Origin of the sequence: Lactiplantibacillus nangangensis, assembly GCF_005405065.1 — a bacterium.
Lineage (GTDB): Bacteria > Bacillota > Bacilli > Lactobacillales > Lactobacillaceae > Lactiplantibacillus > Lactiplantibacillus nangangensis.
The window spans coordinates 1-53143 of the sequence record NZ_BJDI01000018.1; the positions used below are offsets into that span (position 1 = coordinate 1).

General features: G+C 44.1%; 49 protein-coding genes and 1 pseudogene. 19 read left to right on the forward strand and 31 right to left on the reverse strand.

Annotation, left to right across the window (positions count from 1 at the left end; all coding sequences use genetic code 11):
- Nucleotides 1–606 precede the first annotated feature (606 nt).
- Complete coding sequence (locus FFM70_RS12485) at nucleotides 607–2703, reverse strand: LTA synthase family protein (protein WP_137617177.1); 2097 nt, start codon at nucleotides 2701–2703, stop codon at nucleotides 607–609.
- Nucleotides 2704–2849: 146 nt separating this feature from the next.
- Complete coding sequence (locus FFM70_RS12490) at nucleotides 2850–3086, reverse strand: YkuJ family protein (protein WP_137617178.1); 237 nt, start codon at nucleotides 3084–3086, stop codon at nucleotides 2850–2852.
- A 189-nt stretch (nucleotides 3087–3275) separates the two neighbouring features.
- On the opposite strand from FFM70_RS12490, the gene FFM70_RS12495 reads away from it, so the two are divergent.
- Nucleotides 3276–4463 carry a pyridoxal phosphate-dependent aminotransferase gene (locus FFM70_RS12495; RefSeq protein WP_137617179.1) on the forward strand — a complete coding sequence of 396 codons (1188 nt, stop codon included), beginning with the start codon at nucleotides 3276–3278 and terminating at the stop codon, nucleotides 4461–4463.
- Nucleotides 4464–4566: 103 nt separating this feature from the next.
- Here the strand turns inward: FFM70_RS12495 and FFM70_RS12500 are convergent, their stop codons facing one another.
- The 7 genes from FFM70_RS12500 to FFM70_RS12530 all read right to left on the reverse strand — a co-directional run bounded on the left by FFM70_RS12500 (nucleotide 4567) and on the right by FFM70_RS12530 (nucleotide 11729).
- Nucleotides 4567–5802: a D-alanyl-D-alanine carboxypeptidase family protein gene (locus FFM70_RS12500; protein WP_223877500.1), complete on the reverse strand. Its 1236-nt coding sequence runs from the start codon at nucleotides 5800–5802 to the stop codon at nucleotides 4567–4569.
- Between the two features lie 55 nt (nucleotides 5803–5857).
- Nucleotides 5858–6898, reverse strand: coding sequence for a lysylphosphatidylglycerol synthase transmembrane domain-containing protein (locus FFM70_RS12505; RefSeq protein ID WP_137617180.1), 1041 nt, complete (start codon nucleotides 6896–6898; stop codon nucleotides 5858–5860).
- Nucleotides 6899–6900: 2 nt separating this feature from the next.
- Nucleotides 6901–7923, reverse strand: coding sequence for a glycosyltransferase family 4 protein (locus FFM70_RS12510; RefSeq protein WP_137617181.1), 1023 nt, complete (start codon nucleotides 7921–7923; stop codon nucleotides 6901–6903).
- 11 nt (nucleotides 7924–7934) lie between these two features.
- Nucleotides 7935–9110, reverse strand: coding sequence for a glycosyltransferase family 4 protein (locus FFM70_RS12515; RefSeq protein ID WP_137617182.1), 1176 nt, complete (start codon nucleotides 9108–9110; stop codon nucleotides 7935–7937).
- A gap of 277 nt (nucleotides 9111–9387) precedes the next feature.
- Nucleotides 9388–11118: a phosphoenolpyruvate--protein phosphotransferase gene (ptsP, locus tag FFM70_RS12520; RefSeq protein WP_137617183.1), complete on the reverse strand. Its 1731-nt coding sequence runs from the start codon at nucleotides 11116–11118 to the stop codon at nucleotides 9388–9390.
- On the reverse strand, nucleotides 11118–11384 hold the full coding sequence (locus FFM70_RS12525) for a phosphocarrier protein HPr (protein WP_137617184.1): 267 nt from the start codon (nucleotides 11382–11384) through the stop codon (nucleotides 11118–11120). The genes ptsP and FFM70_RS12525 overlap by 1 nt, the downstream gene beginning before the upstream one ends.
- 147 nt (nucleotides 11385–11531) lie before the next feature.
- Nucleotides 11532–11729: a hypothetical protein gene (locus FFM70_RS12530; protein WP_137617185.1), complete on the reverse strand. Its 198-nt coding sequence runs from the start codon at nucleotides 11727–11729 to the stop codon at nucleotides 11532–11534.
- Between the two features lie 408 nt (nucleotides 11730–12137).
- Here FFM70_RS12530 and FFM70_RS12535 point away from each other — a divergent pair, with 408 nt between their 5' ends.
- Nucleotides 12138–14366 carry an ATP-dependent Clp protease ATP-binding subunit gene (locus FFM70_RS12535; RefSeq protein ID WP_137617186.1) on the forward strand — a complete coding sequence of 743 codons (2229 nt, stop codon included), beginning with the start codon at nucleotides 12138–12140 and terminating at the stop codon, nucleotides 14364–14366.
- Nucleotides 14367–14487: 121 nt separating this feature from the next.
- On the opposite strand, the gene FFM70_RS12540 is transcribed toward FFM70_RS12535, so the two are convergent.
- The gene (locus FFM70_RS12540) at nucleotides 14488–14736 is read right to left on the reverse strand and encodes a hypothetical protein (RefSeq protein ID WP_137617187.1); all 249 of its coding nucleotides are present in this window, start codon (nucleotides 14734–14736) and stop codon (nucleotides 14488–14490) included.
- 538 nt (nucleotides 14737–15274) lie between these two features.
- Between FFM70_RS12540 and FFM70_RS12545 the strand changes: the two genes are divergently transcribed.
- The 3 genes from FFM70_RS12545 to FFM70_RS12555 all read left to right on the forward strand — a co-directional run bounded on the left by FFM70_RS12545 (nucleotide 15275) and on the right by FFM70_RS12555 (nucleotide 17239).
- A complete protein-coding gene (locus tag FFM70_RS12545; RefSeq protein WP_137617188.1) occupies nucleotides 15275–15613 on the forward strand; it encodes an ArsR/SmtB family transcription factor in 339 nt (112 codons plus the stop codon).
- 18 nt (nucleotides 15614–15631) lie between these two features.
- Nucleotides 15632–16306 (forward strand): type 1 glutamine amidotransferase domain-containing protein, encoded by a 675-nt coding sequence (locus FFM70_RS12550; RefSeq protein WP_137617189.1) that lies wholly within the window; start codon nucleotides 15632–15634, stop codon nucleotides 16304–16306.
- A gap of 411 nt (nucleotides 16307–16717) precedes the next feature.
- Entirely contained in the window at nucleotides 16718–17239 is a 522-nt protein-coding gene (locus FFM70_RS12555) for a helix-turn-helix domain-containing protein (RefSeq protein ID WP_137617190.1), read from the forward strand.
- A gap of 464 nt (nucleotides 17240–17703) precedes the next feature.
- On the opposite strand, the gene FFM70_RS12560 is transcribed toward FFM70_RS12555, so the two are convergent.
- From FFM70_RS12560 to FFM70_RS12595, 8 genes are all read right to left on the reverse strand, one after another.
- Nucleotides 17704–18672: an ABC transporter ATP-binding protein gene (locus tag FFM70_RS12560; protein ID WP_137617191.1), complete on the reverse strand. Its 969-nt coding sequence runs from the start codon at nucleotides 18670–18672 to the stop codon at nucleotides 17704–17706.
- Nucleotides 18673–18677: 5 nt separating this feature from the next.
- Nucleotides 18678–19754, reverse strand: a complete 1077-nt coding sequence (locus FFM70_RS12565; RefSeq protein ID WP_137617192.1) for an ABC transporter ATP-binding protein — start codon at nucleotides 19752–19754, stop codon at nucleotides 18678–18680.
- Between the two features lie 15 nt (nucleotides 19755–19769).
- Entirely contained in the window at nucleotides 19770–20804 is a 1035-nt protein-coding gene (locus tag FFM70_RS12570) for an ABC transporter permease (protein ID WP_137617193.1), read from the reverse strand.
- Nucleotides 20805–20807: 3 nt separating this feature from the next.
- Entirely contained in the window at nucleotides 20808–21737 is a 930-nt protein-coding gene (gene opp3b / locus FFM70_RS12575) for an oligopeptide ABC transporter permease (RefSeq protein WP_137617194.1), read from the reverse strand.
- Between the two features lie 157 nt (nucleotides 21738–21894).
- On the reverse strand, nucleotides 21895–23544 hold the full coding sequence (locus FFM70_RS12580) for a peptide ABC transporter substrate-binding protein (protein WP_137617195.1): 1650 nt from the start codon (nucleotides 23542–23544) through the stop codon (nucleotides 21895–21897).
- 1018 nt (nucleotides 23545–24562) lie between these two features.
- Complete coding sequence (locus tag FFM70_RS12585; protein ID WP_137617196.1) at nucleotides 24563–24940, reverse strand: DUF1634 domain-containing protein; 378 nt, start codon at nucleotides 24938–24940, stop codon at nucleotides 24563–24565.
- Nucleotides 24940–25785, reverse strand: coding sequence for a sulfite exporter TauE/SafE family protein (locus tag FFM70_RS12590; RefSeq protein WP_137617197.1), 846 nt, complete (start codon nucleotides 25783–25785; stop codon nucleotides 24940–24942). Before FFM70_RS12590 ends, FFM70_RS12585 begins: the two co-directional genes overlap by 1 nt.
- A 228-nt stretch (nucleotides 25786–26013) precedes the next feature.
- Nucleotides 26014–26895: a LysR family transcriptional regulator gene (locus FFM70_RS12595; protein WP_137617198.1), complete on the reverse strand. Its 882-nt coding sequence runs from the start codon at nucleotides 26893–26895 to the stop codon at nucleotides 26014–26016.
- 139 nt (nucleotides 26896–27034) lie between these two features.
- On the opposite strand from FFM70_RS12595, the gene FFM70_RS12600 reads away from it, so the two are divergent.
- Nucleotides 27035–28057, forward strand: a complete 1023-nt coding sequence (locus FFM70_RS12600; protein ID WP_137617199.1) for a MucBP domain-containing protein — start codon at nucleotides 27035–27037, stop codon at nucleotides 28055–28057.
- Nucleotides 28058–28613: 556 nt separating this feature from the next.
- On the opposite strand, the gene FFM70_RS12605 is transcribed toward FFM70_RS12600, so the two are convergent.
- A complete protein-coding gene (locus FFM70_RS12605) occupies nucleotides 28614–30323 on the reverse strand; it encodes a hypothetical protein (RefSeq protein WP_137617200.1) in 1710 nt (569 codons plus the stop codon).
- A 159-nt stretch (nucleotides 30324–30482) separates the two neighbouring features.
- Complete coding sequence (locus FFM70_RS12610; RefSeq protein WP_137617201.1) at nucleotides 30483–31337, reverse strand: GRP family sugar transporter; 855 nt, start codon at nucleotides 31335–31337, stop codon at nucleotides 30483–30485.
- 256 nt (nucleotides 31338–31593) lie between these two features.
- Between FFM70_RS12610 and FFM70_RS12615 the strand changes: the two genes are divergently transcribed.
- A complete protein-coding gene (locus FFM70_RS12615) occupies nucleotides 31594–33237 on the forward strand; it encodes a serine hydrolase (RefSeq protein ID WP_171002376.1) in 1644 nt (547 codons plus the stop codon).
- Nucleotides 33238–33685: 448 nt separating this feature from the next.
- Here FFM70_RS12615 and FFM70_RS12620 read toward each other — a convergent pair whose 3' ends face one another.
- The 3 genes from FFM70_RS12620 to FFM70_RS12630 all read right to left on the reverse strand — a co-directional run bounded on the left by FFM70_RS12620 (nucleotide 33686) and on the right by FFM70_RS12630 (nucleotide 37053).
- Nucleotides 33686–35263, reverse strand: coding sequence for a peptide chain release factor 3 (locus FFM70_RS12620; RefSeq protein WP_137617203.1), 1578 nt, complete (start codon nucleotides 35261–35263; stop codon nucleotides 33686–33688).
- Between the two features lie 140 nt (nucleotides 35264–35403).
- Nucleotides 35404–35796: a glycerol-3-phosphate cytidylyltransferase gene (gene tagD, locus FFM70_RS12625; protein ID WP_137617204.1), complete on the reverse strand. Its 393-nt coding sequence runs from the start codon at nucleotides 35794–35796 to the stop codon at nucleotides 35404–35406.
- A 63-nt stretch (nucleotides 35797–35859) separates the two neighbouring features.
- A complete protein-coding gene (locus FFM70_RS12630) occupies nucleotides 35860–37053 on the reverse strand; it encodes an AI-2E family transporter (RefSeq protein WP_137617205.1) in 1194 nt (397 codons plus the stop codon).
- Nucleotides 37054–37276: 223 nt separating this feature from the next.
- Here FFM70_RS12630 and FFM70_RS12635 point away from each other — a divergent pair, with 223 nt between their 5' ends.
- Nucleotides 37277–38203, forward strand: a complete 927-nt coding sequence (locus FFM70_RS12635) for an L-lactate dehydrogenase (protein ID WP_137617206.1) — start codon at nucleotides 37277–37279, stop codon at nucleotides 38201–38203.
- Between the two features lie 134 nt (nucleotides 38204–38337).
- On the opposite strand, the gene FFM70_RS12640 is transcribed toward FFM70_RS12635, so the two are convergent.
- Nucleotides 38338–38532, reverse strand: a complete 195-nt coding sequence (locus tag FFM70_RS12640) for a type II toxin-antitoxin system Phd/YefM family antitoxin (RefSeq protein ID WP_137608195.1) — start codon at nucleotides 38530–38532, stop codon at nucleotides 38338–38340.
- 172 nt (nucleotides 38533–38704) lie between these two features.
- On the reverse strand, nucleotides 38705–39079 hold the full coding sequence (locus FFM70_RS12645; RefSeq protein ID WP_137617207.1) for a helix-turn-helix domain-containing protein: 375 nt from the start codon (nucleotides 39077–39079) through the stop codon (nucleotides 38705–38707).
- 240 nt (nucleotides 39080–39319) lie between these two features.
- Here FFM70_RS12645 and FFM70_RS12650 point away from each other — a divergent pair, with 240 nt between their 5' ends.
- Entirely contained in the window at nucleotides 39320–40051 is a 732-nt protein-coding gene (locus tag FFM70_RS12650; RefSeq protein ID WP_171002377.1) for a C40 family peptidase, read from the forward strand.
- A gap of 56 nt (nucleotides 40052–40107) precedes the next feature.
- Here the strand turns inward: FFM70_RS12650 and FFM70_RS12655 are convergent, their stop codons facing one another.
- The 4 genes from FFM70_RS12655 to FFM70_RS12670 form a co-directional block, all read right to left on the reverse strand.
- Nucleotides 40108–41625, reverse strand: coding sequence for an endonuclease MutS2 (locus tag FFM70_RS12655; RefSeq protein ID WP_137617209.1), 1518 nt, complete (start codon nucleotides 41623–41625; stop codon nucleotides 40108–40110).
- 1117 nt (nucleotides 41626–42742) lie between these two features.
- Entirely contained in the window at nucleotides 42743–43291 is a 549-nt protein-coding gene (gene ntdP, locus FFM70_RS12660) for a nucleoside tri-diphosphate phosphatase (RefSeq protein WP_137608226.1), read from the reverse strand.
- 100 nt (nucleotides 43292–43391) lie between these two features.
- Nucleotides 43392–44195: a recombination regulator RecX gene (gene recX / locus FFM70_RS12665; protein ID WP_137617210.1), complete on the reverse strand. Its 804-nt coding sequence runs from the start codon at nucleotides 44193–44195 to the stop codon at nucleotides 43392–43394.
- Nucleotides 44196–44233: 38 nt separating this feature from the next.
- Nucleotides 44234–44953, reverse strand: coding sequence for a hypothetical protein (locus FFM70_RS12670; protein ID WP_137617211.1), 720 nt, complete (start codon nucleotides 44951–44953; stop codon nucleotides 44234–44236).
- A gap of 286 nt (nucleotides 44954–45239) precedes the next feature.
- Between FFM70_RS12670 and FFM70_RS12675 the strand changes: the two genes are divergently transcribed.
- The 4 genes from FFM70_RS12675 to FFM70_RS12690 all read left to right on the forward strand — a co-directional run bounded on the left by FFM70_RS12675 (nucleotide 45240) and on the right by FFM70_RS12690 (nucleotide 46637).
- Entirely contained in the window at nucleotides 45240–45782 is a 543-nt protein-coding gene (locus FFM70_RS12675; protein ID WP_137617212.1) for a sigma-70 family RNA polymerase sigma factor, read from the forward strand.
- A gap of 69 nt (nucleotides 45783–45851) precedes the next feature.
- Complete coding sequence (locus tag FFM70_RS12680) at nucleotides 45852–46049, forward strand: DUF1659 domain-containing protein (RefSeq protein ID WP_137617213.1); 198 nt, start codon at nucleotides 45852–45854, stop codon at nucleotides 46047–46049.
- 132 nt (nucleotides 46050–46181) lie between these two features.
- Nucleotides 46182–46391, forward strand: a complete 210-nt coding sequence (locus tag FFM70_RS12685) for a DUF1659 domain-containing protein (RefSeq protein WP_137617214.1) — start codon at nucleotides 46182–46184, stop codon at nucleotides 46389–46391.
- Nucleotides 46392–46409: 18 nt separating this feature from the next.
- Nucleotides 46410–46637: a DUF2922 domain-containing protein gene (locus FFM70_RS12690; protein ID WP_137617215.1), complete on the forward strand. Its 228-nt coding sequence runs from the start codon at nucleotides 46410–46412 to the stop codon at nucleotides 46635–46637.
- 92 nt (nucleotides 46638–46729) lie between these two features.
- Here FFM70_RS12690 and FFM70_RS12695 read toward each other — a convergent pair whose 3' ends face one another.
- Nucleotides 46730–47035: a hypothetical protein gene (locus tag FFM70_RS12695; protein WP_137617216.1), complete on the reverse strand. Its 306-nt coding sequence runs from the start codon at nucleotides 47033–47035 to the stop codon at nucleotides 46730–46732.
- A gap of 88 nt (nucleotides 47036–47123) precedes the next feature.
- The gene (locus FFM70_RS12700) at nucleotides 47124–47687 is read right to left on the reverse strand and encodes a dTDP-glucose 4,6-dehydratase (RefSeq protein WP_263390608.1); all 564 of its coding nucleotides are present in this window, start codon (nucleotides 47685–47687) and stop codon (nucleotides 47124–47126) included.
- Between the two features lie 385 nt (nucleotides 47688–48072).
- On the opposite strand from FFM70_RS12700, the gene FFM70_RS12705 reads away from it, so the two are divergent.
- From FFM70_RS12705 to FFM70_RS12725, 6 genes and pseudogenes are all read left to right on the forward strand, one after another.
- On the forward strand, nucleotides 48073–48735 hold the full coding sequence (locus tag FFM70_RS12705; RefSeq protein WP_137617218.1) for a sugar transferase: 663 nt from the start codon (nucleotides 48073–48075) through the stop codon (nucleotides 48733–48735).
- Nucleotides 48736–49113: 378 nt separating this feature from the next.
- Entirely contained in the window at nucleotides 49114–49299 is a 186-nt protein-coding gene (locus tag FFM70_RS12710) for a hypothetical protein (protein ID WP_137617219.1), read from the forward strand.
- Nucleotides 49289–49558 carry an IS66 family insertion sequence element accessory protein TnpB gene (tnpB, locus tag FFM70_RS12715; protein WP_223877501.1) on the forward strand — a complete coding sequence of 90 codons (270 nt, stop codon included), beginning with the start codon at nucleotides 49289–49291 and terminating at the stop codon, nucleotides 49556–49558. The genes FFM70_RS12710 and tnpB overlap by 11 nt, the downstream gene beginning before the upstream one ends.
- 276 nt (nucleotides 49559–49834) lie before the next feature.
- Nucleotides 49835–51000: pseudogene (gene tnpC, locus FFM70_RS12720) on the forward strand (IS66 family transposase); the annotation flags it as partial.
- Nucleotides 50989–51126 carry a transposase domain-containing protein gene (locus tag FFM70_RS14065; protein ID WP_263390609.1) on the forward strand — a complete coding sequence of 46 codons (138 nt, stop codon included), beginning with the start codon at nucleotides 50989–50991 and terminating at the stop codon, nucleotides 51124–51126. The pseudogene tnpC and the gene FFM70_RS14065, both read left to right, overlap by 12 nt.
- Nucleotides 51127–51625: 499 nt before the next feature.
- Complete coding sequence (locus tag FFM70_RS12725) at nucleotides 51626–53041, forward strand: flippase (protein ID WP_137617220.1); 1416 nt, start codon at nucleotides 51626–51628, stop codon at nucleotides 53039–53041.
- Nucleotides 53042–53143: the final 102 nt, after the last annotated feature.

The window sequence follows — 53143 nt, forward strand, 5'->3', positions numbered from 1 at the left end:
GCTAACAATCTCGAAGATTGCTAGACCCTACACATTTGATTTGTCGAAACTTTGTTCAGTTTTCAAAGGTCTAATTTATTGGGTTGATTACCTCAACACAACTATTAAAGTTTATCATCATCAGAAGAACATGTCAACAACTTTTTATAAATCATTTTGAATAAAAATTCAAGATAACGTTTTAAACGTCCTGATATATTCAAAATGATGAGTATTGTTGCATGCCGTTCTTAACGACAAGAAATATAATATCAATAATCACGACATGGGTCAAGCATTTTTCTCAATTAATTTCGAAAAAGTTCAAAAACCAACCGAACGTGAGTACAAAACACATTTTACGGCGTTTAAACCTAAATAGCAACGTCAAGTTATGCCATCGACAAGTCCAAGTTTCTTCAAGTTATCCGCTAAGTCACCAACAATTAACCTGTATGGCCGTCTTTTATCAAAACAACCTAATTTAGTCTTACCGTCAGTGATGGCTGTTAAGATTCCCCTACCGTCCCAACACTGCCACATAAAATAGTCTTCCTATAGAAGTGTCCCCGCATATCAAAACAAAAAGAACGACTACCGAAGTAATCGTTCTTTAATGTATGCGACCTATTTACTTGAACTGCTACTAGAACTACTTGAATCCGATAATTCTGGCGCATCCGTCTGATAGAGATCAACTGTCGACTTATCCTTGTTCTTAGTATAAGCACTCGTCTTCTTCTCTTTTTGAAGTTCCTTCAATGATTTCAGCGTCTTCGTGACCTTATAGTTATAATCCGACTTATTGACCTTCTTAAAGCCCTTCGGCGTGTAGAAGCGCAACAAGTCCCCTTGAATCACCCGATCAGAGAGTGATAGTTCAGTTGTCACATGGTTTTGCATCTGCTTGACTGTTTGCTTCTGCGCATTAGTCATCTTAGTCAGTTGCTTCCCAGTCTTCGAATCATAGACCGTACTCCCTAACTTCGTGTAAGTTGGCGAGACAAAGTCCCCATTTCGAAAGGCAACGGTCTGATTATGCTGCTTCGACAACAGATCCGTCCCAAACTGAATATACCCCTTATTCTTAATCCCTAACAAATCAAAGATTGTTGGTAATGCGTCGATTTCACCACCATAGGTATGGTTAACGCCACCTTGAATCCCTTCAGAATGAATCATAAATGGTACTTTTTGGAATTGGGCTAAGTCAAAGTTCGTGATGGACTTTTTGCCCAATAATTGTGCAATCGCATTTCGATGGTTATTCGAAATCCCATAGTGATCTCCATAAAGCACGATCATACTATTCTTATATAGACCAGCCTTCTTCAAGTAATTAACGAATTCTTGGAAAGCCTGATCCAAATAATGTGCCGTTTGGACATAGCCATCAACCGTTGAATCACCAGTCGTAGTCTTTTGAATCCCCACATTTTGCTTATCCAATGGATATGGATAGTGGTTCGTCAGTGTGATCAGCTTGGCATAAAACGGTTGTGGGAGCTGTTCGAGATACTTAACTGAATCTCGGAAGAAAATCTTATCCTTCAAGCCATAACCGATCTTGTAGTCGGCTTTCTCCTTATAATAAGCAGAATAGAAGAAGTAATCATACCCCCAAGACTTATAAGCATTGTCCCGATTCCAGAAACTAGCCACATCCCCATGGAATGCTGCCGTGGTATAACCCTTTTGCGCCAAAATGGCTGGGGCGGCTTGGAAAGTATTAGAAGTCCCATACTGGGTCATTGCCGACCCAGTTGGTAACCCGAACAGTGAGTTCTCCATCATCATTTCAGCATCCGAAGTCTTCCCTTGGGCCACTTGATGATAGAAATTATCAAAGCTCAACGTACTCTTATCATGATAGAACTTATTTAAGTTTGGCGTGACTTCCTTGCCGTCGACCTTATAATCAATCAAGAACTGCTGGAAGCTTTCCAGATGGATCACAAACACGTTCTTGCCCTTGGCCTTACCAAAGTACTTCACGTTGTCGCCAGCTTGATTCTTCTTGAGATAAGCCAACACACTCTTCATATCACTACTGCTAGCTTGTGCTCGCGTCGCACTTTCCTTTTCAGTCTGATAGAAACTATAACCGGCATACGTATTTAAGCCTAAATACTTCACGATATAGTTATTATCAAACGTCCGAGTCAATAAATCAGAACGATCATGTTCCGACATGCCTAGATCAACTGCGAACAATGCGACCCCAATCATCGTCATTGTGGCTGCATAGCGAATCTTAAATGGTCGTGGATCAATTCGAATCACTTTAAAGACCAGTAATAGAATCAAAATCACGACATCCGCATAAACTAAGAAATCTGTCGCATGAATAATCTGGCCCAAACTGGTTCCCAAATTATTACTAGCTGCCCCGGAGCTCTTAATGACACCAGCAGACATGAAGTCTGAGAACTCACGGTAATACAAGATGTTGGCAAAGAGCCAAGTGGTTTGTAAGGTATCGATGATCATTAGTAACCAATACCTTAGTCGCCCTCTGAAATATAACGCGATTCCTAACAACACAATTGCGGTTGGAAAAGGATTCAAAATCAGTAAGAATTGCTGAACGGTCCCTTTGACCCCCAGCGTAAATTCATTCTGGTACGCGATATACGTCTTTAGCCAAAATAAGACCACGGTCAGGGTAAAAAAGCCAAGCGTGGTATTGACCTTACCAACCGTGTTTTTTATAAATTTGGGCATCATAATTCCTCCGTCATTGCTATTAACAAATCCATATTATAACGGTTGAGTGCAAATTCGCAATCACTTGAAGAATTCTTCAACAATTCTTCAATATTCAACGCATAATATGGATCAGTCTATAAAATATCTAATTGGCGGAAATGTTAGTTATCCGTTAACAAATCGTATAGTTCAATAGCAACTAGGTCAATGTTATCAAATTCAAAAGTTTGGTCCGGATTGAATTCTTGTAAAGTATAGGTCGAAGTTGCGGGGTCATAAGCGACTTGGCCGCGTTCAACGCCTTCCTTTTCAAAGCGACGGGATTGGACCTCAGTTGCTTCAGTCGTCCGCATTGCTTCAAGTCGTTTGAGAATTGCTGATAATTCAGATTTTTCCATTATAATAATCTCGCTCCTTAAGTTTTGTTTTTATTCTAGCAAAAAATGGGACTAATAACACGCCTTTTTAACAGAAAGCCCCGTTTCAAAGTGAATTTCACAATACAATTATACCGCAATGTCCCGCTTTGTCGGTACTGAGTTGTGATAAAATTAAGACAAGTTATAAATTTAAAAGGAGTCCTGATCTTGACACTATTCAGAGATGATCTTAATGATACCATTGCCCAGATTCAAGTTTCGACGATTCGACAATTTGACGAAGAAGTGAGTGCTATTCCTGATATGGTCAAGCTAACCCTTGGCGAACCCGACTTTAACACCCCACAACACGTTAAAGACGCTGCTAAGGCTGCCATTGACCAAAACTTCTCTCACTATACCGGTATGGCCGGCTTGTTGGAGCTGCGCCAAGCTGCTGCCAATTTTCAAGCCAAGAAATACGGCAACCACTATGACGCTGAAGACCAAGTTTTGGTAACAGTTGGTGCAACTGAAGCCATCGCGACCGCCCTCACAACCATTTGTAACCCTGGCGATGCGATCATTATTCCATCACCAATTTTTCCAGCTTACATTCCAATTATCCAAGAAGCCCGCGCAACACCATTATTCATGGATACGGGCGTTAACGACTTTGTGATCACGCCAAAGATGGTCGATGATTTCATTGCAGCACATCCGAACGAACACTTTAAGGGAATCGTCTTAAACTACCCGAACAACCCAACCGGTGTGACCTATGTAGCTGATGAAATCGAAGCGCTCGCGGCTTGCTTCAAGCGCCACAATTTATGGGTCGTTTCTGATGAAATTTACAGTGAACTAACTTATGGTAGTGACCACGTCTCAATTGCCAACTATCTCCCTGACGAAACCATTCTGATCAACGGCTTGTCGAAGTCACACGCTATGACCGGTTGGCGAATCGGCTTCTTATTCGCTTCGAAGGAACTCACTGCTCAAATGAAGAAGGTTCATCAGTACTACGTCACAGCCGCAACCACGATTGCTCAAAAAGCTGGTATTGAAGCTTTGACCAATGGGCTTGACGATGCCTTACCAATGCGTGCTGAATATCAAAAGCGGCGCGACTTTGTTTATCAAACCATGAACGGCCTCGGCTTTAAGATTGCCCGCCCAACTGGTGCTTTCTACATTTTCGCCAAAATTCCAGCTGGCTTTAACCAAGACTCAATGGCCTTTTGTAAAGATTTAGCGCGTAAGAATCAGTTAGCCATTATCCCCGGGACTGGTTTTGGTGTCGAAGGTGAAGGTTACGTTCGCTTGAGTTATGCTGCCAGCATGGAAAAACTTCAAAAAGCCATGGACCGGCTCACGGCTTACATCCAAAATCCAGCTAACAAACAAGCTTAGATTACAGCAAGGACTGCCCTAAATAGCATCAAAATCAATAAACCACCAGTCACAACTTGGGAGACCAAGCAATGACTGGTGGTTTTTAGGTTATTTTAACGATTTAATTGGCAAAAGCCAACGGTAATTTTAGCAAATTAGTGCGTTTGGCACTCGTTGTTGCTAAATGTAATGGCCCTAAGAGCACTTTAGCCTTAGGGGTGACATAATCAATCGTAGTCACAGCACCGGAAGTCGTGTCAGTTAACCGGTACTGCATCACTGTCTGACCGGCTGGTAGATAGTTTGGCCGATCACGATGTAACGGCCAAACCGCGACTTGTTTGCGTTGCACCGGTCGTTTCGTATTGGCCCAACGTTCAACCCCATCTTTAGCCACGAGCGTTACCTTGGCCGTGGTGCCTGGAATTTGATAGTCAACTGTTTTGGGGACGACTTGCTGATAGTGTTCCTGTCGTTGGACCATCAACCGCAAATTGGCATTGGCTGAATACTTCCAAGTGCCACCCAAAGTCGTAGCAATCAACCGCCGGCCATCATGTTTAAAGGTTGCAACCAGACAATCCCCTGCTTGCGCCGTATACCCCGTTTTTAAGCCATCCACGGGTGCTTCAGCGTCATAATAGGGCTGACCCTTCAAAATTTGAACTGAAGTTGCCACACGGTGTTGATGTACCTTAATTGACCCACGGTTCGCAATTGAAATCACTTCCGGATCCGCTGCCAATAGTTTTTGCGCAATCATGGTGACTGCCCGTGCAGAAACCAGGTTTTGAGCCTGGTCACTCGTCCCTGGCAAATTATAGTGATAGGCAGTCAAATCGGTATTGTCCAAGCCTGACGCACTTACAAATTCAGCATCTAGTCGCCAGGTCTGTGCCTGTTTATTCATTAATTGAATAAACTTGGCATTACTGCCACCGACCAGTTCGCCCAAGGCAATGGCACTACTATTTGATGACCCCACTAGCGTCGCCGCAAACAGCTCGCGAACTGTAAATTTCTCGTTTTTCCCCATTGGCATCGTGGATAAAGTCGCACTTTCAGCCAACTTTCGGACCTCGTGACTAATCGGCACGTTGTCTGTCCACTTTAGTTGACCATCCTTAACCGCTTGAACAACCAAATATAGGGTCATCAGCTTACTCAACGATGCAATTGGTAACTTTTCATCCGCACGGTCCGCATAAATGGTCTGTCCAGATTTGGCATCTACGATATAGGCTGCCTTGACTTCATCCGCTTGGCTAGTTTTGGCCATCACCGGTTGCGACCACCCCAACGCGCAAATGGTCCCCAATCCAAGTAAGACCAAGCCCCAACTTTTTCCCAACCTCAATATTAAAACTCCTTTAATGACTAAAAAGCGCCGGCTGCTCGCTAGCGCTTCATTTTTAATGTTCTGTAGACTCATCCGGCTGAATCTCTTCCGCCTTTTCAGGCTTCATCGTCATTGCAATCATCCCTAAGAATAAGCCTAAATAATACGTTAAAATCCGCCAAATCAGCATGGCTAGAATTAGCTTACTGTGACTGGGGATGAATTTGGCAAAAAGCTCCGTGAAACCAAACTCCGCCCCACCGGCACCACCGGGAATCGGAAACAGCGACGTCACTAAGAAAATCAAAACATTCAAGCTAGTGACCATAATCAAATTAATACCGCTGTACCCCATCGCCCGCATAATGAAATACGGCACCATGTAGTAAAACAAAAGTTGAAAGAACGTGACCAGGCAGACTTCTAGCAACATCCGCCAATCTTTGGTCATCCGCACACTTTCTTCGTAAAATGAATCGATTTTTTCACTGATATTGGCTTGCAACCGTTGGAAGCGTTCCGCTTTCATAAACCAACCAACTGGAATCAAGACAACTTTCACAGCCCGTTTCGTGAAGTTATACCAGTACATGACTAGTAATAACCCGACAATCACGGCAAAATGAATCAAGAAACCGAAAAAGACGTACAACGACAAGTAGCTTAGCTTCGCAGCCAAGTAATGAAACCCAATTAACATCGCAAATAGAAAATTTAACACGACCATCGCCTGAAATACGACGAACTTCATTAACGCTACCGAACTCGCACGCCCCGCGTCGATTCCAGACTGCGCCATCACAAAGATCTGTGCGGGCTGACCACCCGATGAAAATGGCGTAATCCCATTAAATAATTGTTCAGCTAGCGGGACTCGAAGTGCACTACGAAAAGAGTAATGCTTGTAGCGATGACGCACAAACTTCTGCACCACCACTGCTTCGAGGCCAAAGTAAAGACCAACACAACCGAGGGCGACGAGTAGCCACCACCAGTTTAATTGGGCAATATCAGTCATCATATTGCTGAGATTGACATTTCGTAAAGAATACCACGAAATCCCAACACCTAGTAATACCATGACCAGCAATGACCACATGTTTTTTCTAGTCATGGCTACCCCTCTTTTGCTTGTTGTAGGTAAAAGTCGTGCCAAATTCGCGCCAATCGTTCCTCCGAATAATCTTGAGAAGCTAAAACGGCTTTGTCGTGTAAAAACTGCATCCCAGCCGGATTATCGCGTAAATGATCGATTTGTTTTTGCATGTCATTCACATCACTGGCAGCTTGATAATAACCATCAATAATGGCCCGGTAAAGGTCCAAGTCTCTTAATAAGACGGGCGTCCCACAACTAAAGGCTTCCAAAACTGACATTGGAAACAGTTCATTATATGACGGTAACAAGAAAAGATCCGCCATATTATAGTAATCAACCAATTTTTCACGGTCAACGATTCCTGGAAATGACAGATTAGCCGGTGGATTATCGACAACTTGCTTCAATTCTTGATAACCATCCGTAATCCGACCGAAGGAAAAGCCCCCCGCCCAGACAAACTGAATGTCAGGATTTCGCCGGGCTAATTCAATAAAATCCGGCACACCTTTACGATCCTGAATCTGACCAGTCCCTAGAATCATAAACTTATTCTGGTCATAGCCATATTGTTGCCGTAATTGTAGCTGCTTCTTTTTGGTCATTTCATAGAATTCACGTTTACTAACGAAATTAGGAATATAGGTCACATCGGCGCGACTAATATTGTACGCTTCCAATTTTGGAATAAAGGTGGGATTCACCACCACGATATGATCCATCCGTTTATAAAAGGAAATCAGATAGCGGTTAAAAATCGCTTGAAACGGTTTTGGCAGCTTTAAACTACCTTCTAACGTTTCTGGTAAGAAATGGACATAGCCAATTTTACGACCACGATTCGGCATAAACGTTGAAAGATAGAACATCGGGTTGACCGTATGATAATGTGAAATGGTAGAACGCCCATAACGATTGATTTTGAGGTTAAATTCATCGTGCCAATGGGTTTGCAATAAACGCATTAATTCTAAATACGCGCTACCGACCCCTTGGCCTTTCACCGAGTCAGCCTTCGAAAACATGGTAATGTTTAACATAATTCGTCCCCTTAATCGCTGATGTTTGCTGATTTATTCGTTTCCGAGTAGGCAAGCTGAACATCTTGATAGTAATTGATGATCTGCTTACCAAAATATTCGGCCGAAATTTGATACAGTTTCTTTTGACGTGGCTTAGGATCATCAAACGCATGTGGATGTTGTAAATAACGTACCACATCTCGTACCAAGCTCGTTTCACTGCTAAAAGTGGTCCCTAAAGAGGGATCATCTAATAATTGGTCCGTGTATGGGCTAGTCGCAACCACTGTTTTTAAGCCAGCTGCCATCGCTTCAATGTACGTTAACCCTTGTGATTCCGAATTAGAAGCCGAAACAAACAAGTCCGCCATTTGATAATAATTGTAGACTTCGTCGTTATCGATCTCACCAGTAAACTGGACGTGCTCGCTGAGGCCAGCATCCTTGACTTGATTTTCCAACGTCTCACGTGCCGGCCCATCACCGACGATACACAATTGGACGGTCGGTACTTGTTCAATAATCGCTGGCAATGCCGCAATCACTTCATGAATGTTTTTTTCATAAGCCAACCGACTCAATGACAGTAAAACTGGCGTCTCTGGGGCATATCCTAACTTTTCACGGTAATCCCCGTCTGGTGTCTGTTCATACTGATTGATATCAATCCCAGTTGGGACGATCCGAATCGGTGCTTTAACGCCATACCCTTTTAGAGTTTTAGAAACCCGGTGACTTGGCGCCACGATACCATTCAAATGGTAACAATAAGCGCGAGTCGCTTCTTTAACATGGTAAGGTTTCAATAATTTACCGTTGGCAATATAATGTAAATAATCTTCATACATCGTGTGGTAAGTGTGAATGCATGGAATCTTCAATTGTTTGGCAACAAATTTGCCAATCATTCCCATCGAAAATTCAGTTTGGGTATGCACGATATCTAGCCCCAGGTCCTTCGCCACTTGATAAGCCTTGAATAGCCCCCGGACAGCAATCCGTCGATCAGTGAACGAGACGAATGGAATACTCGTGAATCGGAAAATATTCCGCTCATAAATATTCTTATCAACATGCGGATCGGTGGTCGTAAAGATATACACTTGGTGACCAGCTCGTTCGAGTTGATTTCGCAACACTTTGATAGACGTGGCTACCCCACTGACTTGTGGATAGTACGTATCTGTAAATATCCCGATATTCACGTAGATTCTCCCTTTATTTCCGACACTAACAATCCTGCCCGCTAGTCATCGTTGCTTCAATCAGTCCTTGATTCCACCTGATTGAGCGCAGTTCATCCAGTCTCAATAATTAATTATAACAATTATATTGGTTCAGTATCATAGTTGCAAATATTCTTAAGATAAATTAAGAGTTCCGGGTGAAATGCCCTGCAAACTGGCTTTTAGCACTGGCAATCAACCACTTTTATGTAAAAAAAGGGGCAGGTCACGAAGACCCACCCCTTTGAAAAGACGTCTACTTATTAAAAACGTTCTTTTCAACTAATTCTTTAACTTCTTCATTAGTGACACATTCGTTAAGCGCCTTATCGGCTAACTTAGCCATTTCCTTAGTATCGATGGTCTTCATCAATGAACGCGTCTTCAAAACTGAAGTTGAGCTCATTGAGAATTCATCTAGACCTAAGCCCATCAATAATGGCACAGCAACTTGATCACCGGCAACTTCACCACACATGCCCGCAATGCGGCCATTAGCGTGAGCAGCGTCGATCACATGCTTGATCAAACGTAACAACGATGGGTTGTATGGTTGATACAAGTATGAAACACGTTCGTTACCACGATCAGCAGCAAACGAATATTGAATCAAGTCGTTGGTCCCAATACTAAAGAAGTCAACTTCCTTAGCAAATTGATCAGCTAAGATGGCTGCAGCTGGAATTTCAATCATGATACCTAACTTGATATCATCCGCAACTGGGGTGCCCGCTTTAACTAACTTAGCCTTTTCTTCTTCGAAGATGGCCTTAGCTTGACGGAATTCATCCAAGGTAGCAATCATTGGGAACATGATCCGCAATTGACCATAATGTGATGCCCGGAGTAATGCCCGTAATTGGGTCCGGAAAATATCATCACGATCAAGTGAGATCCGAATGGCCCGGTAACCCAAGAATGGGTTCATTTCATCAGGAAGTGGCAAGTATGGTAAATGCTTGTCCCCACCGATATCCATGGTCCGGACGATCACTGGCTTACCCTTCATCCCTTCGACAACCTTTTTGTAGGCTTCGAATTGAGTATCTTCATCAGGTAATTCAGCGCTGTTCATGTACAAGAATTCTGACCGGAACAAACCGACAGCTTCTGAACCAGCGTCTAAGACACCGTCCATGTCATCGGGCGTCCCAATGTTTGAAGCTAATTCGAAGTGCTTGCCGTCTTTAGAAACGGTTGCTTCATTCTTTAGCTTTTCCCATTCGGCCTTTTGAGCGGCAAAATTCTTGGCTTTTTGTTGGTAGTCACTGATTTCGGCATCAGTTGGGGCTACCAAGGCTTCACCGTTAATCCCATCAAGGATGACAGTGGTGCCTTCTTTGATTTCAGTCGTTGCGGTTTCAGAACCAACAACCGCTGGAATCTCAAGCGTCCGTGACATAATCGCTGAGTGACTAGTCCGACCACCAATATCGGTGATGAAACCTTTAACAAACTTACGGTCCAATTGAGCCGTGTCACTAGGGGTTAAATCATGGGCAACCACGATGACTTCAGAATCGATTAATGCGGGACTTGGTAAGGTAACCCCTAACAAATGACTCATTACTCGCTTCGTGACATCGCGAATATCGCCTGCACGTTCTTGCATATATGCATTATCCGTCATTGCTTCGAACATTGAGATGAAAGTATCAGTAACTTCCTTCAAAGCTTCTTCAGCATTGACTTTATCATCCTTAATCTTACCTTCAATTTGTCCTAACATTTCAGGGTCAGATAAAATAGTGATATGAGCTTCAAAAACTTCCGCTTCTTCGGCGCCTAAACTTTCAGTTGCTTTGTCTTTGATGACTTGCAATTCAGCTTTAGAAGCATCGAAAGCGTCATGTAACTTCTTGATTTCGGCATCAACATCTGAAACCGTCGTCTTTTCGAATGACAAATCTGGATCAACTAGCATATAGGCCTTAGCAATCGCAATACCATCACTGGCAGCGATTCCTTTGAGTACCTTTTCAGCCATTATTCAGATAAGCCTTCTTTCTTCATCGTATCAGCTAAAGCAGCGATAGCATCTGCTTCGTCGGCACCTTCAGCTGAAATAGTAACATCTGCATCTTTACCAACACCGAGTGACATAACACCCATGATGGACTTCAAGTTAACTGACTTGTCTTGGTATTGCAACGTAATTTCTGAATTGAACTTACTTGCTGATTGTACCAATAAAGTAGCGGGACGTGCGTGGATACCTGTGTCTGCGATTACGTGAAAATCTTTCTTTTCCATAACTATTCGATCTCCTTCGAAGATGTAAATTTAAATTGGTTCCGAGTCAACTCGAGTTGCCGCCAACACGTTTGCTCTAGAGCCCTTAGTATTGATGATAGCAATTATCCAATTGAAATACAAGCCCTTTCATTCATCAAATTGCGATTAATTGGTAGCCTTACCATCCTTATCAAAATGGTAAACAACGTGTCCATCAAGGTCTGCCATACCAATGATTCTTTTTCGGTATTCATAACTCATGTAGGCTTCGTGAAAGGCCATGAAGTCTGCAGGATCAACGCTAAAGCTTGCACGTTCACCCGTGCGTAAGTCTTCCATTAATTGTCGATAATCCGTTGCCACATTTTTACCCCCTTTTAATCTTGTCTCATCAACTAACATCAGAACAGGTCAGACGACTTGCGTGCGAAAACCATCTTTTGAGCTATAATGTATTTAGACGGTTCGTTAACTGACTTGTTCTGAGTAGGTGTTAAATATACAACTGTTCACCAAGATTGACAAGCCATTTAACTGGACCGGCCAAATGCTTCAGAAAAACATTAAATTAGTGATTGATCTCATTTTTAACCTGACCGGTAAGCCTTAAGATATCCAGTTTTGATGTTGAGACTTTAAACTTGCACGGTCTAAAAAAATTGCTATACTAATAGTCAAAGGTCAACAAAGGTCAAATAACTTTGGACCCTTTCACTAGACGCGATCATCGATTTAGTGAGATTTCTGATAGGAAAGGTGTGTGACAGCAATATGCTTTGTGACAATTGCCATAAGAACGAAGCGACGATTCATCTCTACACGAACGTCAACGGTCAGCGGCGGCAGATTAACCTCTGTCAAAATTGCTATCAACTGCTCAAGAATCAGGAACAGCAACCAAATAATGGAGTTGGAGGTACTGATATGGCACAAGATCCATTTGGTTTTGGCGGTCTTGACGATATCTTCCGGGCCATGCAAGGTGGTAACGGCAGTCCTGATGACGGATATCGGCAACAACAAACCCCACCGACCCAACCGGCTGGTCCTAACAATGGCGGCAACCGGCGTGGTCAAAACGGCGGCGGTCTACTCGGGCAATACGGCTACAACTTAACTGATCAAGCTAAGCAAGGCAAAATTGACCCAGTGATCGGCCGTGATAACGAGATCAACCGCGTCATCGAAATTTTGAACCGGCGGACAAAAAACAACCCGGTCTTAATTGGTGAAGCTGGCGTTGGTAAAACGGCGGTCGTTGAAGGCTTAGCCCAGAAGATTGTTTCTGGTCAAGTTCCCCAAAAACTATTAAATAAAGAAATTATTCGTTTGGACGTGGCTTCCCTCGTTCAAGGTACCGGGATTCGGGGCCAATTTGAACAACGGATGCAACAACTAATGAAGGAAGTTCAATCGAATCCGAACATCGTGCTCTTCATTGACGAAATCCATGAAATCATGGGCGCCGGCAATGCTGAAGGTGGCATGGATGCTGGGAACGTCTTGAAACCCGCTTTAGCGCGTGGTGACTTCCAATTAGTTGGGGCAACCACGTTAAACGAATACCGCGACATCGAAAAAGATGCCGCCCTCGCTCGGCGTTTCCAACCGGTTACGGTTGACGAGCCCAGCGTTGGAGAATCCATCAAGATTTTACAAGGGATTCAAAAGAAGTACGAAGATTACCATCACGTTAAATACAACGCTGATGCGATCGTCGCCGCGGTCAAATTATCCAATCGTTACATTCAAGACCGGTTCTTGCCTGACAAAGCCATCGACTTACTTGATGAAGCTGGGTCACGGAAGAATTTGACCTTGAAGACGGTTGATCCTAAGACCATTCAAGAAAAAATCGACAGTGCTGAAGCCCAGAAGCAAGATGCTTTGAAGAAGGAAGACTACGAGAAAGCGGCCTACTACCGTGATCAAGTGGCCAAGCTCGAAAAAGCCAAGCCAGATGAAAACAGCGCCAAATCCGCTGAAGACACCGCTACTGTGACGGTCGAAGATATGCAACAAATCGTCGAAGAAAAGACCGACATTCCAGTTGGCGAATTGCAAGCTAAGGAACAGGCTCAAATGAAGACTTTGGCAAGTGACCTCGAAGGTAACGTTATCGGTCAAGATAAGGCGGTTGAAGCCGTTTCACGGGCCATCCGTCGTAATCGCATTGGATTGAATGGGACTGGCCGACCAATTGGCTCCTTTATGTTTGTCGGCCCTACCGGGGTTGGTAAAACGGAATTAGCTAAACAGTTAGCCAAAGAACTCTTTGGCTCTGAGGATGCCATGATCCGCTTTGACATGAGTGAATACATGGAACCACATTCAGTGGCTAAATTGATTGGGTCACCGCCTGGCTATGTTGGTTACGAAGAAGCCGGTCAGTTGACCGAACAAGTTCGGCGTCATCCATATAGCTTGATTCTGTTGGATGAAATCGAAAAGGCTCACCCTGACGTCATGCATATGTTCTTACAAATCTTAGATGATGGTCGTTTGACTGATTCACAAGGTCGGACGGTCAGCTTCAAGGATACGATCATTATCATGACTTCTAACGCTGGGACTGGCGATTCCGAAGCAAATGTTGGCTTTGGCGCCGCTGCTGAAGGTAAGACCCATGACATTACAAGTCAATTGGGCAACTACTTCAAGCCAGAATTCTTAAACCGTTTCGACGATATTATTCAATTCAATGCTTTATCAAAGGAAAACTTGATGAAGATCGTTGGCTTGATGATCAACGATGTCAATGGCATGTTAGCCAACCAAGACTTACATGTGCATGTCACGGAACCGGTTGAATCTAAGTTAGTCGACCTCGGTTACAATCCCGAAATGGGGGCTCGGCCATTACGGCGGGTCATCCAAGAACAGATTGAAGACCGGATTGCGGACTTCTACTTGGATCACAGTGATGTGAAGAACATGGTTGCCAAAGTTGAAGACGGTAAAATCGTCTTAGCCGCGGAAGAACCTAAAACAGCTGAATAAGCGTAAGCTAAAACTCGTCAGTCAAACTTGGCTGGCGAGTTTTTTTGAGACAAAATTTTTGTATTGAAAGCGCCCCCTAAGTTAGCCTAGTGCTTGCTTAGGGGCGCTTACTTGTACTTACTTATTTTGAATTGCACTTGACTGCAATCAACCAATCCTTTACCCCGGCACGGTCCGCCAACAAGTTTCCTCGTAATTGGTCACGTGGATCTTCCGTCAACTGATGCTTCATCTTCAAAGCAGTCCCTTTGATACGATCTTGACGACTGCTTACACGTAACTTCTTTGCTATTGAACTTCGATGCCGCCAAATCCAAAAACCACTCCCAACTAAACTAGCAATTGCTAAACTGAGGCCTATCTTCTTCATCTCTGACACCTTCCTTTGATTGATTAACCCTAACTGTACCGGAAGTCAAGACACATTTCAATCTATATGCTTATCAACAAGATAATCAGCAGCTAATTTAATTCAGCTTTTATTTTTGAGTCTCAACGGTCAGACTAAACCAGTCGAACAAGAATCCGTATAGGATTAGTTACCAAAATTGTCGCTGACTTGCTTTTTCAATTTGGCGGATTTCATTTCACTGGCATCGCAATGATAATTCTACCATGGGCCCTACCAGTAGCTGAATGGGCAAAAGTCTTACCAATTTCTGCTAATGAAAATTCACGATCAATCAGTATTTTTAACACGTTTTGTTTAATAGGTTTACTTCACTGATTACATTTTAAAAGTCATATTTTTCTTCTAATGGTTTAATTTTTTGAACGATAATGTTCAAATGACAATCCTCAACTAAGTTACGCTCCAAGTACAATATTAAGGTTTCAATATAATTGATATCAAATAAAAGATGTGTTCTAATGGTTTAAAATTATAGACCAAAAAAAGGTGATCACCAATGTCCGAATTAGTAAAATTAAAACATGAATTTGAAAAATCCAGTGACTTTCTCGTCGCGCTAGGTGACCAAAAACGTCAAGCCATTATTCTGGCACTACTGGATAAACAAGTTGTCCATCGTGGTTTACGTGTCAACGAGCTGACCGAAGTTACCGGACTTTCACGACCGGCTGTCTCCCACCATTTGAAAATTTTAAAAGCAGTGAATCTGATTGATTTCCATCATGAAGGTACCAAAAATTATTACTACCTGACCCATCGACCACAACAAATTGAGCAACTAGAACAATTACTAACTCACGTCAGAACAATTATGGCCTGTAACCAGGAGCTTTGAAAGGAATCCAAATCAACCATGAAAAAAATCTTAATTGTTTTAACAAATACGACCCAGTACGGCAATACAACTGACCCCACTGGCTTATGGCTTGGTGAAGCAACAGAATTCGTCGATGTCGTCGAAACGGCCGGCTATCAAGTTGACTACGTCAGTCCCAAAGGTGGCTTCGTACCACTTGACCCCCGGAGCATGAAATACACAGATACGGCCAGCATGGCGCGCTATAATTCAGCTGACTTCCAGCAACGAGCACTGACTCATTCATTAGCTCCTTCAGATGTTGATTCAGCCGACTATCTTGCTATTTACTATACCGGCGGGCACGGCGTTATGTGGGATTTTCCAGATAATCCTGAATTACAAGACTTGACACGGGCAGTCTTAAGACAAGGCGGCTATGCAACGTCAGTTTGTCACGGCATTGCTGGCCTGCTGAACGTCAAAGATACTAATGACCATTACATCATTGACGGTCGCAACGTTACCGGGTTCACCACTGCTGAAGAAATTCTAGCTGGCAAACGTAAAGTCGTGCCCTTCCTAAACCAAACAATTGCTACTAAACATGGTGCTAATTTCAAGCATCGCCGAGCTTACACTGAATATGCGGTCCAAGACGGGCAATTGATCACCGGGCAAAATCCATTTTCTGCGAAAGCCGTCGCAGAATGCTTAGTGAAAAACCTCTAGCCTTTTTGTTCTTGAAATTAACTATCAAAGTGCTACAAAAAAAGCGGCCCAAACTGGCCAAATCAGAGTGAACCCCCAATGTTGGAAAACAGTCCAACATTGGGGGTTCACTTCACAATTGCAAACTTCGGCCAATCTTTTGTGGCGCCGACACCTTTTTTAACCGACACTGACTACACTGAATTCTAAAGGACAGTTCAATCCATCCGCTTAGCTAAACGTTAATCATGTCGCGACTATTTTCTGAAACTATCGCCAACAATTTTTCCCAATCAAGCCTTGATCATCATAATTTTTACAAATCTAACTGCCATAAGCCCTGCTACATTAAGGCGCAACCAATAAGTTCCCTCAATCAGCTTTACAATCACCTCACCCCTGCTAAACTAAAATTATCGGAGGGGATACACTATGTCATTGGGACAACAATTAAAACAGCACCGATTAGCACGCCATTTATCACAAACACAATTAGCAGCCGAATTACATCTATCACGGCAATCAATCTCTAAATGGGAAAACGGGACAGCTTTACCGAGTTTTGCCAATGTCGTCGCTATTAGTGACTTATTTGGACTAACTTTAGATGAGCTGATCAAAGAAGATCACACTTTGATGGCCCACTTAGAAAAATCATCAACAATTACACCAGTGACTAAAATTTTATTCGCCAGTATCAGCATTGGCATTATCGGTCTCATCTCACTTGGTCAGGCACACATTTCAATGACCACTGCAGAGAATTGGCTAATCCCCATCACGTTAATCGGGCTCATTGGCCTGATCTGCAGTATCAACTGGCACACTTTCAATCAGGCCTTAAACAAGTGGGCGATTACTTGGGGAATTATTTGGTTAAGTGCCCTCGCAATACCAGCAATCTATGATGTTATTCAAGGCTTTCAAGCCGGACTGACATCATACAATCACTAAAATTAACAGAACAATCTGTTAACATCAAAACTGTCGTGAATCCATTAATACTAGCATTGGTCATGCCCAAAATGGCCTCATATGTGGCGGGTGGAATCCGGTCTTGCGGCCTCAATGCCAGGTCGGCTAACCCTGACGACATAGCACGCCAATAGTGCCAATCTAAATAATGGATTACTTACTAAAAACAGTTAACTAGCTGTAGGTTGTTGTTGATAGCATCGGCCGTGATGGTGGCGTTTGACCGGCGTTTTTCCGGTCTTACACCACGGACCGGCCGGGAGACTTGCGGTTTAGGAAAGGCTTCCGGGCGAGGGGCAAGACGCTCCTCAGGCTTGCCCCGGTCCCTCGGCCGCATGTTATCAACAACAGCCGGAAGCGGAAATTAACAAGGTTCAACTTTAGATTGCAACAAAAAATCCTCCAACCACTATCAAAAACAGTGGTTAGAGGATTTTTAATTGCTAGTTATGCGGAAAATCGGTCACTAAACCAGCTTCCTGCGCACGTTTCGTATACATTGGAATTTCGTCTTCACTGGCCCGAACAAAGTGTCCTGGGGCAATTTCGACCATCCGCCGTTGCTTGTCGTCATGTTCGCGTGAGGCGTCATAAACGACTTGCTTACGGTTACGTTCGAATTCAGGGTCGGGTACAGGCACCGCTGAAATCAAACTCTTAGTGTAGGCATGCAATGGATGCGTGTAAACTTCATCCGCCGGGCCGATTTCCAAAATCTTCCCATAATGCATAACCCCGATCCGGTCACTGATATACTTAACCATCGACAAATCATGCGCGATGAATAAGTAAGTCAGACCTTGCTTTTCTTGGAGCTCCTTCATCAAGTTCACGACTTGAGCTTGGATCGACACATCCAACGCAGAGATTGGTTCATCAGCGATGATGAATTTAGGTTCCACGGCCAAGGCCCGGGCAATCCCGATCCGTTGGCGTTGCCCACCAGAGAATTCATGGGGATAACGACTCGAATGGTCCTTGTTCAAACCGACCGTTTCCAGTAAGTCTTCGACCTGTTTCGTCCGATCCGCATCATCCTTGGCGAGATTATGGATATCAATCCCTTCAGCGACAATATCTTTAACTTTCATCCGTGGATTCAGTGAGGCATAAGGATCTTGGAAAATCATTTGGATTTCACGACGAAATTCATGCATTTCAGCCTTTGTATGCAGCTTTGACACATCTTTGCCGTTGAAAATGATCTGACCATCAGTGGGTTCATACAAATGAATGATTGAACGGCCCGCCGTCGTCTTCCCAGAACCGGATTCACCAACTAAACCGAATGTTTCACCTTCGTAGATATCAAAGGAGACGTCATCAACGGCCCGGACTTCATCTTTTTTGCCAACATTAAAATATTGCTTTAAATGATGGACTTCTAGAATTTTTTTACGTTCATCAGGCATCTTGATTACTCCTTCGTCTCTTTTTTAATCGGTGGTTCTGGTTTTTCCATCGCAGCAAACTTCTTTTGGCGCCGCACAATTTCAGCTGGTGGCGTGACTTTTGGTGCATCTGGATGTAACAACCAAGTGGCCGCATAGTGCGTGTCAGATACCTTGAAGAACGGTGGTTCTTTTTCCGTATCAATCTTCATTGCATAGTCACTCCGCGCCGCAAAGGCATCGCCAACTGGTGGGTCCAATAAATCTGGTGGCGTCCCAGGAATGGCGGTCAATGACCCACCTTCCGTGTCCAAAGTTGGCATCGAATTCAACAAGCCCCATGTATAAGGGTGTTGTGGGTTGAAGAAGATTTCATCAACCGTCCCGTATTCGACGATCTTACCGGCATACATGACCGCCACCCGATCAGCCATCCCAGCCACGACACCAAGGTCATGGGTGATAAAGATGATCGATGTATCGATCCGGTTTTGGAGATCCTTCATCAAGTCCAAAATTTGAGCCTGAATCGTGACATCCAGCGCCGTGGTTGGTTCGTCGGCAATTAAGACTTCTGGGTAGCAGACCAACGCGATCGCAATGACGATTCGTTGCCGCATCCCACCTGAGAATTGATAAGGATAGTCGTTGATTCGGCCTTCAGGATTAGTAATCCCGACCAGCTTCAACATTTCTAACGCTTGCGCGATGGCCTCCTTTTTCTTCAACCCTTTATGCTTCATTAACGGTTCGGCAATTTGCATCCCGATCCGCATCGTTGGATCCAATGACGTCATTGGATCTTGGAAAATCATGGCAATATCTTTACCACGAATATGTTGCATTTCTTTTTCAGATTTTTTAATAATATCTTCACCATGAAACATGATGCTACCGTTTTTAATGACGGCATTGGGTGCTAATAACCCCATCAGTGAACGGGTGGTAACTGATTTACCAGAACCAGATTCACCAACGATGGCTAAGGTCTCACCCTTGCGCAAGTCGAAACTGACATCACGAATGGCTTTAACTTCGCCCGCATAAGTGTGGAAATCGATTTGGAGATTCCGCACTTCAATGACATTTTCAGGATTTTCCATTTTGTACCGACACCCCTATCGTTTCGACTTTGGATCAAACGCATCCCGCATACCATCACCTAAGAGGTTAAAGGCAAGCATTAACACAATCAAGACGATTGCTGGGTACCACATTTGATATGGTAAGAATTGGAAGTTCTTTTGCCCATCAGAGATCAAGGTCCCTAATGACGCTTGTGGTGAACTAATCCCAATCCCAATATAACTCAAGAACGCTTCAAAGAAGATCGCGTTCGGAATCGTAAACATTGTTTGAATAATGATGACCGATGATAAGTTTGGTAGCAGATGCTTCCAAGCAATCTTCGGTGCTGATTCGCCTAACGTCCGCGCTGCCAAAATGAAATCTTGGTTCTTCAATTGCAGCGTTTGCGCCCGCGTCAGTCGGGCCATCGTAGTCCAGTTAATGATTGCCAAAGCGGCAATGATCGACGCCATCCCAGTTTTCTGGAAGGCCGTCGCCATCAAGACCATGACAACCAATGATGGGATGGACGAGAGAATTTCAATGATCCGTTGCATGAACAGATCGACTCGTCCACCCATCCAACCGGATAGGATCCCGAACCCGACCCCAATCGTTAAATCAATCAAGGTGGCAATCAACGCAATTTCAAGTGAGACCCGAGTCCCATACATGATCCGTGCCAGTAAGTCCCGGCCTAAATAGTCGGTCCCTAAGGTGTAATGGACATCTGAACCCGCACCGGCTTGCTTGTAGGCATCAACATCTTGACCAGATTGGGTGATATGCCCGTTCAAGCCATGAATCCCGACACCCGGAATCTTGGGTGGCAAGTTCGCGTACTTTGGTGATTGCGCGTTGGGGTCATGATGATAAATTGCTTGACCCCCAAAGGCCATCAAGAACAACAGAATTAACACGATAAAACTGGTAAAAGCAGTCTTGTTGGCTTTCAGACGCCGCCAAACATCTTGCCCGAAGGTTAGAGAAGGTGCGGCGATTTTTTCATTATCGGGCCCGGCTTGTTTGTCTAACGGCTCGAAGTCGCCGGGCTTAATTTCAAGATTATTTGCATTATCTGCCATTAACTAGTCCCCATTTCCACTTAAACGAATCCGCGGATCAATGATCCCGTAGACAATATCGGTCAACAATAACAGCAAGCATAAGAGCGCTGAGTAGAAAATCGTGACACCCATGATGGTTGGGTAGTCGTTCACTAGGATCGACTTAACAAATTGTTCCCCAATCCCAGGAACAGAGAAGATGTTTTCAACCACCATTGACCCAGTCATCAAGGCTGCGGCTAATGGCCCAATCAAGGTAACCATTGGAATCAGACTATTCCGTAACGCATGGTGATAAACGATGCCGAATTTCGATAATCCCTTGGCTTTCGCTAATTCGATATAATCGGAACTCAAGACATCGACCATGTCAGTCCGGATAAAGCGGGCGGTTTCGGCCAACGGACTCGCAGCCAGAGCCAATGTTGGTAAGATACTGTAAACAAACCCTTGCCAACCGGCCACTGGGAACCAGCCCAATTTCAAACCGAGGTAATACTGGAGCAAAATGGCTAACACGAAACTTGGGACCGCAATCCCTAAGATGGAAACCACCGTTGCGAGGCGATCAGCCCAAGTATCTTTCCGAATAGCCCCAACAGCCCCAAGAATAATCCCGAAGATAACCCCCACGACCATCGCTTGACCACCTAATTGCATTGAAGGTCCCATCCGACTCCCAATCAAGTAACTAACGGCTTGATCAGAGAATTGGAAGGATAGCCCCAAACTACCTTTGAAAATCCCACCAATGTAAATTAGGTATTGGAGCCAGACCGGTTTGTCTAACCCATATTGGGCTAAAATTGATGCTTTTTCACTCGGCGTCAACTTAGCTTCATTTTGAAGCGGCGTCCCAGGCATTAGTTTCATTAGGAAGAACGTGGCAGTTGCCACAATGAATAATGTCAGGAACAAGTAAAATATCCGCTTTAAGAGATATTTTCTCATTAGAATTCCTCGCATTCTATTAAATTAGCCTTAAAAAATAATGACACATTTGATTATAAAACAAAATGGTAAGGATTAACAATGTGTCAATCCTTACCCCTTCGTTTCACATTCGTTCAGTTAAAGCACACACATTAATTACTTCTCTAATTTGGCTTTAGTTAACGTGCATATATTTCAAGTTGTAGTTAGTACCAGCAGTATTGTAGATGATACCCTTGAACTTGGTACGCGTTAACGTTGCAGCAGCTTGTTGATAAATTGGGATGACCCCTTGATCATTCATCAATTGCTTTTCAGCTGAAACCATGTCAGACCAACGAGCACTGGTATCGTTTGAATCTGAACCTTCAGCCTTAGTGATGGCACTATCATAAGCTGGGCTGTTGTACTTCCCATTGTTGTACGAGTTTGATGACGTGAACAATGACAAGAATGAAATTGGATCAGTAAAGTCAGCATTCCAAGCAGAGATAACTGTATCGAAGTTACCAGCTTGTGAACGAGCTAAACGAGTCTTAAATGGCACGTTTTGGTTGGTAACTGACATCCCAGGTAATTTTTCCCAAGCGCCTTGGATGTATTCAGTGGTCTTCTTGGCACCATCAGTATCGTCAGAAAGTAACTTGACAGATAACTTGGTTTCGCCAATTTCTTTCATACCTTCTTTAAACAATTGCTTAGCCTTAGCTTGGTTGTATTCAACTGAACTTGCAACGTAAGCATCGCTTGTAAAGTCTTTACCAGTCTTAGGGTTCTTAGCTAAGTCTTGTGAGACATAACCTTTAGAAACGGTTGAACCATCACCAAGGGTATTCTTGACGAATTCTTTCCGGTTGATAGCTAAGGACATTGCTTGACGAATCTTCTTGTTCTTGAAGGCTTTCGCTAAGGTCTTATTGCTGTCATCACGGTTAAATTCAACATAGAAGGTTGACGCAGTCTTGCGGATCAAGTAATCCTTGTTGGTCTTGTAGTTCTTAACTTGCGTACTTGAAAGTGTCGTGTAATCAACTTTGTTTGAGTTGAATAAGTTCAAACCAGTTGATGGGTCCTTAACAACTTGATAGTTGATAGCGGACATCTTGACGTTCTTCTTGTCCCAGTAGTTGTTGTTCTTCTTCAAGGACCAAGTTAAGTTAGTCCCTTTCCAGCCAGTCATCTTGTAAGGGCCATTGTAGACCATGTCGGCACTGGTAGTCCCATACTTAGAACCATACTTCTTAACCGCACTTTCACTTTGTGGGAAGAAGTTAACAAAGCCCATCAATTTCTTGAAGTAAGCAATTGGCTTGTCCAAGGTAACGGTCAACTTGTAATCGCCGTCAGCTTTGATGCCTAAAGTTGAAACTGCTTTTTTACCATTAGCAATTTGATCGGCGTTCTTGATGCCTGAATATAAGTATGCGTATTGTGACGCAGTCTTTGGATCAACAGTTCGTTGCCAGCCATAAACGAAATCTTTAGCGGTAACTTTATCCCCGTTACTCCATTTTGCGTTCTTCCGTAAGGTGAACGTATATGTTTTCCCGTCGTTAGAAACTTTAGTTGCTTTAGCAATCCCAGGTGTAATTGAACCGTTCTTCCCAATCCGATATAACCCTTCGTTGGTGTTGTTCAACATATCTGAACTAACAACGTCAGTTGACTTTGACAAGTCCATTGTTGGTAATTCGGCTGATTCAGTCCAATTAGCAACTTGCTTAGAGCTTGAAGATGAAGAACTACTCTTCGATCCACAGGCAGCTAAGAATAGCAAGGACGCGCCAGCAACGGCGGTAACTTTTGCAGCTGTCTTTAAATTCATAAAAACCCAACCCCTCTAAAATGTAGTGTGTGTGCTTTTCCCTCGAAAAGTTAAAGTAATTGTATATTATAAATAAATTAAAATCAATGCTAAATTCTAATTTTTATCATTATTTCGTCATAATCGAGTTAATTAATTATGATTATCACAGCTAATTTCACAATCTGTTTAGGCACTTGTTCACCGCTGTATTAGCATTCATAATTAAATCAGCACCACAATTCACAAGAAATATAGTCTCGTAATTTTTCTTAATAAATAATTCTTATTTACCTGTTTTCAGCCAATATATGCCGATATCTGCTTAGTCAAAACAGCTAAAAAGAAAAATAACGTCTCATTTTTGTCGTATTTATCAGTATTCTCTTATTATTTAAATTGTTTACATTATGTTAGACCACAGCTTTAATGTATCCAATGGATTAATCACTAAAACTGCCTGCTATCCGGGACTGATGGCGACCGAAATCGATGAACGTACCAAAAAAGTCTGTTAGCTTTCGGTGCGGCACATAGCCACGTCTAAAAACTAACAGACTTTTTATTACTTACAGGATTAAGGTTGAAAGCGCCAAAGCTGCCATGAAGACAGTAATACTGGCGCTGGTTATGTCCAGAGCAACTTCATATAGCTCTTTACGCCGTCAGCCAGAATCAAGCCTTGCTGACACGGCAAACCAATTCTGACTGATTCCGCTAGATTTAAACAATTAACTAATCATTCAAACCAGTTGACTAGCTGCAGGTTGTTGTTGAGTGCATCGGCCGTGTGGGTGGCGTTTGACCGGCGATTTTCCGGTCTTACGCCACGGATTGGCCGGGAGACTTGCGGTTTTTGCAAGGCTTTCGGGCGAGGGGCAAGACGCTCCTGAGGCTTAGCCCGGTCCCTCGGCCGCATGCACTCAACAACAACCGGAAGCGGCAATTATCAATCATTTTTCACAGCTTAATTAGGACTCACAGTGAGATGGATCAGTGGTTTTGAACTTTCAACCTTTCAATCAATTAAAAAAACAGTTTAACTCCCAAAGTAACCAATAATAGAAGCAACAATCAAAATGATCAGAACCACCGTGGTAATCCAAACATACAGGTGGTCCTTTTCAACGGCAAACGCATAGATGGAAACGGCCACCCGTAATGTTGGCGTTAAAATCAAGAGAAAGAGACCTAACATAATCACGGCAAATGGTCGTAAGGCTAGAACACCCGTGAAGATGCTCCGAAAACCGGTTGGCTGGACGCCATTAGGATAGCCCCCATTGCCTTTGATCAACATTAAAATAATGCCCAGCGCAATGACCGTCGCGGAAACAATGACCCCAATTCGTAAAATTTGGCCAATCATCAATTCCACTTGGTGCATTTCTTTGGCTTTTGACTCCTTTTCACTCATTAGATGGTCACCCCGAATCCTTTAGCAATCATTTGCAAGCCCAAATATAACATGACGGGTACAAAAATCATCCGAATCAAGCGCGGCTTCAAATGTTGCATGATTCGTGTCCCAACCAAGGCTCCCAGTAAGATTCCAATCGCCAATGGTGCCGCAATCCCAGCCTTAATTGACCCATTAAAGAAGTAAACCATCGCACTGGCCGCCGCAGTAACCCCCATCATTAAGTTTGATGTTGCCGATGACGGCTTCAAAGGCATGTGCATGATCGTATCCATCGCTAATACTTTGAAGGCCCCGCTCCCAATACCGAGCAGCCCACTTGCTAAGCCAGCGCCAAACATCATGATAAAGCCGCCGGGAACATTTTGAACTTGGTAATCGACTTGCTTTTTGAGCGCCTTGTCGTAATAAGTCCCATTTAAATTTAATTTAGTGGCTAAAGCATCCGCCTGTGCGTCTTGATCATCCTGACCCTTACCCATTAATTTTCGAATCATATTATAGGTGGTAAAGACCAACAACGCGCCGAATAAAAAGTAGAGGAACGTTGGATGCATTAGTCCCGTCAGAACAGCCCCAATGACGGCTCCAACAGTCGTCGCAATTTCCAAAAACATCGCGACCCGTAAATTTAACATTTCATCTTTTAAGTAGGCAATCGTCGATCCCGAACTCGTCGCGATGACGGCAATAATACTGGCTCCAATGGCATATTTGATGTCTAACCCCATCCCCAGCGTCAGAATCGGCGTGATGATCATGCCACCACCAATCCCTAAAATTGCCCCAAATACGCCGGCTAGTGCGCCAACGCCGAGCATCAATAATAATGAATAAATCACTTAACTCACCTTCACCTTTTAAATTTCACTTGTCAGTTTACCATTTAATAAGGGCGACGCCTAATTCTTACGATTATCTGCTCATATCGCTGCCATATCAGTTATTTGAGCAAACATTATAAATTTTAAGTATGAAAGGTTCAAAAACATTGTAATCGAATTCATCGCCGCAAAATCAGCTTTTATCAAATAACTGCCATTAAAAAATTAGATGAGGAGTTGTTTAAATTAGTCTAAAGCTCGGGCCTGTGGGAATTGATCCATAAAACCGGCGACTAGTGGTGTTGCTAATGACTCCGGCGTCGTTGCCAAAACTAATTGAGTCTCAAAACGCCGATCTGCCAGCGAACGAATCAAGACTTGCCCGGTATCATAAGTTTCCGCGATTGACCGTGGCACCAGCGCCACCCCAATTTGTAAGTCTGCCCAATGCATGGCCGTCCGCGCATCATCGCAAGTCATGACGTACTGTGGTTCAAAGTCCTGTTCCAAAAAGGCCACGTGAAATAATTCATTGAAACGCCGATACTTGATCAACGGTAACTCAGCCAGATCAGCCAACCGTAGCTGACGTCGCCGAGTAAACTGGGTGTAACGTTTTGGTAAGACCGCCACCATCCGTTCGGGGGCAAAGTAACGACAGACGAGGTGTTGCTGATTGAACGGCGTCCGCAAAATGGCAACATCTAATAAGCGTTTATGTAAGTCATCTAAAAGTTCAAAGGTATTGCCTTCACTTACTTCAAGTTGCACATCCTGATGGGCTTCTAGCCATGTCAACAAGTTCGAATTCGGCATCACGCCGCCAGACGACGACACCGTGCCCAAATTCAGCGTCCCCGTAATCCCACGTCCAAGTGCGCGAACTTTATTTTCAGCGGTTGCGGACAGTTGCGTCAGTTGCTGCGCATAACCAACTAACAGCTCCCCAGCTGCCGTCACCGTCACACCTTGGGGCAACCGTTTAAACAGACTCACACCGAGTTCAAGTTCTAACTGCTTGATTTGATAGCTCAATGGCGGTTGCGCAACATGTAGCCGTTTGGCGGCCGCCGTCATTTGACCCTCTTCGGCCACCGCTAAAAAGTAACGTAATTGTTTCAAATTCATCTCAGAAATCCCCCTATTTAATTCTAGTATACACGAGCGCGGCATCGGTTGGGTTTACAATTTACTTAAGCTGTGCCATCTCGACCGCTAGTGCGTTATACTAGAAATAATTAGATTATTTATGAAAGGAGTGGCTCCCGTGCACATTTTCGATCGTTTAAAAAGCATGCTGCAAGGGTTAAACAGTGCGCCAAGCTCTGAAACAGACGTCGCGCCGACACAAGCCACATCGGCCGAAACCCCGGCCCGCAACCAGGCCGAAGCGTTAATTTTAGTGCATCATATCGATGCGGCCGGCAATGAATTACAGGCACCTGACATGATTGCCGGTATCATTGGTGATGAAATCCATCTGCCAGACGTCAGTATCGCCGGCTATCATTTGGTAAAAATTGACGGACTGACGCGTTGGTTTACAGCGCCTCAAGCGCGCATTATCTTAACGTATGAGCGCCAGACCGGTCAACCAGTTTGGGCTTATGCCTACGATATTGACCAACGTCAACTGATTGGCTTACCAACCATGACCCGGGGTCCATTGGGAACAGCCTATGAAGTCACAGCGCCGACCGTGGCGGGCTTCAAGTTACTCCGTTCCGTCGGCGATTTAACGGGGGAATACACGACCACGTCAAAAACAGTCCTGTTCTTCTACCGCAACCAAAGCTGGCGCCAAACGGACCTCAGTACCGGTTTCGTGCAGATTCGCACAGTGACACGGGTCTTTCCTTATCCTGGTGCCACCACGACCAACTATCCAACTTCACTACAACCGGGCAGCGTTTATAAAACGTACATGCGGGTCCAATTAAATGACGACACCACTTGGGTCACAATTGGCGACAATCAATGGATTCCAGAATCACAAGTCCAATTGACAAATGGCAACCAACTCATCCCCAAGCTGCCACTCGGTTACCGCACCCGTAACAAGCATCAAGTACAGCAAACGGGACGAGTTAGTTTCGTGCCCGGCAAACAAGTCCACACCTATTTAGAACCATACGGACGCTATTTGACGACCGTGACGGATGGCGAACGCGTCACCTTAACGGAACGACTGGTCGACGACAATCGAGTCGTTTGGTACCGGCTACAAAATCGCGGCTACTTACCTGGCCGTTATCTCACTGATTTAGATCCGAGTGACTTTTTATTCTAATTGACTTTACGTTGTTTCAACACAAAATACGGAATCACCGTTTTTCAACTTGCGGTGATTCCGTATTTTTAGGTTATAACAGACTACGTTTGGTGCTAGTTGATTTAAATTGCCACTCTGGTTGGGCCAGAATCGGCTATTGAAAAATTAACGATTGATTATTTTTAATTCAGTTATTTAGCAACCAACCGGCAGACACCAATTTCAACTAGCACCAAGCATAACAGACTGAAAATTTCTAGACTGTCGTGAATCCGCGCGCCGTCATTCAGAACCGGTATAATATGATGGACGACGCCAATCAAAGTACGGTCTGACGTCTCAATTCTGAATGACTCTGCTAAGCCAATCATTCAGAACAGTTGACTAGCTGGAGGCTGTTGTTGATAGCATCGGCCGTGATGGTGGCGTTTGACCGGCGTTTTTCCGGTCTTACACCACGGACCGGCTGGGAGACTTGCGGTTTTTGCAAGGCTTCCGGGCGAGGGGCAAGACGTTTTTCAGGCTTGTCCCGGTCCCTCGGCCGCATGCTATCAGCAACAACCGGAAGCGGCAGTTAACCGTTCAACTTCATTAACTCGACCCCGCGATTGGTGAGCAAGTAGCCATTACTTGAATGGTGCATAAACACTAGTCCTTCAAATTCACGCTGGGCGCGATAGTTACTCTCGCCCACTTCACCGGTCGTCAAATGACCGAGTTTAGCTACCGGCACGGTCGTGATGCTATCATCCGAAATCAAATACAAGTCCTTAGTCACATCATCATAACTGATGGATTGGGCCATTAACCCCGGCCGTGACTTCAAACCTTGATCAATCAATTGAAACCTGACCGCTTTAGTGCTGATTTTGCCACGATACAATTTGACACCACCCAATGGTTGATCCGTCGCGGAATCAGCGCCATGCGTCCAAAAATAGGCGTTGCCTTGGTCGTCAAAGGTCAGCACATCACCCATGCCAGCCGTAGCAGATAGCTTAAAGTCAACCGCCGCATCTGGCCGCAGCGTCGTTGGATTCAACCGTTCGACCACATTAGGCTGTTGTTTACCGGAGGCTTGAACAAACCAGAGTTCATTCGTGACTGGATTTAAGCTCAACGATTGGGCATGTCCGGAATCGAATTTGGGTCCCAACGTCAGGCAAGCCAAAACTTGGCGGTCCTTAGCCGTCACATGATGACTGTCCGCCGCCAAAACGGCTTGGCGAATCATCGCCATATGACCAGCCTTCGCTGCACCTAGTTGCATCAAACGTTGCCAATCGTAGCGAACGACCCAACCACTCTGACTGGCCGTGGGCGATTCGGCGCCATCAACATACATGACATATAAATAGTGATTATCCTTTGAAAATGCCGCACTTTGCGGATCAGACAATGACAAGCCATGATACGTAACCGTCGGCAAATAAAAGGTCGTCCTAAAATTGTCATGTGCCAAATAACCTGCCGTTTGGGTTAACGTGTCCGGCGTGGTTTGCAGCACATTTTTCAAATAACCACGAGTTGGGCGATAAACCATTTTGCCTGTGGTATATCGGCCATTGCCCACTAACGGTAACCACTGCATCGGCTGACCACTTGTCGGCTGCAACGCATTACCTTTGACATGATACGTTGTCACACCATGCACCGTTTTACCTTTCGTTGTTGCACCATTCTGATATGGGCTCAACGCCGTCGCTAACACCCAACCATGTTGCCGAAGCTCGTCATATTGCTGCGACTTGCCAGCTAGTGTCACCGTTCGCGTCGCCACGACGGTTGGCGTCATCCCAGACGTTAAGTGACCGATGACCGTTGGTTGCACCCGCGACAATGACCCTTGTAACCGATAAATTGGCGTCGTGGCAGTCACTTGCTCAATCGTGGGCGTTTGAGGTTTTCTGACACTCATTTGGCCCCGAGTGCTCGCCACGACTTGTGAGACTGGTAGCCAGCCCGTAACCCCCGTTTTGGGATTTCTGACTTCAAAATACCGCGTCTTTTGACCATTTTGAGTCACTGTTGTTTGAGCCAACTTGATCCAGATGGTTGGGGTTGCCCCGTTTAACGTCGAAACTGGCGTTAATTTCAATTTTTTAGCGGAACCACTCAATGTCATCAACGTTGCTGCTCCCGTCGTTTCAACCGGTTTAAGGGTTGTCGACTGAATCGGGCCCCGTTGCGCGAGCGTGGGGGTGGTCGACGCCGCTTGGGCAGACAAGCCAACTACCCCCAACGTCACCGCTACACTACTCATCATTAACCACTGCCACCGCATGTTATCGTCCCCTCATTGTGCCTAAATATTAATTCAGGTTATATTTTAGTCACCCAAGCGTCATTTTTCAGCAAATTTTCAATTTTGGACGCTTTAATCCGGCACAAATAAAAAAAGCTTCGATCGGCAATTAACCAATCGAAGCTTTCATCATTTAATTTAGCCCAAGAACGCTGTCATAACACTACCCGCGACGATCAGGACCAGCCCGATAATCGTTAACCGCAATTCTCGCGACGATTTAGTTTCATGTAAGACTAACAAACCACCCAAAGTCGAAATGACAACACTGACCTGCGTGATCACGTAAGCCGTGGCGACCCCGTTGGCTTTTGCAGAAAAAATATACGCTAACGCCGATACCCCGAAAATCAGGCCGGCAAACGCGTTTAGCCAACTCGTCCGTTCCTTGAAGGCGCGACCTCGCCCACTAATCAGCGCGTATAACACGGCGGCCAAGAACATGCCCAGCATTTGTGGGAAGAAAATAGCCGTCCCAGAAGCTGAAACAGCTTTAGGGAGTGCACTATAGACCCAGTAACCAACCGTCGTTGGCACTAGAATGACCAAACCACTCATTAGGCCGTTACGCCCATCCGGACTATCGGTAACCGCAGTCAATGCGACGCCAATAATCATCAAAACGATTGCTGCAAAGCCCACGATTTTTGCGCCATCACCGGCCCATTCACCAAACATCAGCACCCCAATCACGGAGGTCCCGACTAATTGGAGGCCAGTTGAGATTGGCATGGTGGTACTAACACCCATGCGTGAATAAGACGTATATTGGCCGATTTGACCTAAGACCCAAAAAGCACCCGACAAGGCACTCAGCCAAAACGTGCCAGTGTCGACACTCGGCCGTACAGCGAGTTGCACGATTAACCCGACAATCAACGCCCCGACCCCCGTTCCTAAAGTTTGGTTGACGGGTTTACCACCTAATTTTGAAATTAATAACGGATTTAAGCCCCACCCTAACGCGGGAATGAGGGCAATCAAGATGTTCAAAGCGAAGCCTCCTAATTAAATAGACAATAATCGATTGTCAAAAAATCGCAATAGCACTAGTTTAACATATGTCAGTATCAAAGGTTAACTAAAGTTGAATGATAACCCCGGACGCTAGTTGGAATTTCAGGGCGATCAAACCCTTGGTAACCAGCAAAAATAATAATTGATTTATGCATAAATTAATTTATAATTATGGAGATAAATGAAACGTTTACAAGCGTTGCACTTAAATTTGATTACAGAGGTCAATCTAATGAAAAAGAATGTCAGACTATGGCGTACGACGCTTAGTCTATGGGGTGTTTTAGGGGGATTAATGCTATGCACACCGGTGATGGTCAAAGCGGCCACCACTAATGCCACGAGCACAGTTAACAGTAGTGCCAAGGTCACGCCTTCCGCCGCTAAATCCAGCGCTGTCGCTAATCAGTCGAAGGCGACTAGCAGCGTTGCTAAATCAAGCAACGTGACAACCAGAGCCAAGGTAACTAGTGCCACTGCCCGCTCAAGTCAAGTCAGTAGCCAAGCTAGTTCTAGCCGCAAGACAAGTTCATCATCGCAGGCAACTAGCTCCAGTGTAAAACCTAAACCAGTTTATACCACACGGACTACGACTAAATCGATGAAGGCACAAGCGTTCTTTACCATTAAAGACGGCTATACATATGCCATCTCGGGACCAACTAGTCACGTGACGATGAAGGACAATCATAAACTGAGCAATTACAATCAAACGACCTGGACGGCAACCGCTCAAACCGACGTCAAGTCACCGAATGGCCACGTCACCCGCTATTATTTAGTCAAGAATGCCCGCAATGGTGCGCAAGGCTGGGTCGCGACAGCTAACTTAAAAGCTGGCCGTAATTATCAAGTCTCCTCAATTCGGGGCTTAAAGACTCGCAACTACGTCTACGCCAAAGCTGACAAAGTTTACCAGTTAAGTGGCAAACCAGCCGCAATGAAATGGATTCATGGCAAATCACTGGCGAAGAATCAAACTTATAAAGCCACGAAACAACGGACGTATTATCGTCAAGGCAAAGCCTATATCTATTATTACGTCACGAGTACAAAAGGCGTCAAAGGCTGGGTCTGGCACAAACGCTTAAAACCCGGGACTTATTATGACGTTGCGAAAAAGCAGCGGGCCATCAAGAGCCAGCTTCAAAAATATCTCAACTCGGTTACCAAAGATGGGACTAGTGAAGTCGCGTTCTACAATTTGTCACCCGTCAAAGGCAGTAAGGCAGCCAAGGCCGCTCATCCGACGATCTATTCAGCCGGTAAACTGGCAGTCAATTCGCGTGGTAGTCATGTCACGACGTCAGCCAGCACTTATAAATTATACATTGCAGCCTACGTTTTACATTTAAAGCAACAACACAAATGGTCGTGGTCCAAAGCCAATACTAAAGGCATGCGCAATATGATCCTGATCAGCGATAACAATTATCCAGTCAGCATCCTGAATCGCTATGGCCGCAGCAACATTAATCATTGGCTCGCTTCACAAGGCTACTATGGTAACCCCTTCAGTCGCGTCCGTAACACTCGCACAACCGCCAATAGTCTAGTAAAAGTGCTCCGCGACTTGCAAGATGGTAAGCGTGCCTTTAGCAATAAGAGTGATCGTGGTAAGGTTTTGAGCCTAATGGGCAAGCAAGTTTATCGGCGCGGCATTCCAACTGGCGCTGCCCAAGCGATGCGAGGCACCAAAGTTCAAGATAAAGTTGGCTTCTTAAATGACAACAACGGCGATGCCGGCATTGTCACAATGCCAAATGGTCAACGTTATATCTTAGCTGTCTTAACTTGGGGCCATCACCAGTCTGGTTTCTCCGGTTACCCACGGATTGCTAAAATTACTAAGAACGTCCAAAAAATCGTCTATTGACGACTATTAGTCATTATTGAAGAAATCGCGCTGTATTACACCGCTGGTTAGCAAAGAAGGAACCTGGGATTTTGAGTCCTAGGTTCCTTTTGTTTAGCCTAAATGCTAGAGAATCTCATAAGATGGGTCAAACTAAAACACCGTCTCCCCCCACTCTGTTCACTAATTCGTTGCTTGAAAACTACCAAGTTCAACAAAATCGTCGCAGGTTGCCGCTGAGGGTCTCGGTCGTGATGTTGGCGTTAGATTGGCGGTTTTTGCCGATCTTACACCACGGACGGTCCGGGACAATTGCGGGTTATGCAACTGTTCCGGGCGAGGGGCAAGACGTTTCTCAGGCTTGGCCCGGTCCCACGACCGCAGACTCTCAGCGGCAACCGGAGACACCTCTCATACTAAAAAAAGCTCTGACTGGTAACTAAACCAATCAAAGCTTCTAAAATAACGATTATAATTTTGCGGTCAATTTCACATCAGGATACTTGTCAGCAAACCAACGTTCCGCGAACGCATTTTCGAATAAGAATAATGGTGCACCACTCCGGTCCTTGACGAGCAAGTTCCGTGAACTGGACATCTTTTCATCCAATTGTTCTGGGTCAATCCAGCGAGCCGTTTTGCTGCCCAATGGTTCCATCACAACTTCAGAGTTATATTCATTTTGCATCCGGAATTTGAAGACTTCAAATTGAAGTTGCCCAACAGCGCCTAAAATATAGTCACCAGTTGAATAAGACGTGTACAGTTGTACGGCCCCTTCTTGGACTAACTGATCGATTCCTTTGTGGAAGGACTTCTGTTTCATCACGTTCTTCGCCGTGACCCGCATGAAGAGTTCTGGCGTAAATTGTGGTAATTTTTCAAATTGAACCGCTTTTTTGCCAGCATAGATGGTGTCGCCAATTTGGAAGTTCCCGGTATCATAGAGCCCAACGATATCACCAGCAACCGCGGTTTCCACCGTTTCACGCGTATCGGCCATAAATTGCGTGGAGTTGTTCAACCGCATCTTTTTGCCAGTCCGTTGTAAGAAGACATCCATCCCACGGTCAAATTCACCGGAACAAATTCGTACAAAGGCAATCCGGTCACGATGATTAGGATTCATGTTCGCTTGAATTTTGAAGACAAAACCTGAAAATTCATCATCGGTGGGTTGCACGATGTCGCCAGCTCGCGTTTTATGCGCATTTGGTTTTGGCGCATATTGCAAATAGGTCTTCAAGAACGTTTCGACCCCAAAATTAGTCAACGCTGACCCAAAGAATACGGGTGTCATGTCACCAGCGGCAACTTTGGCTTCATCAAAGTCGTTTCCGGCTTCTTCAATTAGTTCCATTTCTTCAAGTACATCACGATAAATACTATCTTTCGTGAGCTCATTGCTAGAATCAAGCTTGCCGTCAGCGTCCAATGGTAAGAACGTTTCACCATGGGCCTCATTGTGATAAAGTTCGACACGGTGGTTGTAACGGTCGTATAACCCTTTGAGCCCTTTACCCATCCCAATTGGCCAGTTCATTGGATACGTTTCGATACCCAATACTTCTTCAACTTCATTTAACAAGTCGAGTGGTTCGCGGCCATCACGGTCTAACTTGTTCATGAATGTAAAAATCGGAATCCCCCGCATTTTACAAATTTGGAAGAGCTTCTTCGTTTGGGGTTCGATCCCTTTGGCCGAGTCAATGACCATGATTGCTGAATCGACCGCCATCAACGTCCGATAAGTATCTTCAGAGAAGTCCTCATGCCCAGGGGTATCCAAAATGTTGATCCGTTTGCCGTCATAATCAAATTGCATGACGGAACTTGTAACTGAGATGCCCCGCTTCTTTTCGATTTCCATCCAGTCAGACTTGGCAAAGTTGCCACTCTTGCGGGCTTTAACCGTCCCAGCTTGGCGAACAACGCCCCCAAACAGGAGCATTTGTTCAGTAATCGTGGTCTTCCCAGCATCGGGATGAGAAATAATCGCGAAGGTGCGCCGCGTATCGACCGCCGCCTGTAGTTCTGATTTAGTCATAAAAATTCCTTTCATTAAAAAACGTTATCTAGTTAGCTTCGTATTCACAGGCAAGATTCGCCTTAACCTTACACATTCTACTGATTTTTCCACAAAAAATCCAGTGCTACTCACACTGGATCCCCTTCAATCAGGCTAAGTTAATCTGGAACCCCGAGATCTTTTTTGATCTTCGACGTCGAAATGCCTTCCGTCCGTGGTAGATAAACCACTTCACAGTAGTCTTTGAGAAAATCAAACTTGCCCTGCCAGTCGTCGCCCATGACGAACACATCAATATCATTGTTAACCACGTCACTAATCTTCTGGTCCCAACTGCTTTCCGGTAGGACCTCGTCCACGTAGCGAATGGCTTCCAAAATATACTTGCGGTCTTCAAACGACGTATACGCATGTTTGCCTTTTTCGGCGTTAAATTCATCCGTTGAAACACAAACCGTCAAATGGTCGCCTAAAGCGCGCGCCCGTTTCAATAATCGAATGTGTCCCTTATGCAATAAATCAAACGTGCCATATGTGATGACTTTCTTCAAAATACCACCCCTTGGGACATCACTTGGATGTGCTTAATTATTAATATTATAGCATAGCTCCCATTACGATTTTGGTTTGGTTGTTTTAGTTGTCGTCGCTTGTGTCGCTTTAGCTGGCTGCGGTTGATACACCGTCGTCTGCTTCCGTAACTCCTGCTCATTACGCAATTCAATCATATTAAACACGTAAACGACAACTGTCCGAACGACCGCATAAAATGGAATGGCTAAAATCATGCCCAAAATACCGGCAATATTGCCAGCTGCTAACAATAAAATAATAATGGTTAACGGATGGATTTTTAAAGTCCGCCCGATAATATTCGGATAGATCAAATTCCCATCGACTTGTTGGACGATGACAACAATAATAATGACATAAACAACTTGCATTGGTGAGACCGTAAACGCCACGATCAACGCTGGCGCAATCCCAACATAGGGTCCCAAATACGGAATAATATTTGCCATCCCAGCAACGACCCCGAGCAGTAAGCCATAAGGTTGTGAAATCATCATATAGCCGATTGCCGTGAAAGTCCCCACGAAGAGACATTCAATCACTTGTCCACTAATGTAGCTCGAAATCGTGTCGCCCATTTTCTGAATCAAGCCGATCATTTCAGGGCGTTGCTTCCGTGGTAAGAAGCGGCTGATAGCTGGAATGAATTTGTCACTATCTTTCAACATGTAAAACAAGACCACTGGAATCGTGATCGCCATAATCGTGACACTCGTAACCGTTGAAATGACGGTCACAATACTGGTCGATAGTGAGGACAAGAACGTTTGCGCATACTTGCTGACTTGACCGTTCAGTTGCTTCATATAAGAACTCACGTCAACTTTTTGCAACATTGAACTATTGTTGATCATTTTAGTTGCGGCTTTTTGCATTTCAGTCGCCAAACTTGGCAAATTATAAATTAATTGCGTGACCTGTGAAACCAAGCGTGGGATAAATGAAACAGCCCCGTAAGCCAAAACACCGACTAATAATAGGAAAACAATCGTCACGGCCCACGTGCGTGAAATCCGAAACCTTTTATAGTGCACTCTCATAAGCAGCTTAACGAGTGGATTTAGCATATAAAATAGGAAACCCGAAATCAGGATTGGCATGAAGACCACGTTGAGAAAAGTCCCAATCGGTTGAAACAAAAAACCGAGCTTCGTGCAAACCCAGATCAATGCCGCGACAATCAAAATTTCGAGCGACCAAAACATTAACGATGATTCTTTCAGGCGTTTAAGCAAAGTCGGCCCTCCCTTTTTGGATAATTAAATTTAAATTGACTGATATTGGCTTAAGCATGGCACCTAAAAGGGCACATTGATTAAGCCGAACGCGTTTTAATTATAACCTATTTCCAATTTTACGGGTACTATCCTGAAGTTTGTGACGAAAACTATTTAAATTTGATGAGAATAATGGTAATTTAGTTAAGAAGAACGAAAAATCAAAGGAGTGTCTTAACTTATGTCACGAAAAATTGCTGTTATCGGCATGGGGCACGTTGGCTCAACGGTTGCCCATTACATCGTTGCGGGTGGTTTTGCGGACGATTTAGTCCTCATCGACCCTAAAACAGAAAAAGTAACCGCGGACGCCATCGATTTTGAAGATGCCATGCCAAACTTACCGACCCACACCAATATCATCGTCAACGACTATCAAGCGTTGAAGGATACGGATGTCATTATTTCAGCCTTAGGCAACATCAAGTTGCAAGATAACCCTAATAATGATCGCTTCGCTGAATTACCATTTACTAGCGCTCAGGTTAAAGACGTCGCCGGTAAAATCAAGGCGAGTGGCTTCAACGGCATCATCGTTGCCATCACGAACCCGGTAGATGTCATTACCTCAATCTATCAAGCCGTCACCGGACTACCTAAGAATCATGTGATTGGGACTGGGACGTTGTTGGACTCCGCACGAATGAAACGTGCTGTTGCCAAAGAACTGCACCTCGACTCGCGTTCGGTCACCGGTTACAACTTGGGTGAACATGGGAACTCCCAATTCACCGCATGGTCAACCGTTCGCGTATTGGGTCAACCAATCACTAAAATTGCCGCTGAGCGCGGTTTGGACTTAGTCGCACTCGACAAGGCTGCCCGCCAAGGTGGGTTTGCCATTTTCCATGGTAAGAAATACACGAGTTACGGCGTCGCAACCGCAGCTGTCCGTTTGGCCAATGTGGTGTTGAATGACGCCTTGACTGAACTCCCTGTTTCTAATTACCGTGAAGAATACGGCGTCTACCTCTCCTATCCCGCAGTCGTCGGTCGCGACGGAATCGTCGAACAAGTTCAACTCGACTTAACCGAAGAAGAACTCAAAAAGTTACAAATTTCCGCTGATTACATCAAAACTAAGTTTGCCGAAAGCCAAGCAAACTAACAAACAGCATTTTAAACTAAAAGAACTGTTCAGAAGTAGCGACACTTTCTGAACAGTTCTTTTTGTGATTTTATGATTAAAACGTGGCACAACAGACAACTTACCCCGCCTACTGTGCCGGACTGAACTTTTTATTAACTAAATTCCATATCGTGATTGTTTTGCTTGGCTAAGGTCGCAACGATCTGTAGCCAATCTTTCATGCTGACCATGACCGCTGAATCTTGGGTATTGGGATTTTCCACCTCAATGGATTCGTGACCTTGGTTTACGATCGTTAATAGCTGGTTAATATTTTTCTTAGCCAGTGCAGTGGTGACTTTTTTCATATTCGCCATCTCCCAACTTGTTGAATGATTGAAGATATTGTGCCCCAAACGTGCGGACACGTCAAGCATTTTCGCAAGCTTTTTGACGACTCGGAAATAACTTGAATCTTGGTGAACAGTTTACACTAACCATTCCTCAGTTGCACCTAATTCGTTCGCAATTAACTGAAAATTAACCTTGATGGCGTTCAAACATTGTTTTTAGGACATTTCGAATAATCTTAAGCTGTTCAGCGGATACTGGTTGACCATGATATTCAAAGCGATTTTTTCGATTCTCAATCACCTTTTTTAAATCAACCGCCGTGGTCGTGGGAGTTTCAGCCGTCTTGCCTTCTTTACCAACTAACTTGGCATACGTCGTTCCCAAGACTTGAGCGACCTCGTTCAGGGTTCCTTTAGACGGGGTATGCTTCTTCCAACTATAAATAGCGCTGGCGCTCAACCCGGCTAACGTGGCAACTTCAGCTAAGGTCAACCCATTTTTCTTGGCAAATTTACGGATGTTTTTCAATAATTCGCCATTATCTAACTTCATAAACGCCATACACGGCACCTCTTCGCTTTTAGGTTACGTTATGAAATATACCGAGATTTTTGCTAAAAAGCAAGCCGTAATTCGTTTTATTCTTGAATAACACCTGCTCGCAAAAGGCATCCGTTACAACTGCAATCCAAGCCCCCATGATTTAATCAAATGGCAACGCCCCTGAAACGTTTTTGCAATCTAAGACTCCTATGCTATGGGTATAAAATTACAGGTCTCATAGTGAAAGGATTGGTCCAAATGAAACGCTTTGCCGCTATCATCGTTATGTTGTTTGCTAGTCTCACTTTGTTCTTCGCAACACCTCAACCTGTGGCAGCGAAAGCAACCAATCGGATTTTAACCACGACTGGCTTCGCGCGGACCGCCTTTGTCATGAAACGCACAAACGGAACCGTTGTTCAATTTCGCGGACCCGCTCAAAACTTCCAATTTAAAACAATTCACTTACTCCGAAACTATGGTCAAACAACTTGGTTCGCCACGCAAAAACGGCGTCTACGTTTGAAGACCGGTCAGCAACAGACTTATTATTACGTCACTAACAGTCAGCGGACGGCCGCTGGTTGGGTCTGGGATAATAATTTGAAACGTTCAACTCATTCTTTTACGAACTTAATGACCGTGGCTAAGACCAAAGTTGGTGACCGTTACCGCTGGGGCGCGGTTGGACCGAATCGCTTCGATTGTTCCGGCTATACCCAGTACGTTTTCAAACATGGGGCTAGTAAAAATCTGCCTCGGCTGGCACAAGCACAATATAGTCACTATCGAAAAGTCGGCCGTTATCAAGCCAAACAAGGCGACTTGATTTTCTTTGGTAACAGTACCCGGTCAATCACGCACGTTGGCATCTACACCGGCCACAATCAAATGATCAACGCCCAAGACAGCGGCGTTAAATATTCAAAGGTCTACGTTCCATGGTGGCACGTCGTTGGTTACTCACAACCCGTCAACTTCAGTTCTTAACCTACCACCATCTAAAAAAGGCGAGTCTGGAAATTTATGCCAGACTCGTCTTTCATTTAGTTTAATCGTCTACGAGCAGCCACCAAAATTTCTGGCGCTAACCCTAAACGTTCGGCCAACCAAATCGCTTCACTAGCGCCGACTTGATTGAGTAACAACTGGTAAGTTGGTTCCAACGTCTGCCGATCAAAGGCCATTGTCGCCGTCATAAAAGTTGGGCAACTGACGGCATAACTTTTAATCGCGCTAAAATGCGTGGTCGCAACGATGGTCGCCTGTTGTGCGCGCAGGTACTCAATAATCGCGATACTCAAGGCAGAACCCTCTTCTGGATCAGTCCCACTCCCAATTTCATCTAACAAAATCAGCGCGTTTGGTTGAATCGCATCGGTCATCGTAACCAAGGTCGTCATTTCAGCCGCAAAGGTACTCAACTGCGCCGCTAAGCTTTGATTATCACCAATGTCGAGCCAGACTTGCGCAAACACGGGAATCTCCGTGCCAGCCGCAGCCGGAACTTCCAATCCGACTTGCACCATTAACACAAACAGCGCAATCGTTTTGAGGACGACCGTTTTACCACCAGAGTTAGCCCCAGTGATCATTAGACCTTGATGCGAAGCAAGCTCGACGTCTAACGGCACCGCTTTTTGACCAAGTAACGGATGGCGGCCATGCCGAATATTCAAGTGTTGATTTGTATTCAACTTAGGCTGACAGCTATCGGTCTGTAATGCATACTCTCCACGGGCTATAATCTGGTCTAACTGACTCATCAACTGTTGATTTTGTAACAGTTGGGGCCACCGCTGTTGAACGTCGCCTGTCAGTGTGGCTAAGATTTGATAAACTTCAGCGCTTTCTTCCGCAATCAAACCGGCAAGCACTTGACCACGTTGACTCGCCATCTTAGGCTCAAAGAAGACCGTCGACCCGGTTCCGGATTGATCAATGATTTGACCGGGAAAACGGGTCTTATAACTCGATTTCAACTGAATACAAACGTGATCATTTCGCGTAATCAACCGACGACTTTGAACCGCTTGCGGATGTTTTTGAATGAATTGGGTCAGTGCCGCCTGAACTTGTTGGCGTTGCTGGCTAATTTTTTGCCGAACGCGTGCTAATTCAGGCGTAGCTTGGTCGGCGACTTGATCATGCGTAATCTCCGCCGTCAAACGTTGCTGCAATCCACTTAAACCTGTGACTGGTGACATTAACGCCACCAAGTTTGGCGCAATTGCCGCATGTTGTCGTAACGTGGTCATCAAACGCTGGCCACTTGTCAAGAAGGCCCCAATTAGGCCAAGTTGTGCCGCATTCAGTAATAATCCTTGATCGAGTTTCGTTTGAATCGCAGTCAATTGATCCAGATTAAAAAACGTCAACATGACGGAATTTAGCAGTAGCTGATGCGCTTCATTGGTCAAGTTCAGTTGTGCTTGAACCGCCGCTAAATCGGTCATAATTGGACTTGCTTTAAGCTGATCTGCGGCCACCGCACTGTGCGTATAAGTCGCAACCGTCATCAAGACTTGATCAAGCTGTGTTAATTGTTTAATATTTTTCTGCATAATTTCTCCTTGCAATGTACAGCAACGGAGAATCGTTCTATATTAGTGCCTATTCCATCCGTAGTGCTGTACTTAAGATTGACACATTGCTGTGCCGGACATAGTGACTTGCTTCAGCGCACTCATTAAATTCGCTCCTTATTTTTTCTCGGGGTTAACTGTAACACAACGACAAACAGTTCGTAAACTTTGGCCTTCCTTGTGAGTACAGTGTGGATTTGAAATTGTGCACTATTGCCGCCTACCGGTCGGGGTGTTTAGGGCTGGAACGCTGTGAATCGGTTTCGAGCCAAAGGACGGTCTCGAAAGCCGATTTTTGACTAACCGCGGAAAATTCCCGCGCTAAGTCAAATCCCACGGCTGAACCCTAAACATCCCGACCTCTCGGCTAAATTCAGTAGAATCAATTAGATAACAGTGATGACTCTTGATTGATGCAACTAGCAATCTACGTCGCTCAGACTCATTACGACAATTTTCCGGATGAGATTAGTATTTGAGACTAACAATCAAGACTATTCGAATAGCTGAGACCAACGCAATAAATACCACTTATCCACCACTATTTTTGATGGCCATTACCACTTCATGATGGACATGAATACATCTTGAACAGCTGCTTGGGCCAAGAATATTACCCATTTTTCTGCTTTCACTGATTGACATTTTCACTGCACTAAAATAAACAATCCTATCATGAATCTAATCATACTGGTGTTAGATATGCCCAAAATAGATTCATACCAATTATCGTGCAAAACAGTTGATTAGCTGTAGGCTGTTGCTGATGACATTGGCCGTGTGGGTGGCGTTTGACCGGCGTATTTCCGGTCTTACACCACGGACTGACCGGGAGATTTGCGGTTTTGGCAAAGCTTCCGGGCGAGGGGCAAGACGGGCCTCAGGCTTGACCCGGTCCCTCGGCCGCATGCCATCAGCAACAACCGGAAGCGGTATTAATCCACTAACCTTCATTTTATGATTACTAAAACAGCCAGTCCAGCCGGAGCGGCAACCTGCAACTATTCCGATTTCATTCAACAAGCAGTGCAAAAAAAAGACACCCAGGCGGATGTCTTTTTTGCTAAATTACGCTACTGGCTCGCCGCCAGCAGAGCTATTGCCGACGTGATAATTCTTGATAACGGCTATACCAGATATCAATGTATTCTTGTGAAAATGGGCCTTTCTTGTGCTTGATCCAATCAACTAAGACTTTCACATTGGCTTTTAAAATGCGATCGGTCTCGGTCGGATACTGCCATTTGGCGCCATGTTCCTCATACTCATCAACATCTAATAACCGACGTTCACCATCGGGGAAGACTTTGACGTCTAAATCGTAATCGATGTACTTCAAAGCCTCTTTATCTAAAACGGCTGGTGACGCTAAGTTACAATAATATGAAACACCGTTATCGCGAATCATCGCCACGATATTAAACCAATAATGCTTATGAAAATAAACGATTGCCGGTTCGCGAGTCACCCATCGCCGGCCATCATCTTCGGTGACGAGCGTGTGATCGTTGCAACCAATTAGGACATTTTCGCTTGTTTTGAGTACCATTGTATCGCGCCAAGTTCGATGTAAACTCCCGTCGTGCTTATAGCTTTTGATCGTAATGAAGTCGCCTTCCTTAGGTCCTTTAGCTTCGCGCGTCATGTTTAGCCCAACTTTCCAAAACATAGGGTGAAAATTTCATCGAATTTCATTAAACATTATAACAGATTTTAATGCGACGCGCGTACCTATTTATAGCATTTCACTCATCTGCAACTTGTTCATCAATAAACCGATTAATATCATCCATTAGGAAGCCCTTTTGGTAGAGATTGCGTTTTGTGCGTTGGCAGCGTTCCGAAAAGGCGTAGGCGTGATTACGCCGCCACAGTTTTTCCCCTTGACGCACCAACGCCTCCCATTGTTCATCTACATCTGGTTCTAAATCGAGGGCCTTAATTGCCGCTGTCACGATTTCATTATCAAACCCTTTAGTCATCAAGCCTTGGCGAACTTTTTGTTGCATCGTTCTGAACGCTTGGTTGTGATAGCGTTTGACCAGTTTCTTGGCCGCATCCGTCGCGTTTTCCAACCGGTCATCCGCTGTAAATTGACCAGCTAGTGCATCATCAATCAATTGTTCACCGACGCCTTTTTGGCGAAGCTTTTGACGAATCACGCGCGGGCCCTTGTCAGACGTTCGTTTGGCCGTCCGTACATAAGCCGCCGCGTATTCTTCATCACTTAATAGATGTAACTCGCGCAAATGTTGCATCGTTTGCGTAATAACTTCTTCGTCGATTTCTTCGTCACGTAATTTATCATGGACTTCTTTTTCCGTCCGCAATTGATGAGACAGATAGTCTAAAGCACGTGAATAGGCCTTGGACACATCATCGGCTGCAATCATTTCGGCAGCTAACGACTCATCGACCTCCATGCCTTTAAAGACGCGAAACTTGATCATGACCGCTTCACTAATTGGAAATGCATACTTATCATCTAAATAAACGTTATACCGGCCAGAGCGTTTCTGGGCCATAATTTTCGTAATCTTTTTTGTCATCGTCTCAGCCCCTATTAAATCTAATTTAACAAAAAAGCTTAGAATTTGCCAAAGTATTTATCCGTCGTCCGTTCAATTTCACGTTGAGTCACCACATAATCATGACTCTCCAACGTGAACTGGGCAAAACCACACAACATTTTCCAATCACACCGCTGGGCTAATGGCACCAAACTAAATTGTTGTTGAGCGATTAAAGTGCTAATCATGGCCAATTGTAACCGTTGACTATCATTTAATTGACGTTGCAGCCGTTTGAAACTGATGGGAACGATCAAATGAACCAAGTCCAAATAGTTTAATTCCGTGCGTTTAGGGCCAATCCGAGTTAAATCAGTCAGCTGGACTGAACTTAGCCAACTGGTTGACTTTTGCGTGACTGCCGATAATGGAATCAGACAAACGTTGCCGTTAATAAATGGGAGCTTCTGACAAGTGATCTGATTCATCAACGCCACTTGCTCAATATACTGATGCTGCCAATACGGTGCTTGCCAACTCATGGCACGCATCAATTCACGCGTCGTCTGGGTTGTTTTCAAAATACCGCGTTGTAAGTCAAAAATCACCGCATTCTCAAGGCAATTTTCACGACTAATGTCAAGTAAGTAAAAAGTGTTATGAAAGCTAAGTTTCACACTCGCTACTGGCTGGGCCCACCGTAAAATACGGCATTGGTTGGTTAGATCGAACGTGTTTGGGAGCTTAGACCAGATGTAATCATTAAAACTGGGGTGGGGCTGGTTACTATTTTTCATAGAACAGTTCCTCCAGAATGCCGACAACGCGGCAGTTACACAAGTTTGTGTACTCAGTTAATGGTTAGGTAACGGAATAACCAATCAAGTTAACCACAGCTTACCAGCCGCGTACGTGAAATGCTAGTCACTTTGTTCAAAAGTCGGTCAATTCTTAATAGAATGCCATAATTAGCTGCATCTTATACAAATTTGGCGAGTTTTCGCCCACTCGGCTAATCACACGATAACGGTTAAGCTAGGGTCAACCTTGGCCAAGGCAACCTAACGATTTGAGGATATGACCATGCGAACTGATCGACTTGAAAACCAAGCAGCTTTTGACTTACTGGCTGAACCAGCCCACCAACGCCTATTATATGGTGCACTCAAAGCCGCCAATGTCACAAAAGGCCATCCGCAATTTGAAGATTGCGTGACCACTGCCCACCTGACTTGGCTCGCGGCCTATCAAAATTACGAACCAGACTTGCCAGAAAATCTGGCGGACTTTCGAAAATTTGCCTTTCGCCGCATCAAATGGCGTACCCTCGACTATTTGCGCAAACAAACGCTACGGTCGCAGTCACAAGTCCCGATGACCCACGCTGCCGAAATCAGTATCACCCCGATGATCAGTCGTGAACGGCAATGGCAACTCACCGATTTACTGACGAGTTTGTTGGATCAATGTCGGCCCGGTGAACGGATCTACTTAACAGAATTCTTCTTAGACGAGCAAACGGTCGCCGAGATCATGGCTAATCATGGTGTCAGTCGTCGAACCGTCTATAACTGGCGGGCGAGTTTGCTGAAAAAGGCGCAGGCGCTCTATGAAGCTGAACAATAATTGCACTTTTTTGCCAGGCTAACCGTTGGTATCTTGTAAGCTTACAAAAAAACTCAAGGAGGTTCCAGCATGCAAACTTGGCAAACAAGTACCCTTTCCGTAACTGTCGCAACCGATGACCCACACGCCGCTAAACGGACGTTCAACAATATCGTCGCGGATGTCAACGACACCCAGATCACCGCTCTTGGCGCAGTCGTCGGCCAATTGGCAAACGCCCCATTTACCACGGCTGTCCTGAAAACGACCACTAATTTCATCATCTAATGAGTTGGAATGGCACGCTGACGAAATTCTAGTCAGCGTGCCATTTTTTAACTCAATTGCACTATTTGGCACCCCTAGCCGTCTGTATTAATGTAAGCTGGCCAGCCTACTAAAAACTCTAGGAGGATTCACATGAACAAAACTTGGATGAAATCAACGTTGGCAGTCGAAATGCTGGACGGCGAAAACGTCGTTCGCAAACAGGCCTTCAACGCCATCGCACCCGAAGCTACGAATGAACAACTCACGAGTTTTGGCAAAACGCTTGAAACCTTAACTGGTCAATCGTTCCGAAACGCCAAAATTGCCAACTTCTATCAATACGTCGCACCTGTTGCCTAACTTAGGAGGACTTAATCGATGAAAACTTTAGATATGAGCTTTAAAACTAGCACGGCCAAAATCCATCACTTGAAATTGCACTATGCCAGTGATGGTCTGACCAAGGAAGTGGTCGCAAAAGCCATGGCTGACTTAGCTGCAACCCAGTTATTCACCAAGGACGGTGTCAACTTAGTCGCAGAACCCGTCGCCGCCAAGTATGTGGAAACGGTCGAAACACCCATTATCGACGCACCCAAAGCTTAGTTAGCTGAGCTTGCTGTTACGAAAGCCCCCGTGATCGACAACCTTGATTGGTTGCTGATTGCGGGGGCTTTTTAGTAATTACACAGTATATTTCAAATATCACAAGCCAAGCGGGTCGCTTTGGACGTCTGCCGCTCAACATTATAGATTTCGACAATGATACTATTGCCAACTGGATGCCAATCGATGGCTTTGACCAGCTCACGCATGAACAAACGGGTAATCTGCGTTTTGATTGAAATACCGCTCCGATCCACGTCATCATAAAAGATGACCCGCTGATCAAGCTTATCCACCTTGAAGTAATAATAGGCGTAATGCTCGGTCCCTCGCTTCAGAATCAAGTGGTAAGAAGAATTATAATCGGCTGGAAAAACTGTGAGACCATCGTCGTTCATGTCATTAACATCCTTTTTAAACTAGATTTTCGTTAATTGCTGCTATTATTGTAACGTGAAGTCGGGAAAAATAACACTTAGAATTCGATTATTGCTGATGATGGACATAATTTTGTTCAACGGCAGCCTTGTCTGCCTGCCACCAGGCACGATGTTCACGATACCACCGAATCGTCTGACCTAAGCCGGCACTAAAATCTTGGTAACGTGGTCGCCAGCCCAACTCAGTTTGTAATTTACTGGCATCAATTGCGTAACGTAAATCATGCCCCGGACGGTCTTTAACCCAATCAAAAGCATCAATTGGCTGTCCTAGTTGTTTTAAAATTGCTTGTAAAACAGCTAAATTAGTCCGTTCACCAGTTGCCCCAATAAGATAAGTCTCACCGATTCGCCCCTGGGTTAAAATAGCCCAGATTGCGGCAGAATGATCATCAACATGAATCCAATCTCGAACATTAGTCCCTTGCCCATATAATTTGGGCCGTCGTCCGGTTAAGACGTTAGTAATCTGACGTGGAATAAATTTTTCAATATATTGATACGGTCCATAATTATTAGAACAGTTAGAAATAGTCGCTTGTAAGTTGAATGACCGCACCCATGACCAGCAATGATATTGAAGCATTGAGCAACAACCCAATCTATTCATGAAACTAAAAAAGACACGTAGTGTTAGGATTTTGTTAATCAAAGAGGACGGTAGGATTTGAGCGTGTACATATAAGTGTATACGTTCCATCTAATTAAGTGACATTTTTCTACTAGTGAGGGGTCTGAATTTGTGGTATAATTCAAATTGGTTATTTTATCATAATTAGATTAAGTAAACAGAAGTGCAGGTGAGGGGTTTTACTTGAATCTTATAAAGATAAAATAAAAATTAGAATGGTTACTTAAACTTTCACATCAATTATTTGATGAAATAAGGTTCCGACAATAAAAGAATATTAAGTTGGATACTACATATGATAACTAAAATCATATGTAGTAAGTTTCAGCATCAAAACAAAAAAATTTTGAGGTGTATATCGGTCATGGAAATCAAAAGTAACAGTGAAGATCACAATAATGAAGTTGCATTTTCACTCTCTTACCGTCTTTGTAAACGTATTGTTGATATTGTTTTTTCCAGTCTTGCTTTAATAGTATTGAGTCCTATCTTTGTACTAGTGCTTATCCTAGATCACGTTGACCAATCAAGTCGAGGTCCACTCTTTTATAGACAAACTCGCATTGGACTACACGGAAAAAGATTCGGTATGTATAAGTTTCGATCAATGGTAGTAAACGCTGAACAGAAGCTTCACGCCAATAAAGAATTATATGCAATGTACGTAAACAATAATTATAAGTTAGAGCCTCAGGTGGATCCAAGAATAACAAAAATTGGTCGTTTTTTGAGAGAAACCTCGATTGATGAAATACCACAATTTATAAACATCTTACGTGGAGAAATGAGTATTGTAGGTCCTCGACCGGTTGTCGAAGAAGAATTAGTTGAGTACAATCAGAATAAGTTATTATCTGTTAAGCCTGGTGCCATGGGGCTGTGGCAAGCGAGTGGCCGTAGCAAGATTGGATACCCGGAACGCGCAAGAATTGAAATGAGCTATATTGATCGTGCAAATTTGTTTTATGATTTTAAAATAATTATTATGAACTTGGTTAATATTTTCCTTCGAAAAGGCGCTTACTAATGACATTATTCTAAATTAGTTAATTTCAAGGCAAAAAAATTAAAATTTCTGAAGTCAATCGCGTTTTATTCATAGAATCGATGTTAATCGCAAAACTTCAAAAAAGAGATTTGAAAGAGCCTTTACGCTCACTCAAGTCTCTTTTTTTGAGCCTGAATAAAGGTAAGCACCCAATGACTGACCGTCTATGATTGTTACTGAATACACAATATGATTACCTCATCAAATAAATGGTGAGGTTTTTTACTATAGATAACGCGTAATGCTAGTTCTGTAATATTTCTAGTGAAACAGTAAGCACCGAATAACTGACCGTCTATGATTGTCACTAAATACACGATATGATTACCTCATCAAATAAATGGTGAGGTTTTTATTATGGATAAACAGGATATTGTCAAAGTTGAAATGCCACATAAAGTTAGGTCGGCGGCGCCACAGGCGACGGCGACCAAAGCAGTTCAGCTTCGTGTTGGACAAAATAAGTCGGTCATCATTTACAACAAGGCCAGTGGTTATATTGTGGACGCACTATTAAAGGTGGTGTTTGACGATGCTCATTAATATGGATGCAGTTCATCAGACTTATATTGTTTGTGGAAAAATGGATTTACGCCGTGGCATTGATGCTTTGGCGGCCGTCGTACAGGAACAATTTGCATTATATCCATACAATCAGGCTTTATATCTGTTTTGTGGTACCCGAAAAGACAGTTTCAAAGCGCTATATTGGGATGGAGATGGCTTTCTATTGCTTTACAAACGGATTGAAGCCGGCCCCGACTACAGTGGTCGGTTAATCAAGGCGAAGTCCGAAAGCTAACCTATCTACAATTATCAAGACTGTTGGGAGGATGGTCACTGGATTTGACCATTCACAAAATCAAACCGCCAAAAGTAAATAAAACGCTTTCTGCCGGCGTCAGACTATGATAAACTCAATAACAAGAAAACATAGAATGAGTGGTTATATTATGACGCCAGAAGAAGAAATTGCCGACTTAAAAAAGAAGATTCAAGAACAGGCTGAGATCATTGACTTTTGACCAAACGACTATTTGGCCAAAAGTCAGAGAAAATTAATACTGATCAAACCTCTTTGTTTGATGAGGATAATAGTGTTTTTAGCCAACCAGAGCAAACTGGGCAAGAAAACCAATCAAATAAAGCTAAGCGGACACGGCAAGCAGTCGTAAATTCAAACGTTCCCGTTCAAGAGACTGTCATTGAGCTGCCGGATAAGCTGTGTCCAAACGGACACGGCTTAGTTGCCGTGGGTAAAAAACTTGCACGTGAAGAACTCCACTTCCGGCCGGTCAAGCTTTACTTAGAAAGAATCTACACAACGACATATAAATGCCCCTCATGTGAATTAATGGATGGTTTAGCTCATCTAATTCAATCACAAGCCCCAAAAGCGTTGATACCACATAGTTTGGCATCAATTTCAGTAATAACTGAAATTTTACATAAAAAGTTTGAACTAGGAGTACCCTTGTATCGAAAGCTCCAAGATTGGAAGCGCCTCGGCGTGGACCTAAGCGAAACAACTATCGCTAATTGGATGATCAAGATTAGCCAACTTATGGAGCCATTGTACCAGCAGTTGCGTCAGCAACTGGTTCAACAACCATGTCTACAAGGTGATGAGACGCCAATCGAGGTGTTACACGAACCTCCTCCTATATGTGGGTGATGCGTAGTGTTACCCATCAGGCACAGCGAGGAGTCTTTTATGCTTATGGCACTAGTCGTGCGGGCAGTTTCGCTAAATCACTTTATAATGGTTTCACAGGAACACTTCAATGCGACGGTTATTCCGGCTATAACATCCTAGATGATTCAGTCACCAGAGTCGGTTGTTGGGCTCATGTCAGACGGAAATTCTATGACGCCGCTAATTCCGGCAAGAGCTTTAAGATGAGTCCGCCATTAGCATTACTCAATAAAATGTTTCACAATGAACGCGAGTGGCAGCATTTATCACCACAAGTGAGACGCCGGCGTCGCCGCAGTCAGCAACGAAAACTACTAAAGCGTTTTTGGCGTTGGATCGATGCGGTCGATGTTTTACCTAAGAGTCGATTAGGCAAGTCCGTGGTTTATGCTCGAAATCAACGAGCTTCGTTGAATCGAATCATTAATAATGGTTCCGTCGACTGGAGTAACAATGCGTCGGAGAGAAATATGAAGACCTTGGTCATAGGGCATAAGAATTGGTTATTCAGTACCAGCCAAGCTGGTGCGATTTGGATGACTTTGATTGAGTCGGCCAAGGCCAACGGCATTGATCCGTCGGCATATCTTAAATGTTTATTGAAAAACATTCCACAACTTCCAACATTTTGCGAATCCGGCAGATCTAGAAGCTTATTTGCCATGGAACTTTAAACCAGAACCAAAAATGATCAGCAGTAGTAAACAAAGCGAAGTCGCTTAGATGCATGGACAAAACAGCCACGGCTCCAAAAACGAGAGTTCGGGGTGTTTTTCATTTTTCAATACGGTCAGTTATTGGGGGCTTACAGATTTCAGGCTATTTTTGTGAATAAATCGGGATAACAGCATTTATTTATATTATATATATATGTCTTCTTCAAAAAAAGAATCCGGATTGGTTTCAGTTTATATTCATAATTAAATGTCCCATTTTTCCAGTCTATCGTGATTGGTCAACCAATTTTTCCTTTATTTGTTGATATAATTATTTATACTAACAAACAAAGCCACTTCATTAACATAAGTAATCTCATGGGTTATATAAATTTCACAAGCCACTATTCTATCACTCTCAATCCCCTCTGAACTACTATGATACAATACTAGGGATGTTACTAAAAGCAGTGATATCGCTCGTTTTATTGAATCAATTTACTTGGAGAGCGCTACTATGAAAATTGTCCGTAACTATTTCTATACCGTTGGCTACAATATTTTAATATTACTAACACCCCTCATCACAGTACCGTATATTTCACGTGTTTTGGGTCCAACTGGTGTCGGCATCAACGCCTCAACCAACTCCGTCATCACCTATTTCCTCTTATTTGGGACAGTTGGAATTACCATTTATGGCAATCGCGAAATTGCTTTCAGCCGCGATAACCGAGCCAAACGTTCACAGAATTTCTGGGAAATTGAATTATTACAATTTAGTACCATCTGCCTCGCCTATTTGGGTTTCCTACTTTTCCTCTTCTGGGAAAACCAATTTAAATTGTACTTTTTTTATCAATCTTTCTATATCATTGCTGGTGCCTTCGATATTTCTTGGTACTTTATGGGTTTAGAAGACTTTAAAAAAACAGTTTTGCGCAATACTTTGGTCAAACTGCTGTCTTTGGTCGCCATCTTTACACTAGTTAAAACTCGCGCAGATGTAGGCGTTTATATTTTAATTTTGTCCGGATCACAAGTATTAGGAAACTTAACCTTGTGGCCTTATCTACGGCAATCGGTTGATTGGCCACGTTGGCGTCAACTACGGCCTTGGCGCCACTTAAGACCTTCAGTGGCCCTCTTTATCCCACAAATTGCCACCACCGTCTACTTGGCCCTCAATAAAACGATGCTATGGCAACTCGATTCCGTCACAGCGTCTGGCTTTTATGATTACTCTGACAAACTGGTCAAACTTGTCCTAGCACTCGTCACAGCAACTGGAACCGTGATGTTACCACATATTGCAAATTTATTTATGAAAAATCAGCTGGAAAAAGTGAAACAGTATTTATACGCCTCATTTGATTTCGTCAGTTGTATTGCCATGCCAATGGCCTTTGGGATTGCGGCCATTGCGACGACCTTGGCCCCTTGGTTTTTTGGCAAGCAATTTGCAGCAGTCAACACTATTCTGATGATTGAAGCCCCAGTGATCGTCTTGATTGGACTCAGCAATGTTCTCGGTCAACAATTTCTATTGCCGACTAAACGAACCAAAGCTTACACAATTTCGGTTACTTTCGGTGCCATTGTCAATATGATCTGCAATGTCCCACTAATTTTAGTCTGGGGGGTTCAAGGTGCCATGACGGCCACTTTGATTTCAGAATGTTGTGTCACGGGCTATCAACTCTATGTCACCCGCCACGAGTTGAATTTGCGCCCGTTACTTGGTAGCTTCATGAAGTACTTAGGGGCAGGCATCATCATGTTTATTGTGGTCTACAACCTGAACCTTAATATGCGGATTGGTGTTTTGAGTTTAATGACGCAAATGACCATTGGTGGTCTCATCTATGCCGGATTATTACTGATCCTTCAGCCTCAAATTTTCACGACTGTCAAAACATTAAAGAATCGCTAAAAAGGCAAACTGGGCGCGGCTCCGCGTGCACTGTACCCTGTCAAGTTGACACTTGAAATAATATAAAATTTGTTTGTCTTGTCTGTTTTATGAAATGGCTTG

Excerpts from the sequence above, each read along its gene's own strand:
- FFM70_RS12485 (WP_137617177.1), bottom strand. The coding sequence starts at position 2,703 with ATGCCCAAATTTATAAAAAACACGGTTGGTAAGGTCAATACCACGCTT.
- FFM70_RS12490 (WP_137617178.1), bottom strand. The coding sequence starts at position 3,086 with ATGGAAAAATCTGAATTATCAGCAATTCTCAAACGACTTGAAGCAATG.
- FFM70_RS12505 (WP_137617180.1), bottom strand. The coding sequence starts at position 6,898 with ATGACTAGAAAAAACATGTGGTCATTGCTGGTCATGGTATTACTAGGT.
- FFM70_RS12510 (WP_137617181.1), bottom strand. The coding sequence starts at position 7,923 with ATGTTAAACATTACCATGTTTTCGAAGGCTGACTCGGTGAAAGGCCAA.
- ptsP (WP_137617183.1), bottom strand. The coding sequence starts at position 11,118 with ATGGCTGAAAAGGTACTCAAAGGAATCGCTGCCAGTGATGGTATTGCG.
- FFM70_RS12525 (WP_137617184.1), bottom strand. The coding sequence starts at position 11,384 with ATGGAAAAGAAAGATTTTCACGTAATCGCAGACACAGGTATCCACGCA.
- FFM70_RS12535 (WP_137617186.1), top strand. The coding sequence starts at position 12,138 with ATGCTTTGTGACAATTGCCATAAGAACGAAGCGACGATTCATCTCTAC.
- FFM70_RS12540 (WP_137617187.1), bottom strand. The coding sequence starts at position 14,736 with ATGAAGAAGATAGGCCTCAGTTTAGCAATTGCTAGTTTAGTTGGGAGT.
- FFM70_RS12545 (WP_137617188.1), top strand. The coding sequence starts at position 15,275 with ATGTCCGAATTAGTAAAATTAAAACATGAATTTGAAAAATCCAGTGAC.
- FFM70_RS12550 (WP_137617189.1), top strand. The coding sequence starts at position 15,632 with ATGAAAAAAATCTTAATTGTTTTAACAAATACGACCCAGTACGGCAAT.
- FFM70_RS12555 (WP_137617190.1), top strand. The coding sequence starts at position 16,718 with ATGTCATTGGGACAACAATTAAAACAGCACCGATTAGCACGCCATTTA.
- FFM70_RS12560 (WP_137617191.1), bottom strand. The coding sequence starts at position 18,672 with ATGCCTGATGAACGTAAAAAAATTCTAGAAGTCCATCATTTAAAGCAA.
- FFM70_RS12565 (WP_137617192.1), bottom strand. The coding sequence starts at position 19,754 with ATGGAAAATCCTGAAAATGTCATTGAAGTGCGGAATCTCCAAATCGAT.
- FFM70_RS12570 (WP_137617193.1), bottom strand. The coding sequence starts at position 20,804 with ATGGCAGATAATGCAAATAATCTTGAAATTAAGCCCGGCGACTTCGAG.
- opp3b (WP_137617194.1), bottom strand. The coding sequence starts at position 21,737 with ATGAGAAAATATCTCTTAAAGCGGATATTTTACTTGTTCCTGACATTA.
- FFM70_RS12580 (WP_137617195.1), bottom strand. The coding sequence starts at position 23,544 with ATGAATTTAAAGACAGCTGCAAAAGTTACCGCCGTTGCTGGCGCGTCC.
- FFM70_RS12585 (WP_137617196.1), bottom strand. The coding sequence starts at position 24,940 with ATGAGTGAAAAGGAGTCAAAAGCCAAAGAAATGCACCAAGTGGAATTG.
- FFM70_RS12595 (WP_137617198.1), bottom strand. The coding sequence starts at position 26,895 with ATGAATTTGAAACAATTACGTTACTTTTTAGCGGTGGCCGAAGAGGGT.
- FFM70_RS12605 (WP_137617200.1), bottom strand. The coding sequence starts at position 30,323 with ATGCGGTGGCAGTGGTTAATGATGAGTAGTGTAGCGGTGACGTTGGGG.
- FFM70_RS12615 (WP_171002376.1), top strand. The coding sequence starts at position 31,594 with ATGAAAAAGAATGTCAGACTATGGCGTACGACGCTTAGTCTATGGGGT.
- FFM70_RS12620 (WP_137617203.1), bottom strand. The coding sequence starts at position 35,263 with ATGACTAAATCAGAACTACAGGCGGCGGTCGATACGCGGCGCACCTTC.
- FFM70_RS12635 (WP_137617206.1), top strand. The coding sequence starts at position 37,277 with ATGTCACGAAAAATTGCTGTTATCGGCATGGGGCACGTTGGCTCAACG.
- FFM70_RS12640 (WP_137608195.1), bottom strand. The coding sequence starts at position 38,532 with ATGAAAAAAGTCACCACTGCACTGGCTAAGAAAAATATTAACCAGCTA.
- FFM70_RS12645 (WP_137617207.1), bottom strand. The coding sequence starts at position 39,079 with ATGGCGTTTATGAAGTTAGATAATGGCGAATTATTGAAAAACATCCGT.
- FFM70_RS12650 (WP_171002377.1), top strand. The coding sequence starts at position 39,320 with ATGAAACGCTTTGCCGCTATCATCGTTATGTTGTTTGCTAGTCTCACT.
- FFM70_RS12655 (WP_137617209.1), bottom strand. The coding sequence starts at position 41,625 with ATGCAGAAAAATATTAAACAATTAACACAGCTTGATCAAGTCTTGATG.
- ntdP (WP_137608226.1), bottom strand. The coding sequence starts at position 43,291 with ATGACGCGCGAAGCTAAAGGACCTAAGGAAGGCGACTTCATTACGATC.
- recX (WP_137617210.1), bottom strand. The coding sequence starts at position 44,195 with ATGACAAAAAAGATTACGAAAATTATGGCCCAGAAACGCTCTGGCCGG.
- FFM70_RS12670 (WP_137617211.1), bottom strand. The coding sequence starts at position 44,953 with ATGAAAAATAGTAACCAGCCCCACCCCAGTTTTAATGATTACATCTGG.
- FFM70_RS12675 (WP_137617212.1), top strand. The coding sequence starts at position 45,240 with ATGCGAACTGATCGACTTGAAAACCAAGCAGCTTTTGACTTACTGGCT.
- FFM70_RS12680 (WP_137617213.1), top strand. The coding sequence starts at position 45,852 with ATGCAAACTTGGCAAACAAGTACCCTTTCCGTAACTGTCGCAACCGAT.
- FFM70_RS12685 (WP_137617214.1), top strand. The coding sequence starts at position 46,182 with ATGAACAAAACTTGGATGAAATCAACGTTGGCAGTCGAAATGCTGGAC.
- FFM70_RS12690 (WP_137617215.1), top strand. The coding sequence starts at position 46,410 with ATGAAAACTTTAGATATGAGCTTTAAAACTAGCACGGCCAAAATCCAT.
- FFM70_RS12695 (WP_137617216.1), bottom strand. The coding sequence starts at position 47,035 with ATGAACGACGATGGTCTCACAGTTTTTCCAGCCGATTATAATTCTTCT.
- FFM70_RS12700 (WP_263390608.1), bottom strand. The coding sequence starts at position 47,687 with ATGAATAGATTGGGTTGTTGCTCAATGCTTCAATATCATTGCTGGTCA.
- FFM70_RS12705 (WP_137617218.1), top strand. The coding sequence starts at position 48,073 with ATGGAAATCAAAAGTAACAGTGAAGATCACAATAATGAAGTTGCATTT.
- FFM70_RS12710 (WP_137617219.1), top strand. The coding sequence starts at position 49,114 with ATGGATAAACAGGATATTGTCAAAGTTGAAATGCCACATAAAGTTAGG.
- tnpB (WP_223877501.1), top strand. The coding sequence starts at position 49,289 with ATGCTCATTAATATGGATGCAGTTCATCAGACTTATATTGTTTGTGGA.
- FFM70_RS14065 (WP_263390609.1), top strand. The coding sequence starts at position 50,989 with ATGACTTTGATTGAGTCGGCCAAGGCCAACGGCATTGATCCGTCGGCA.
- FFM70_RS12725 (WP_137617220.1), top strand. The coding sequence starts at position 51,626 with ATGAAAATTGTCCGTAACTATTTCTATACCGTTGGCTACAATATTTTA.